The sequence below is a fragment of the Maribacter aquivivus genome (assembly GCF_900142175.1).
GTDB lineage: Bacteria > Bacteroidota > Bacteroidia > Flavobacteriales > Flavobacteriaceae > Maribacter > Maribacter aquivivus.
Map to the genome: position 1 here is coordinate 2,132,583 of NZ_FQZX01000001.1, position 55,775 is coordinate 2,188,357.

Below are 55,775 nucleotides of genomic sequence, written 5' to 3' on the forward strand. Positions count from 1 at the left end.
ATCTGGCATTAAATTCATGGTATGTGCTAAACCAACATTTTCTAAGGCTTCCAAAACAAGCGGAGTCGTATCTTTTACATTACCCAGTTTGTCTCTGTGTCGTCGCATCGGAAATTCTAAATTTTCGCGAACTGTCATAGAATCATACAAGGCACTGCCCTGAAAAAGAAAACCAATATCTGAGCGTAATTTATCTAAGGTTTGTCGATCTAATGTCGATATTTCTTTGCCCATTACTTCTATATAGCCGCTGTCGGGAGCCATTAATCCTACTAGACATTTAATCATAACCGATTTTCCAGAACCCGATTTCCCCATAACAACTAGATTTTCACCTTCGTAAAGCACTAAGTTGAATCCATTTAAAACATGGTTGTCACCAAAAGTTTTGGTGATATTATTTATGCGAATGACTGCGTTTCCTTCTAAATGGTCTATCAACTTATGCTGTTCATTATTTTTTATTTTTTGTGTATCCTTATTCATATCATAATTCATAGAAAATATCAGAAACAAATACTGCAATAAAATCAACTATAAATAATAATAAAGATGCCATGACCACGGCCGTGTTTGCAGCTATACCGACGCCTACAGTTCCTTTTTTACAATGATAGCCCTTAAAACAACCAACCAGACCAATGACAAAACCAAAAAAGAATGATTTTACGGTTGCAGGTATTAAATCTCCAAAGCTAAGTGCATCAAAAACTGTATTAAAATAGAGTTGAAAGGAAACTTGACCTTTCAGGTTCTCTACAAGCGCCGAACCTAATAATGCGATTAAATCTCCAAATACTACTAAAATTGGAATCATTAATGTTGTAGCTAGAATACGTGTTACAACTAAATACTTAAAAGGGTTGGTGCCTGATACTTCCATTGCATCTATCTGTTCTGTAACTCTCATGGAACCTAATTCGGCACCTATACCCGATGCAATTCTACCAGCGCAAATTAGGGCGGTTATTACAGGACCTATTTCCCTTACTATAGAAATACCTACCATATTCGGCATCATTGATACTGCGCCAAACTGAATCATTGTAGGTCTAGACTGTAATGTAAGTACCAAACCTATAATGAAACCGGTCATACCTACTAGCATTAAAGATCGGTTACCCATTTGATAACATTGGCGCAATAACTCTTTAAATTCGAAAGGCACAGAGAATAGTTCTTTAAAAAAACGACGTGCGAAAAAAGACAGTTCTCCAATTTGTATAAAAAACTGTTTTATTCGCTCAAGTATTTTAGATATTTCAAATACTGAGGGTATTCTCTCTGCCATACCCAAATGTAAAAGGAAACAGTAGTTCTTAAAATGACTAATGTCATGGCGGATCTTTAAAAATTGTTATGTCAAAGAAATTAGATCTAAAGTGTAGTTATGACAAAATTTTTTTATTCTTAAGACGAATTTAAAATCAAAAAACCCTACAAATTTAGTAGTTTGTAGGGTTCTGTTACTAGTGACCTCGACAGGATTCAAACCTGTAACCTCTTGAGCCGTAATCAAGTGCGCTATTCAGTTGCGCCACGAGGCCATTTTAATTTTTCCCTTAGCGGGGTGCAAATATATTTCTTTTTACATTTACCACAAAATAAAGAAGACAATATTAAATGAATTTTAAAAGCTTAATTAGAGATGTACCTGATTTTCCGAAGGAAGGAGTCATTTTTAAAGACATTACATTGTTACTTCAAAACCCTAAAGCCCTTAAAGAAACGGCAAATGCGTTATATAAATTGCTAGAGGGGCAAAAAATAGACAAAGTGGTAGGTATGGAAAGTAGGGGATTCATCTTTGGACCTATTTTAGCCAAAAAGCTCAATGCCGGATTCGTACCTGTTCGTAAACCAGGTAAGTTGCCATCTAAAACGCTAAGTGAAACTTATGACCTAGAATATGGTACAGATACTTTAGAGATTCATATTGATGGCATCGAAAAAGGCGATAGGGTATTAATTCATGATGATGTTTTAGCAACTGGTGGTACTGCTAAAGCTACTTGTAGATTAATAGAAAAATTGGGTGGCGAAATTGTACAGTTAAATTTTCTTATAGAACTAACTTTTCTAGAAGGAGGTTCTAAAATAAATAACTACCCTGTAAAATCTTTAGTGAAATATTAATCTAATGCTTTTGTGGTAATAAAATAGCGCCAACCGATAACAGCCATTTGCAGCTTGCTTGCCTTAGATAAATCTAACCGTTGTTTGCTATATGAGGGTAGCAAAGCTTTATTAAACTTTGAAATTAGTTTGTAGAGTTTCTTTTTCAATTTGAAATTTTAACAAAAATACATAAATAACATAACGATTGATCAAGTCGCTAGGTTTCTATGTTTCAGCAGGGATAAAATCTTTAATGATGTACTAGTGTGACTATTATACTTAAAATTAGCATTACAAGAAGTTTTATTAAAGCAATCATATAGTAAAGTTTTAGTGGTTGATAATTTTGTTTGATTGTTTGTGAAAGATATAATGCTAGTTGTATTTCTACAAATGTAATTCGTTAAAACAATGTATTTGAATACTGATGTGTAAGTGTAAATTCGAATTATGTTATTATTTGTAACTACACTACTATAGTTATGTTTTAATGTAGAGGTATATTATTAAAATAAGTTGTATTTGAGAAGAAATGTAGAGGGTTTTTTAATGCTTTTTAGAAATCGTAGGCTTGAATTTTACTAAAATTAGTGAAAAAGGCATGTTTCATCTTTAAATATAAAAATGGTCGATGTTTTAGAGATGTCTAGATGATATGAAAAAAGGAAGTGTTTTTAGTTTTCAGATGATATCATTTGTCATATGCAAAGAGATATCTTCTATTTATATTTGCCAAAATTCTTTTCATGCAAGATTTCTTATTTATCGTTGGCGGACTCGTATTATTAATAGCAGGTGGAAACTGGTTGTTGAAATCTGCGGTAGATTTATCGTTAAAACTTAAGATTCCAAAAATAGTAATAGGTATGACCGTGGTGTCATTTGCAACATCAGCACCAGAACTTATTGTAAGTATAAATGCAGCTTTGGACGGATTTCCAGATCTGGCACTTGGTAACGTAGTGGGGTCTAATATAGCTAACCTAGGTCTTGTACTTGCTATTACCATTTTATTGAGCCCTATAGATGTAAGTAAAAGTTTCTATACTACAGACTGGCCTGTAATGATGCTTGCTTCTTTATTGTTTTTCTTCTTTATTTATTTTGACGGTGTACTTGTGCAATATGAAGGTATAATAATGGTAGTCTTTCTTTTTCTTTTCTTGGTGTATCTGCTACGTTTTCAAAAGCCTGCCGTAATAGATGAAGAAGATGAGCCAGATGTTATGATGCCTACTTACAAGACTGCTTTATTTTTAGGTTTAGGTGGTGGTGCTCTTTGGGGAGGTTCTGAGCTGTTAATTACTGGTGCAGTGGGTATGGCAACTGTATTTGGAGTAAGTGAGCGTGTAATTGCTATAACGATAGTTTCTGTTGGAACAAGTATTCCTGAATTAGCAGCGTCTATAATAGCAGTGATAAAGAAGGAAAAAGCAATCTCTCTAGGAAACTTGATTGGCTCTAATATTTTTAATTTATTGGCGGTTTTAGGTATCACGTCTATAATTACACCTATTACGGTTATGGACCAAGGTCTTTTAACAAATGATATCTTTTGGATGCTAGGTATCTCTTTCCTTATTCTTCCTCTAGTATTTATACCAAAAGGATTGCGATTGGGGTGGAGAGATGGTTTAATACTTATTAGTGTTTATCTAGCATTTATATATATCACAATTCAATAGATAATCTTTTTCAAATATTAAATAAATAAAAAACGCCCTGGAAAAATTCCAAGGCGTTTTTAGTATAATCAACAATTAATTTGGTATTAAATCTTTGCAGTTTTAACCGTCTTAATAATTCTAGCTGCAATTTTATATGGATCAGCGTTTGAAGCAGGTCTTCTGTCTTCTAACCATCCTTTATATCCTTTTTCCACAGCAATAAGTGGAATACGTATTGAAGCACCTCTATCTGAAACTCCCCAAGAGAAATCTGTAATAGCCGCAGTTTCGTGTAAACCAGTTAAACGTTGGTCGTTAAACTCACCGTAAACAGCAATGTGTTCTTTAACAAACGGACGGAAAGATTCGCAGATTGCTGCGTAAGTTTCTTTAGAACCACAAGTTCTTAACGTTGTGTTAGAGAAGTTTGCATGCATACCAGATCCATTCCAGTCCATGTCTTTTCCTAATGGTTTTGGATGGTAATCAATATAGTAACCATATTTTTCGGTTAACCTGTCTAAAAGATATCTAGAGATCCAAATTTCGTCTCCAGCTTTTTTAGCTCCTTTTGCAAATAATTGATATTCCCATTGTCCAGAAGCAACCTCTTGGTTAATTCCTTCAAAATTTAAACCTGCATCGATACAAAGATCAGCATGTTCTTCAACTAAACCTCTACCGTGCGTATTTTTACCACCTACAGAGCAGTAGTACATACCTTGAGGTGCAGGGTAACCACCAATTGGGAAACCTAAAGGTAATTGAGTTTTGGTATCCATAATGAAATACTCTTGTTCAAAACCGAACCAGAAATCATCATCTTCATCATCAATAGTAGCTCTTCCATTAGATACATGCGGAGTACCGTCTGCATTCATAACTTCTGTCATAACTAAATAACCGTTTATCCTAGAAGGGTCTGGGTATATAGCTACAGGTACCAATAAGCAGTCAGATGATCCACCTTCAGCTTGTTTGGTTGAAGACCCATCAAAAGACCAGTTGCCTAATTCCTCTAATGTACCTTTGAAATCTTCGTGTTCTTCTACCTTAGTTTTGCTCCTCAGGTTTTGAGTCGGAAAATATCCATCTAACCAGATATATTCTAATTTAATTTTAGCCATAATATGTTCGTTATTTTTTAATAAAAGACAAACAAAAATATGTTTTTTATGATTTGCTTACGTTTTTTTAGGGGGTTAATGTTGAAAAATTAAATTTATTGTTATCTACCCCTATTTTTTATCGGGTATTTTATCATATTTATATTTATTGAACGTAATTTTGTCAAATTAACAATGTATTCATATATGAAATCACCAAGATTTAATGCAATAGCCGAAAGTCAGAAGCGAAAAAGTATTGCAATTGAGGAGAAAGGAAGACGTTCTGAGTTGTTCGGTATCAACGTGTTCAATGGAAAAAAGATGCTGCAATATCTTACCAAAGATGCCTTAGAGAGTTTAAAGGGCGCTATGGTTTCAGGTTCTAAAATTGATAGAAAAATAGCTGATCAAGTGGCCGAGGCTATTAAAGGTTGGGCAATTACCATGGGTGCTACACATTATACACATTGGTTTCAACCATTAACAGGTTCTACTGCAGAAAAACACGATGCATTTTTTGACCTTTTACCAGATGGTACGGCGTTAGAAAAATTTGGAGGCGGACAATTGGTTCAGCAAGAACCAGATGCTTCTAGTTTTCCTAGTGGCGGAATTAGAAATACGTTTGAGGCAAGGGGGTATACCGCTTGGGATCCATCTTCACCAGCTTTTATTTATGGTACCACATTATGTATACCTACTATTTTTGTTTCATATACGGGAGAAGCTTTAGATAATAAAGCGCCGTTGTTAAGGGCTTTAGGTGCTGTAGATGATGCCGCAACTGCGGTAGCTAAGTATTTTGATAAAACGGTTACCAAGGTAAATGCTACTTTAGGTTGGGAGCAAGAATATTTTTTAATTGACAAAGCTCTTGCACATTCTAGACCAGATATTATGATGACTGGGCGTACTTTGGTTGGTGAAACACCTGCAAAAGGGCAACAGTTAGATGATCATTATTTTGGGGTAATACCTAGTCGCGTTTTAAGTTTTATGAGCGATTTAGAAAAAGAATGTACCAAACTGGGTATTCCTGTTAAAACGAGACATAATGAAGTTGCACCTAACCAGTTCGAATTAGCTCCTGTTTTTGAAGAGGCTAACCTAGCCATAGATCATAATCTGTTATTGATGGATGTGATGGATAAGATTGCAGATAAACATCAACTTAAGGTTCTTTTTCATGAAAAACCTTTTGCTGGTATTAATGGTTCTGGAAAGCATAACAACTGGTCATTGGCGACAGATACTGGGGTGAATTTGCTTAGTCCGGGTTCTACGCCAATGAAAAACCTTCAATTCTTGACCTTTTTTATAAATACAATTAAAGCAGTTGATTCGTATGAAGAGCTTTTGCGTTCTTCAATTGCATCGGCAGGTAATGACCATCGTTTAGGGGCAAATGAAGCACCGCCGGCTATATTTTCAATTTTTGTTGGTTCACAATTAAGTAATGTACTAGATGAACTTGAAGGTGTTTCTAAGGGGAAACTATCTCCTGAAGAAAAGACAGAGCTGAAATTGAACGTTGTAGGTAAAATTCCTGAAATATTGATGGATAATACCGATCGTAATAGAACTTCGCCTTTTGCTTTTACAGGTAATAAATTTGAGATGCGTGGTGTGGGGGCAAAAATGAACTGCTCTAAGCCAATGACTATTTTAAATACTATAGTAGCGAAGCAATTAAGAGATTTTAAAAAGGAGGTCGATGTATTGATCGATAAGAAAAGCTTGAAAAAAGACGAAGCTGTTTTTAATGTGCTTCGTGAATATATTAAAACATCTAAAAGAATTCGTTTTGATGGTGACGGTTATAGTACTGACTGGGAAAATGAAGCTAAAAGAAGAAAGTTAAGCAACAATAAAAATACGCCAGAAGCTCTTGAGGTGTTGACATCAAAAAATAGTATTGCGCTTTTTGAATCAATGAACGTCATGAGCGAGATTGAGGTTAGCGCTCGCCAAGAGGTAGATTTAGAGAATTATATTATGCATCTACAGATAGAGGGTAGAGTATATAATGAGTTGGTGTATGGTTATATTATGCCGGCTGCGTTAGAATATCAAAATAAGTTGATCAAGAACGTCTCAGGATTGAAAGAAATTTATGGTGCAGCTCATAAAAAATTCTCTGAAGGGCAATTGACCATGATTGAAGAAATTGCCGAGCATGTAGTAGGTATCAAAAAAATGGTAGATGCTATGGCAGATGCTCGTAAAAAGGCAAATTCTTTAAAAGATACAAAGAAGAAGGCCGAAGCATATTGCCATAATGTAAAACCATATTTTGTTGAGATTAGAATGCATAGTGATAAACTAGAAAAGCTGATGGACAACAACCTATGGCCGTTAACTAAGTATAGAGAATTGCTATTTATTCAGTAAGTTAAATTCGTAATTGAAAAAAATGAGGGAATATTAAGCTGAACAGCAGTGGCAGTTTTAATGATTCCCTTATTTTTGCCACAAATCTAAATTATGTCCACATCAAGCAGTGAAAGATATCAGCAACGCGGCGTGTCAGCTTCAAAGGAAGATGTACACAATGCGATAAAAAATATTGACAAAGGTCTTTTTCCTAAGGCGTTTTGTAAAATCGTTCCTGATTATTTAACGGGAGATGAAGAGTATTGCTTGGTAATGCATGCAGACGGCGCGGGTACCAAATCTTCTTTGGCATTTATGTACTGGAAAGAAACCGGAGATATCTCTGTGTGGAAAGGTATAGCTCAAGATGCATTAATTATGAATATAGACGATCTTATTTGTGTTGGGGCAACTGATAATATTATGCTTTCTTCTACTATAGGTAGAAACAAAAATAAAATTCCGGGAGAGGTTCTTTCGGCAATTATCAATGGTACAGAAGAATTAATTAATGATTTAGGTGAGTTTGGTATTACCATTCACTCTACAGGTGGTGAAACTGCAGATGTAGGTGATTTGGTAAGAACTATTATTGTAGATTCTACTGTTACTGCTAGATTAAAAAGAACTGATGTTATTGACAACGCCAATATAAAAGCGGGTGATGTTATTGTTGGTTTAGAATCTTTTGGTCAGGCCAATTATGAGAAGGAGTATAATGGAGGAATGGGAAGTAACGGACTTACTTCTGCCCGCCACGATGTTTTTTCGAATTACTTAGCGGAGAAATTTCCAGAAAGTTTTGATGCGGAAGTGCCTAAGGATCTTGTTTATTCTGGTAATGTAAAGTTGACCGATACGGTTGAGAATTCACCTATCGATGCTGGTAAATTGGTTTTGTCGCCAACAAGAACATATGCGCCTATAGTTAAAAAAATACTTTCAAAATATAGCTCAAACGAAATCCACGGAATGATTCATTGTAGTGGCGGAGCGCAAACCAAAATTCTTCATTTTATAGATGAATTACATGTGGTGAAAGATAATTTATTTGATGTGCCACCACTTTTTAAATTGATTCAAGAACAGTCAGGTACAGATTGGAAAGAGATGTATAAAGTGTTCAACTGCGGTCATAGATTAGAGTTTTATCTTCCTGAAGATGTTGCAAATGATATTATTGAAATCTCGAAAAGTTTTGGTGTAAATGCGCAAATTATTGGTAGAGTAGAGGCGTCAGATTCAAAAAAACTAACAATTTCAAGTAAGTATGGAACCTTTGTGTATTAACACATACGATTAGGGTAAATAAATCGTTCTTTTTGTATAAACCTATCTTGCTATGGAAAGAAAAAAATTTTTACGAACACTAGGTGCCGGTGCAGCCTTTGCAATTACTTTTCCTTGTCTAGGGAGTTGTTCTAAAGATAGTGATGTAGAAGGTGATATTGTAACGCCGCCAACCGATGTAGATTTTACCATTGACCTTGAGTCTTCCGAGGCTGCAAAGCTGGCAAATAACGGAGGTTTTATTCTAAAAAACTTAGTAGTTGTCGTTAAGAACCTTGAAGGTGAATTTGTCGCTGCAACTCAAATCTGTAGCCACGAACAATACGATCAAGTCCGATTTGTGAATCAAGATGGTGGTATTTTTTACTGTGATGTACACGGGTCTAAATTTTCGCAAACTGGTACGCCTTTAAATGAAATTCCGAATAGCACTTCTAAGTCATTGAAAATCTATAATACTAGCCTAGAGGGGTCTATGTTGCGTGTTTTTGAATAATCATCGCGCTCCTAATTCATAAACCATAATTACACCAACATAACTTATTTTATTCTTTATGTCAATATTTACCACCAAATAGAGAAAGTAAGTGAAGAAATTTTATGTCTTAATTTTATGTCTAATGACCTGCTTTGCGTACGGTCAAGAGAAACAGTACGTAACGGTTAAGAAATCTTATGAGGTAATGGGCGGTGAATTTGATATTACCGTAATTTCTGAAGATGAAGAGCTGGGGTATATTTATATACTAGAGGCGTTGGCAGAGGTGCAAAGAATAGAAAAACTTATTTCTTCTTGGGATGAAGAATCTGAAACCAGCTTAGTAAATAAAAATGCAGGAATCAAACCTATACCTGTAAGTTGGGAGCTGTATAAACTTATTGAACGATCTATTCTGTTATCAGAAATAACGGATGGTGCTTTTGATATTACATTTACAACGTTGAACGATATTTGGAAGCTAGATGGTACTATGGAGGCTATACCAACTTCAGCTGAAGTGAATGAGGTGAAGAGTAAAATTGGATATAAAAACATTATACTGAATAGTAAAGATCAAACTGTCTATCTTAATAAAAAAGGAATGAGAATTTCTTTTGGTGGTATTGGTAAAGGTTTTGCAGCAGATAAGGTAAAAGCTTTGTTAGTTTCTAATGAGGTTAAAGCGGGTATCATAAATATAGATGGTGATATCACTACTTGGGGTACAAAAGTAACGGGAGATAAGTGGCTCATAGGTGTAGTGAACCCTGATCAAAAAGGCGGTATATCTTCGTGGATTCCTATTTTAGAATCTTCTGTGGCAACTACTGGTGGTGATGGTAATTTTATACTATCAGGTAATGAAAAATATACTCATATAATAAATCCGAAAACAGGATACCCGGCTACGGGTATCAATAGTGTGTCGGTATTTGCTAAAAGCGCAGAAACATCAGATGCATTAGCTACTTCAATATTTGTAATGGGTCTCGATGCAGGGCTAGCTCTAATTAATCAATTAGGTGATACAGAGGTAATTATTGTAGATAGCAACAATAAAATGCATAAAAGCAATGGTATATTGCTTAATTAGATGTCATTTATATAAAATTACTTTTTCATTTTTTAATTCTTACCGTAATAATCGCTTTAGTGTGTCTGTAATTTTATTGTAAATTTGCCATACAAGTGAAGTAAGCATATGATAGACAAGTTAAATATAGTAAAACAACGTTTTGATGAGGTTTCAGACCTTATAATTCAGCCAGATATTATATCTGACCAAGAGAAATATGTAAAACTCACAAAAGAATATAAAGATCTTAAAGATTTAATGGATAAGCGAGAAGAGTATCTTGAGCTTACCAATAATATTGCTGAGGCCGAAGAGATTATCGCTGATGGAAGTGATGCAGAAATGCTTGAAATGGCAAAAATGCAAATGGATGAGGCTAAAAGCGGATTGCCAAAGCTTGAAGAGGATATTAAGTTAATGCTGATACCTAAAGATCCAGAAGATGCAAAAGATGTAGTAGTCGAAATTAGAGCTGGAACGGGTGGAGATGAGGCTAGTATTTTTGCTGGTGATCTTTTTAGAATGTACACAAAGTATTGTGAGTCTAAAGGATGGAAAACTAATGTAATTGACCTTAGTGAAGGTACTAGTGGTGGTTATAAAGAAATTCAGTTCGAGGTTTCTGGTACTAATGTATATGGAACTTTGAAATTTGAAGCTGGTGTACACCGTGTACAACGTGTACCTCAAACAGAAACACAGGGTAGAGTACATACTAGTGCAGCTACGGTTATGGTTTTGCCAGAAGCTGAAGAATTTGATGTCCAAATAGATCCTAAAGATGTAAGAATAGATTTTTTCTGTTCTTCTGGTCCTGGTGGTCAGTCTGTAAACACAACATACTCTGCTGTTCGTTTAACGCACATACCAACCGGATTGATAGCACAGTGTCAAGATCAAAAATCTCAACATAAAAATAAGGACAAGGCTTTTAGGGTGCTTCGTTCTAGATTATACGATTTAGAATTGGCAAAGAAACAAGAGGAAGATGCTGCTAAGCGAAATTCTCAAGTAAGTAGTGGTGACCGTTCTGCAAAGATTAGAACGTACAACTACCCACAGGGTAGAGTTACTGATCACCGAATTGGTCTTACTTTGTATGATTTGTCTAATATTATTGATGGTGACATTCAAAAAATAATAGACGAATTAAGTTTTGTGGAGAATACTGAGAAATTGAGGGAAGCCTCTGAGATATTTTAATTTATGACTACCCAAGAGCTAGTAGATCAAATACATAAAAAACAATCTTTTTTATGTATTGGCTTAGATACTGATTTAGAAAAGATTCCGGCTTTTTTATTGGAAGATGAAGATCCTATTTTCTCTTTTAATAAAGCTATTATTGATGCTACTCATGAGTTGTGCGTGGCGTATAAACCCAATATTGCTTTTTATGAAGCTTATGGAGTACAGGGTTGGTCGGCATTACGTAAAACAATTAAATATTTAAATGCTAATTATCCTGATATTTTCACTATTGCAGATGCTAAAAGAGGGGATATTGGTAATACTTCTACAAGATATGCTAAGGCATTTTTTGAAGATTTAAATTTTGATTCCATAACTATAGCTCCTTACATGGGGCGAGATTCTGTTGAGCCTTTTTTAGCCTTTAAGGATAAACATACCATTTTACTGGCACTAACTTCAAATGAAGGTGCTTTTGATTTTCAGACAAAAAAGATAGATGGGGTAGAACTTTATAAAGAAGTACTATCTGTTTCTACGACTTATAAGGGTTCTGAGAACTTAATGTATGTAGTAGGGGCAACCAAGGCTGAATATCTTAAAGAAATTCGCGAGATAGTGCCTAATAGCTTTTTATTGGTGCCTGGTGTAGGTGCGCAAGGCGGAAGCTTGAAAGATGTGTGTAAGTATGGTATGACCAAAAATATAGGTCTACTAATTAATTCTTCACGCGGAATAATATATGCGTCTAGTCAAGAAAATTTTGCAGACGCAGCCAAATCTAAGGCAAAAGAATTGCAAGAGGCTATGAAAATAGAGCTAGAAAAATTAAACTAATTCTTCTAGAGTTCTTTTAATTTTCTGTGCTTTTGATTCGAAAAACTCTCCTAATTGAGTGTTTGACTGAATGTTTGAAGCTTTTTCCAAAAAAGTCTGATATTGATACTCCAATAAGCTGATGATGTCATTATTCGCTTCCATTGGTGTTACCGATCCTACCTTACAATACTGCTTGTTCATTATACTATATTTATGTTCTTACAAATATACGTTCAGAATCAAGTTTTGGACGTGGGTATGTTGAGCTATACATCTAATTATTAGGTAATATGTCTTTTTTTTAACAATAAGACAGGTTAAAACATAAAAGAGAAGCTGTTTTAATTGAATTTTGATTTTCCTAAATGCTATGTCAAAAAGAATTAATACATTGTAAGTTAACCGTGTTTTAAATAAATTTTCAATTTGCTTCATTATATAACGTATCAACACAAAACATCTACTACGTGGGTTACATTTGTACATGGTGCAGGTGGTAGTTCTTCTATTTGGTATAAGCAGATAAGAGAGTTTAAAAAACATTTTAACGTACTACTTTTAGATTTAAGAGGGCACGGTAATTCTAAACCTAGCCTTAAGAATGTTTTTGATGAAAAATATACTTTTGATGTGATTACCAATGATATCGTTGAGGTTATTGATCATGAGGAAATTGAGAAGTCGCACTTTGTTGGTATTTCGTTAGGTACTATACTTATTAGAAATTTAGCAGAAAATCATCCTGAACGAGTAGAGAGTATGGTTATGGGTGGTGCTATTATGAAACTGAACCTGCGTTCTCAAATTCTTATGAAACTTGGTGTCATTTTTAAAACTGTTATACCGTACTTATGGTTGTACAAGTTCTTTGCAATTATAATAATGCCAAATAAGAATCATAGAGAGTCTAGATTGCTCTTTGTACGAGAAGCTAAGAAGTTGTATCAAAAAGAATTTATTCGTTGGTTCAAACTTACGTCAGAGATTAATCCGCTACTACAATTTTTTAGATCTGCAGATATTAAAATACCTACGCTTTATGTTATGGGTGAGGAAGATTATCTGTTTTTACCTAGTATTCGTAAAATAGCAAAATCTCATCAGAATTCTGAGCTCATAGTAGTTGAAGACTGTGGTCACGTAGTCAATGTTGAGCAACCTAATTTTTTTAACGAGAAGGTGGTGGCTTATTTAGCACAACAAGGTTAATTGAATAAATAAATTTGTGGTATTAGTTTTTTCGTTCTTTAAAAAAGTTTAAAATAAAAAAAAACCGATGCTCCCACCGGTTTTTAACTAACTAACTCAAAAAATAACTAACTCAAAAAATTGAAAATGAATGTTTTAATACTGTTCTTTAGTTTTTAACGCATAACTTTTTAAGTTATTGTAAAGGTTGTTAAAAATCTACTTTTTATCTTGAAGTGCAAATACTTTTTTCAGTACATCTGTTGTTCTAGATGAATACTTTGTTCTAATTTCTTCCTCTTCTATAGCTATCATTTTATATACTCCAGATAGGGCTTGTTCAGTAACATAATCCGTTAAATCAGGATTTACGTTATTTGTAAGTGGTATAGCATTATATTTTGTAATTATCGAGCTCCAAATTTTATCTGCACCTACCTTTTTAAAAGATTCATTAATTACCGGATTAAATTTTGCATACAATTCTGTATTTGTTTTTGTTTCCAAATAAGAAGTTGCAGCGTCATTGCTTCCTAAAAGTATATTCTTGGCGTCTACGAAAGACATATCTTTTACAGCATTTACAAATATTGGTGTTGCTTCAGAAACTGCATCTTCAGCAGCACGATTTAAAACTTTTAATCCTTCATCTGCTAAACTACCTAAGCCTATATCTCGTAGAGTCTTATCTACCTTCTGTAAATCTTCTGGTAACAAAATTTTTACTAACTCATTTTTGTAGAAACCATCAGTTGCAGTTAGTTTGCTAACCTGTTTTTCAATACCCAGGTCTAGTGCTTCTTTTAATCCGTTTGCAATGGCATCGTTACTTAAAACGCCTTCTGTAGAAGTTGGTAATTGATTTACTACCTGTTGTAATTCTGCACATGAAACTGCTAGTAACATGCATATAGCTAAGCTTACTTTTTTTATCATCTTAATGATTTTTATTTAGGGTCTATTGTACTTACGAGAATATTACGGTTTTATTGTTGTAGACCATAGTTTTACGTGCAATATGAAGCTTTACACCTCGTGAAAGTACTATTTTTTCCAAATCTCTACCTTTGACAATGAAATCTTCAATGGAGTGGGAGTGGGTTACGGTGGTTACATCTTGCTCAATAATAGGACCTGCATCTAGTTCTTCCGTAACATAATGACTCGTTGCGCCTATAATTTTTACACCTCTTTTAAATGCTGCATGATAAGGTTTTGCTCCTGCAAATGCTGGTAAGAATGAATGGTGAATATTTATAATCTTATTAGGGAACTTATTGATAAGTGTTCCGCTAACAATTTGCATATATCTAGCTAGTACAATAAAGTCAATATCATACTTTTCTAATAGAGCCAATTGTTCTTTTTCTGCTTCAACTCTATTCTCTTTATTAAAAGGAACATGAAAGAAGGGAATGTTAAATTGATCAGCTATATGTCTTAGGTCATTATGGTTGCTTAATATAAAAGGTATCTCAACTTCTAATTCACCAGAACGGTATCTACTTAATAAGTCATAAAGACAATGCTTGTACTTAGAAACGAAAATGGCCATTTTAGGTGATTTATCGTCTGTGTGTATACTCCATTGCATGTTATACGTGGAAGCTAACTCTTTTTGAAAAAGGGTTTTGAAATGATCTAAGTCATAATAGTCTTCTTCAAATTCCACAACGGTACGCATAAAAAATACGTTAGCTGGTTTGTCTACATGCTGATCAAGGTAAACGATATTGCCCTTGTTTTTACTAATAAATCCGGTTACAGTGCATATAATACCTGCTTGATCCGGACAATGGATTAAAATTGTTGTTTTCAATGGAATTCTAATTATAGCATCAAAAATAGACCATAATTCTTAAAATGGCTGCTATAACTTGTAATTTGAGAAGAATTTAGTTTGATTAAGAGTGTTCAGATTTCCAAACTTTATAAGACTTTCTAAAACTTTTAATTTCTTTTCTAAGTAGATTAATATACTCCGTTTCTTTAACACCATGTTTCTCTAAACCCATACAATACGAGTTGATATTTCTGATGATAATGTTGATATAAGAAATGGTTTCTAAACGTTCATTACTACAATTAGAATATTCTACTTGTGCAATTTTTTGAGGAATAAGAATGGAATCAGTTAAAATAGAATTAGCCATTATATCTCTAAGGCTCTTTGATTCGCAAAGGCGCATTAAATCTTTATTAAAAGATACATAAGACGCAATCTCTCTGCTCATGGTGCAGAGTTCCAATGCTTTCCTATAAATAGGTAGATGTTTTAAACTTCGATATGCCATTATGTGGGGTGTAATTAGCGTCACATAAAATTACGTTAGTTATTTGTAAATTTTCTATCGAATACAAATGTAATTTGTATTTTTACCTTTGATAATAAAAAATTAAATAGAAAAACTTTTGAATCCAAAGATAGACGAGCTTAATTGGAAAATACTTAAACAATTGCAAAATAATGCTAGGGAATCATTTGCAAATATTGGTCGTACCGTAGGACTAACGGCACCTGCAGTTGCTGAACGTGTTAAAAAAATGGAAGACCTTGGTATTATACAAGGTTATAAGGCTACGGTGTCTCATGCGTTGACAGGTCATCAATTAAAAGCCATTATAACATTGCGTGCTTTTATGGGAAAATTAAAACCGTTTTTGTCTGTGGTTCTTACCTTGGAAGAGGTTATTAATTGTTATCGAATTACCGGAAATGAAAATATTGTTATGGAAGTTGTTTTAAAAGATCAATTTCATCTAGAAAAGTTTATTGATCAACTAATTCAGTACGGCGAAACCAGAACACATATTGTTTTGTCGCAGGTTATTTCGAATGCGCCAATGCATAAGATTAAATAGAATTTTTATTCAATTGTTTTTACTAGCTTTAAGTAATTTGTAAATCAATTTCAAAAGACTGTTTATTGATAATTGTTTTGGCTAGATTTTTGATGTGAAATAAATGATGAAAAATATACTATTACTTACCTTCGTTTTAATTTCTTCGGTTGTTTATTCTCAAGAGCTTAGACTTTTGAGAGGTGCCATTACAGAGAATTTAGCTGTGAATGATACTGTAAATGAAACGTACTCACTTTATTTGCCTTCTAATTTTGAAATTAATAGGCCTTGGCCTGTTGCTTTTGTGATGGATTTAAAGGGGAAGGGAAAGGCTGCAGTGTCAATGTTGATTAATGCTGCTGAGCAAGAAGGCTACGTTTTGGCTAGTTCTAATAATCTTAGTGATTCACTCGCTATATCTGAAAACGTGCTCATTGCAAATAGAATGTTTAATGCTGTTTTTAATACGATACCAACAGCAAAGAATCGCACATATACTGCAGGGTTTGAAAGCGGTGCAATGTTTGCATCTATTCTACCAACGTTTGTTAGAGAAATAAAAGGTGTTATATCTATTGGGGCATCTGTAGGTAATGTTGAAATATTAAATACGAAACAACCTTTTCAGTTTATTGGTTTGGTCAATAGGTCAGATTATAATTTCACCCCTATGTACAATACCAAGCAGGTGCTGAATAAATTAAAATTCCCAAATGAGTTATTGGTGTTTGATGGTGCTCGAAATCTACCAGAGAAAGAAACTATTGCCAAAGCATTTAGAATGTTAACGTTGACCAGTATGGCAAAAGGTCATTTAGAACGAAACGATAGCTTGATCAATAGCTCTTACAATGAGTTTTTAGTAGATGTAAATAATAATGTATCAAACCAAAAACCACTATTAGCTACATATCAAATGTTAGATATGGAGAAAATTTTCTATCCATTAATGAGATTAGATTCTTTAAAGGCTTCTCAAAAAGTTTTAAAACGTAGCACGTCTTATAGACAGGCTAACAGAAGTCAGAACAGTTATTTTTTGAAGGAGTCTTTTACTAAAGAAGATTATAGTTATTATTTAGAGGAAGATATTATTTCATATAACTATGCCAATTTAGGATGGTGGAATTTTCAAATGGAAGAATTAAACAAATTAGATAAAAGTTCTAATTTGTTTGAACGCCAAATGTCAAGTAGGTTAAGAGGTTATATAAATGCCTTGGTTTCTGATAATATAGATTATATAGCTGCTGATGAGAAAGTAGATTTTGAAGCTTTAAATTTATTGTACATGATTAAAACCATAACTGCACCTGCAGAACATGATGGTTATTTAAAAGTCATCTCCATGAGCTCAAAAATGGAAGATTACGGTACAGCCTTATTCTATTTAGAAGAACTTTTAAAAACCGGATATACAAATAAAGAAGAGTTGTATTCATTAGAGTATACATCTTTATTTAAAATTATGCCAGAGTTTAACGAGGTGGTTGAAAAGTACTTAAAAGGTGCTAGATATGATGTTATTGAACAGTAAGATGTGGTACTTTTTCTATATCCCAATCAATGACCAAGCCTTTAGCTAGAGATTTGGTAATTTCTTTTCCGTATAAAACTTCACATAAGTATAGTGCAGCTTCAAAGCTTTTGGCTCCGCCTGCAGAGGTTATATATTTTCCGTCGTGAACGAATAATACATTATCTTTTATATTCAGATAAGGAAACATTTTTCTGTAATTCTCTACATCACTAGGAAAAGTCGTTGAAGCAACCGAATCTAAAATTCCCGTTTTTGCCAAAGGGAATGCGCCGTCACAATGACTAGTCATATACAGTGCATTCTTGTCAACCTCTTTGATAAAATCTAACATAGCTGTGTCTTTCAAATCGCTATCCATTGAATGCTCTGCACTTGGTACTACCAATATGTCTATTTTAGGTAAATCGTCTTTCGTGTAATCATAATCTGGTAGTATGCGCACCCCTTCAAAAGTAGTTATAGGCTTTAAGGTGTTTGCAACGATGAAAGTATTCATAGCCTTTATGCCTTCTCTATATTTAGTATGCTGAAAAATATCATAAGGTGCTGTAAATTCGGTATTGAAAGTGCCATCCATAATCAGGAAAGCAACATTGTAGCTTTCAGGATTTAGCTTGGGCATTATTCTAATATCTTCAGCGATAATTTCTTTTTCAACTGTAGATTTTTTCTCTTGACAGCTTATTAAGATGGTAAGAAATAAAGGTAAAATATAGGTAAATTTCATATTTAAAAAGTATAAGGTTCTAAAGTACGATTATATGTAAAAAAAGGTACAATGAATAAATTGTATTTTTGAAGTGTAAAGTTAGAGATATGAGATTATGTATTGCTGTTTTGGTTTTAGGAATGTTTGTTTCATGCGGACAAGAAAAGAAATATCATGATGTAAAGAATGATATAACATCTACCGTAACTTCAGATAAGTTAGCTGGTATTTTATTGTTTCAAGAGGAATTGAATGCTGAATTTAAGGATCCTGAAACTTCCCCGTTAGCAGATCGTTTTCGTAGTGATTTTGAAACTTTAGATTTCTTTGCGCCAGATACCAGTTATGTAATAGAGGCGGAGTTTATAAGAACACCGGAAGCATTACCATTTTCAATGCCGACAACAACTGATAGGGAGTCTACAGAGGTTGTTTATGCTATTGCAAGGTTTTCTATTAATGGAAAAGTGCATGAATTGGAAATTTATCAATCCCCAGATTTAATTACTCAAGAAAAATACGAGGACTATTTGTTTTTGCCTTTTACAGATAAAACAAATGGTGAAGAGACTTATGGTGGTGGTAGATATTTGGATTTAAGAATTCCTGATGGGAACACAATTATTCTTGATTTTAATAAAGCATACAATCCGTACTGTGCTTATAACAAGAAATTCAGTTGCCCATTGGTGCCAGCAGTAAATAATTTGGATACTGAGATTAGGGTAGGGGTAAAAGCTTTTGACCATTAGGTTGTAAAAATAAAAAACCTCGGCAGGTATTGCCGAGGTTTTAAAACTTAAACTATAAAATCAACCATTAATTTTATCAACAACTTAGAAAGAGTAAACTGCTGCTACTAAGAAAGAAGATAAGCTTTTAGAAGCTGCACCATCTGCATCGAAGTATGGCTCAGCATCATTACCCCAAGAATCTAATCTTATTTCTGGCTTAATTGTTAAGTTGTCTACTGAATAGCTACCTGTCAATGTTAATGCTAAAACACTTGGGTCTTCATCTACGAAATCTGATCTAGTAGCGAAGTATTCACCTCTTAATCCGATAGAAAAATCATCTGATGTAGCGTACTGTGGGTATAAAGCAGCACCTGAGAAACCTTCACCATCGTTATCAGCATAAGCAGCATTTATTCCTAAGAATAAATCTTCAGATAAATCAAAACCACCTGTGTAATCAATTTCAAATCCTAAAGCTTCGCCACCATCGTAGTAGAAGTTAAGGAATTGTCCTGAATAACCTAATTGAGCACCTGCAGAGTAAGCACCTGTTAAGTTATTATTCGTGTCGGTCACGTTCATAATTGCTAACATTAAACTGAAATCATCAGAAAGTGCAAAATCAGCTTTCAAGCCTACATGAGAGAAAGGACCACTAGAAAATAAGTAAGATGTACTGTAGTTAAAGTTACCTACTGGAGAAATTACTTCATATCCTAAATAGGTATTAAATCTACCCATTGTTAATGTCGTACCTTCAGATACATTCCAGTAAGCATATAATTGGTTTAGGTTATATCCGCCTGCAGCATCATCACCTCTAGGTCCAAAAACTAAATCAGCAACTACACCTGTTTTCTCTCCTTCATAAGTAGCAACAAGATTCGCCATACCTAAAGCGAAACCTAATTCGTTTGCAAAAGAGCTGCCGAATGATTGTGGAGTAGCATCAGATGAGCTTAAGTTAGTTTGGTAATATGCATCAACAGAACCACTAATGCTTATTTTTTTCTCTTCTTCCTCTTCTTGAGCTACTACGCCAGCAGCTGCAAAAAGCATAAGACCTGTTGCAAAAATATTTTTTACGTATTTTGTGTAAATAATCGTTTTCATAAGTTTTGATTTAATCCCTAATGGGATGAATTAATTTGACTAATTTATTGATAGGGTTATGTAACGGAGCGTTCTGCAAAACGCTCCGTATTTTTTTGTTATTTATCGTTTGAGATATGTTCTGGGTAAGCTTCTAATCCATGTTCGGTAAGGTCTAAACCTTCGATCTCATCTTGTTTTGAAACACGTAATCCGATTGTTTTCTTCAATATAAATAGTACAACGAATGTTCCAAAGGCAGCCCAAAGAATATAGGCAAGAGAGCCATAAGTTTGTACCCAAAGAAGGCTTGCTCCGCCACCGTATAATAGACCACCATCTAAAGCGAAGACCCCTACTAATACAGTACCAAGAAAACCACATGTACCATGTACAGAAATTGCTCCAACAGGATCATCTATCTTTAATTTTTTATCTAATAGTTCAATAGAAAGTACTACAGCTAAACCACAAACTAAACCAATGGCAATTGCGCCCCATGCGTTTACTGCTCCACAACCAGCGGTTATACCAACTAAACCGGCAAGTGCACCGTTCAAGGTCATTGAAAGATCAGGTTTTCCATATCTTAACCAAGTCATGAAAAGTGCTGCAATAGCACCGATGGCTGCAGATAAATTAGTATTTATTATTACACTACCTGCCGCTATAGTATCATCACCACCCCAAGCTAATTGAGATCCGCCGTTGAAACCAAACCAACCTAACCATAGTATAAATACACCAAGTGATCCTAATAACATATTATGACCTGGAATAGCCTTTACTTCTCCGTCAACATATTTACCAATTCTAGGGCCAACCATTATAGCTGCTACCAAAGCAGCACCACCACCAACAGCGTGTACTACTGAGGATCCTGCAAAATCAATAAAACCTGCAGTGTTTAGCCATGCATCATCATCAAAAGGCCAGTACCAACTTCCTGAAATTGGATATATTAAGGTTGTTAAAACAGCTGAAAGTATTAAATAAGTAGAAAACTTAGTTCTTTCTGCCACGGCTCCAGAAACAATTGTAGCTGCGGTTGCACAGAATACCGTTTGAAAGAATAAATTGTACCAGTCTGTTGCACTAAAAAAGAAATACCCTTGATCTGTTGGGCTAGATCTAAATAATCCTCCTAGTACCAAATCACTTCCATACATTATACCATATCCTACGGCCCAAAACAAAAGAGATCCAATTGCAAGGTCCATTAAGTTTTTCATGATAATATTACCGGTATTCTTACTTCTGGTAAAACCAACTTCTACCAGAGTAAACCCAGCTTGCATAAAGAAGACTAAAATACCGGCGAGTACAATCCATAATGCACCCATGTCGGCATTTATGGCTTCCAAAGCCTTGTCCATCGATTCTTGTGTTACTTCATTCATATTTGTAATTTTTTGAGTGGTTTATTTTTAAGTTTAGTTAATTCCTGCCAAGCCTTTTTCCTTAGTTCTAATTCTATAAGCTTCTTGAACCTCAGAAACAAATATTTTACCATCACCGACATTACCAGAATATGCAGATTCAAGAATAGAATTCACTGTTTTTTCAAGAAAGTCATCAGATACTACAATAGATAAATATCTTCGTTGTATGTCTGTTGTACTGTATGAAATGCCACGGTATACATGACCTTGTTTCTCATTTCCTACGCCTGTTACATCCCAGTAACTAAAGAAGTTAACTTCAATATTGTGCAACGCCTCTTTGACATCGTCAAACTTTGATTTTCTGATAATTGCCTCGATTTTTTTCATTTGAATAAGTTTTTGATACTGCCAAATATATGTTAAAAACATTCAGACCCTAAAAATAATAGGGTCTGAAGACTAATTTTTATCAGTATGATAATATATACCCCTAAAAAATTAGGGTATTGTTATTTTAAGATGATAATACTGAAGATACCAAGAAGAGATAAAGACGATTTACGCTACATCATAGAAAAATCGTCAGGAAAATGAGTAATTATCTAACGATTGTTTAATAAAACAGCAAATACTTAAAAAAATGAATAAAAATAAAATAGTGAATGGAGAATGTTAAATCTATAACATTTTGCAAATCCATAGCCCTAGTGAGATAGCTAGTATGCCAATTGCTACACTAAAACCCATATATAGGGATGTTTGTAGTAATGAAGATTCTTTGAATAGAATGTTGCTTTCTAAAGCGAATGTAGAGAAAGTAGTAAAGCCACCGCAGAAACCGGTAGCTAATAGTAAAGTTTGATTTTCTGAAATGTAATTGTTCTTGAGAGAGAGACCTATTAGTATACCTATAAGTAGACAACCAATAATATTGACTAAAAATGTACCTAGATAGAAATTTGAATAGTAGGCATTCAGGTTCTTTGATATGTAGTATCTTAAAATACTACCAAACCCACCACCTATAAAAACCAGTAAAAATTGTTTCATACCTTATAAAGGTAAAAACTAAACTGCTTTCTTGTAGCTTGTAGTAAGTAAATCTAACGGATAGATTACAGAAGTTGGTTGTTTAGCTGATTTTTGAGATGGTGTTTTCGCTTTTTGAGAAACACTTATCAAGCTAACCGCTACCAAGGCAATGTTAATACCTACTAATACTAAGAAAATTGTAAGAAATGTCATCATAATATATTACACCTTATAGATGAATAACGCAAAATTACGGTATTTGGTATATTAAACGCCGATTATCAGTGTTTTGTTGTGAAAATGTTAATTTTTGTGGTGTAGGAAAAAAATTAACTATTCCTTTAGGAAAAACTTTATAAATAATAGAAGAATTACGAATAGTGTAAAGAAAACACCAATCCATTTAACGCCTTTGTAATTCTTTTGGTGCAATTTGAAGTCTTTTTTATAAGTAATGACAATAATTATGGCGAAAACCACTGCAAAAGCGATTGCAAAAATGATTTGTCCGGTGCTAAACATATTTCATATTTTTACGCAAAGCTAACGGAAAACGGTATAATAAAGATGAAAAACAAAATCAAAGCAGTAGAAGAGTTTCATAATTCTTTTGGTCTAGGTGTTTCAGAAGATATGATTGCAGATTTAGGAGAAGCGAAAAATACGTTGCGTTTCAATTTAATGGATGAGGAAAATAAAGAGTATTTAGAAGCAGCTCAGAATAATGACCTAGTTGAGGTTGCTGATGCCTTAGGCGATATGTTATACATATTATGTGGTACTATTTTGGAGCATGGTATGCAGTATAAAATTGAAGAGGTGTTCAATGAGATACAAAGAAGTAATATGAGTAAACTTGGAGAAGATGGTAAACCTATTTACCGTGAAGACGGTAAGGTGTTAAAAGGACCAAATTATTCTAAACCGAATATTGGTGTAATATTGGATAAATAAAAAAGGGGGCGATTTGCCCCCTTTTTTTTATGCTTCAACTTTAAAACGCCATCCGAACTTATCTTCAGACTTATTATATTGTATATCTGTTATAATTTTCTTTAATTTTTGTGCGTAGCTATTTTCTAGTTCTGGCAACTCATAATCCGTATCTCTAAAACCAAAACCGGCAATTGGCGAAATAACCGCTGCTGTACCAGCACCGAACATTTCTTTTAAAGAACCATCTTTAGCTGCGTCAACAACTTCTTTAACCGTAATTTTTCTAACCTCGGTCTTTATACCTTGGTCTTTAGCGATATCTAAAATGCTTTTTCTGGTGATTCCATCAAGAATACGATCACTTGTAGGTCCTGTTAATAAGGTATCATTTATTCTAATGAAAATGTTCATTGCACCCGCTTCCTCAATATATTCGTGGGTAGTGTCATCTGTCCAAATTACTTGGTTGTATCCTTTTGCTACTGCTAATTGAGTTGGGTAGAATTGACCTGCATAATTACCGCCAGCTTTTGCGAAACCAACACCACCGTTTGCAGATCTAGAATATTTCTCTTCAATTAGCACTTTTACTTTACCAGAAAAGTATGCTCCGGAAGGTGCGCAAGCGATAATGAATTTATATTCATCGGCTGGTGAGGCATGAAAACCATTACCAGAAGCAAACATAAAAGGTCTTATATATAATGAACTACCTTCTTGAGTAGGTATAAAATCTTTATCAAGGTTAAGTAACGTGGTTAGCCCTTCCATAAAATAATCTTCAGGAATTTGAGGTATACACATTCTTTCCGCAGAAATATTAAAACGCTTGTGGTTTTCTAATGGTCTAAATAGGTAGACATCATTATTTTCATCCTTATAGGCTTTCATACCTTCAAAAATAGATTGTCCGTAATGGAAAATCTTCGAAGATGGATCTAACGTAATTGGTTGGTAAGGCGTAATTTTCGGCATTTCCCAAGCACCATTTTTGTAGGTACAGACCATCATATGGTCTGAAAATACAGATCCAAAAGCAAGATTGTCAAAATCTACTTGGTCAATTTTAGAGGTTTTTACCTTTTCTATCGTGATATCTTTTGTTGCAATACTCATGAAATACGTAACTTTAGTTGATTAAAATTAAACAAATATCCCTACTAGCACTTCTTTTTTAGTTTTAAATTGATGAGTTTTGCAGGTATATCAACATTTTTAGGATTTATGAAAGGATTTAACATATTACTTGTGTTTTTATTTGGATTTTTTACTTGTCTTGCACAGCAAGATGTAGATAATAGTTCATCAAAATTTTATGGTGATGAATTTAAAATCACTGAATTAAGTAGTAAAGATGATGTTATGAAGCAATTTGCTTCAATGCCTGTAGCTGACTCTTTGAACCTTCAGTTTAAAACTAAGGTAAAAGAGGTTTGCAAAGTAAAAGGGTGTTGGATGATTGTTGAACTGCCAGAAGGTGAGCAAGCAATGGTGCGTTTTAAAGATTACGGATTTTTTATGCCTGCAGATATTCTAGAAAAAGAAGTTGTTTTAAACGGATTGGCATTTGTAGAAGAAATGAGTGTTGGTGATCAACAGCATTATGCAAAAGATGGTGGTAAGACAGAAGAAGAGATAGCAAAAATTACAACTCCGAAAAGAACATATAGTTTTGAAGCAACTGGAGTGTTAGTTCCAAATTAATTTGAAAAGAGAAATTATTACTACAGGCGATGGTTCTAAAACCATTCAAATCATGGACTGGCAAGAACAGTACCACTCAAAACATGGAGCTATTCAAGAAGCTTATCATGTATTTATTAAATCCGGGTTAGATTTATTCAAAGATCAAGAAATTCAAATTCTAGAAATTGGTTTTGGTACTGGGCTAAATGCATTTATTACACTTATTGAATTTGAAAAGCGCAATTTGCAAATAGGTTATACAGGTGTAGAGGCTTATCCGGTTTCAAATGAAGAGCTAGATCAATTAAATTATTTAGAAGAATTAAAATCACTTTCTAGAAAAGATGATTTTGATTTAATGCATTCATCTCCTTGGGCGCAAGAAATAGAAATTGCTAAAAATTTCAGTCTAAACAAGCAGCAGAAATTTTTTAAAGAGATTGATGCGCTCAATACCTACCATCTAATTTATTTCGATGCCTTTGGCGCTCGTGTACAACCAGAATTATGGACGGTAGAAATTTTTAAAATCATGTTCAATGCTATGAAGAGTGGCGGGTATTTGGTTACTTATGCTGCTAAAGGTAGTGTTAGACGGGCTATGTTAGAAGTTGGTTTTCTTGTTGAGAGACTTCCTGGACCTCCTGGTAAAAGAGAAATGCTGAGGGCTAAAAAAGAATAATAAATTTCTTGTTAATATAACTTTAACACCTTGTGCATCAATAGCTTTTGTGACAATGTTAAATCGGAATTAAATAGTGCGTCAAGAATCTCTAAATATGATACCTTTAGTCCATGAAAGTATTGATAACAGGTGCGACAGGTTTAGTGGGGAGCGAGTTGGTATCTCAATGCCATGAAAAAGGTTATGCCGTTAACTACCTAACCACACGTAAAAATAAAATTGTTTCAGAAGATAATTACCAAGGTTTCTTTTGGGATCCAAAGGCTGGTGAAATAGACGCTAAGTGTTTAGATGGTGTTTCTGTAATCATCAATTTGGCAGGTTCTAGTATTTCTAAAAGATGGACAAGTAGTTATAAGAAAGAAATTATAAATAGCAGGGTTAATACCTTAGAGTTGCTAAAGAGCACGCTTTTAGCGAATGAAAATCATACCGTAAAATCACTTATTTCTGCATCTGCAATTGGTATTTATCCCGATTCGGTAAGTAACTATTACACTGAAGACGAAGCTGCTGTTGATGATAGTTTTTTAGGAGAGGTAGTAGCTATTTGGGAGAAGAAAATTAATGAATTTAAATCCTTAGGATTAAAAGTTGCTAAAGTCCGTATTGGGCTTGTAATGTCTAAAGATGGCGGTGCGTTACCAGAAATGGCAAAACCTGTTAAGTATTACGTAGGGGCGGCTTTTGGTTCTGGTCAGCAATGGCAATCTTGGATTCATATAACAGATTTGGCAGCTATTTTTCTTCATATAACTAAGTATGAATTAAAAGGTACGTTTAATGGCGTTGCGCCAAACCCTGTAACTAATGTCAAGCTCGTAAAAGAAATTGCAAAAGCATTAGATCAACCACTTATATTACCAAATATCCCAAAATTTGTCATGTATACTGTACTTGGTGAAATGGCATATATCTTATTTGCAAGTCAACGCGTAAGCAGTAAAAAAATAGAAGAAGAAGGTTTTATTTTTCAATACGCGAATATTTGTCAAGCACTTGGGTCTATTTATAATACAAATGCCGAATGTGTTGATTCTAAAAATAAAGTGACAAAGCAATTTGTGTCTTAAAGCTTAAACTGTTTGTCAGATATAATTAAATCCGCTTTTGGCGGATTTTTTTTTAAACTTTTGTGACATTTTGACATTTTTAAAGAATTGGCAGTACTTTTGCCTGCTTTTAATCAGCGATTTAAATTACAATAAATTATGAGTGATAAAGAAAACACTTTGGATGATGAATTCTTGGATGATGAGCTATTAGAAGGCCAAGAGCAAGAACAAAAGCTAGAGAATGAAGAGGAAGAAGAAGAAAAGTCGGTAGAAGAAACGCTTAGCGATGAACTAGCGAAAGAGAAAGATAAGTTTTTAAGATTGTTTGCAGAATTTGAGAATTATAAAAGACGTACTTCTAAAGAACGTATGGAGTTGTTTAAGACTGCAGGGCAAGAAGTAATTGTTTCATTATTACCAGTTCTAGATGATTTTGATAGAGCTATGAAAGAATTGGCAAAATCAGAAGATAAAGAAACTTTTACCGGTATTGAGCTAATTAATGTTAAGCTTAGAGAGACTCTTAAGGGCAAAGGTTTAGAAATGGTTGAAGCTAAGGCGGGTGATGTTTTTGATGCAGATATACATGAAGCAATAACTCAAATACCAGCACCTGACAAGAAGATGAAAGGTAAAATTATCGACGTTATCGAAAAAGGGTTTAAGTTGGGCGACCGTATCATTAGGCATCCAAAAGTAGTTGTAGGAAATTAAAAAATTGGAATGAAGGAAGATTATTATGAAGTATTAGGCATCAGTAAGAGTGCAACTGCTGCAGAAATAAAAAAAGCATACCGTAAAAAGGCATTGCAGTATCACCCAGATAAAAATCCGGGAGATAGTTCTGCAGAAGAGAAGTTTAAGAAATCTGCTGAAGCTTATGAAGTTTTAAGTGACGCCGATAAGAAAGCTCGTTACGATCAGTTTGGCCATTCTGCTTTTGAAGGCGGCGGTGGCGGCGGCGGTTTCGGTGGCGGCGGTATGAATATGGATGATATCTTCAGCCAATTTGGTGATATTTTTGGTGGCGGCTTCGGCGGCGGAGGCTTTGGTGGCTTCGGCGGTGGCGGTGGTCAACGAAGAGTAAAAGGAAGTAATCTGAGAATTAGGGTTACATTGACCTTAGAAGAGATTGCAAATGGTGTAGAGAAAAAAGTTAAGGTAAAACGAAAAGTCCAAGCAGAAGGGGTTACCTATAAAACATGTACTACTTGTAATGGTAGAGGACAGGTGACAAAAATTCAGAACACGATACTTGGTAGAATGCAAACAGCAGCTGTTTGTAGTACTTGTGGTGGAAGTGGTCAAATTTTAGATGGTAAACCAGGTGATGCGGATGCACAAGGACTTAAAGTTGCTGAAGAAACTGTTTCTATTAATATACCTGCAGGTGTAGAGGAAGGTATGCAGTTAAAAGTGCCTAATAAAGGTAATGATGCTCCAGGTAATGGGGTGCCAGGAGATTTATTAGTTGCCATAGAAACCCAAGAGCATAGCACACTTAAAAGAGAAGGTGATAATTTACATTATGATCTTTATGTAAGTATTTCTGAAGCTGTTTTAGGAACTTCAAAAGAAATCGATGCCGTTGGTGGTAAAGTTCGTATTAAGCTAGAAGCAGGTATTCAGTCTGGTAAAATATTGAGACTTAGAGGTAAGGGTATTACGAGCTTAAATGGTTATGGTGCTGGTGATATATTGGTACATGTAAACGTTTGGACACCTAAAGAGTTGAATAAAGAGCAGAAAGAATTCTTCGAAAAAATGCAGGGCAATGACAATTTTGAGCCTAAACCAGAGAAATCTGATAAGTCATTTTTTGAAAAAGTTAAAGATATGTTCTCGTAAGTTCTAAATAATTTGTTTTTAAATAAAAAACGTATATTTGAGATAATATTGGGCAACCAATATTAATTTTCTTTTTCATAGCAATTTTTTTCCCATCCTTGATTTATCAAGGGTGGGTTTTGCTTTTTAGGGCAAAATAGTTTTTACTTTATAAGCTTTATAATTAGTACCCTATAAAGGAATCATAAAGAGTATAGCTAGTCAAAACAATTCAATATCTTTGTAGAAATTGAGTACATGAGTCATATTTTGGTTGCTAATGATGTCACCAAACAGTTTGGGAGCCATACGGCATTGAAGAGCGTTTCCCTTGAAATTCCTAAGAATAGTATCTACGGATTACTTGGACCTAACGGGGCGGGTAAGACAACGCTAATTCGTATCATAAATCAAATTACATATCCTGATCAAGGTTCCGTTTATTTTGACGGTGAGCTACTTAAGCCAGAACATATTGCGCAAATTGGGTATCTGCCTGAAGAACGTGGTCTTTATAAAAGTATGAAGGTTGGCGAGCAGGCACTTTATCTAGCGCAACTAAAAGGGTTGTCTAAAGCTGAAGCTAAAAAGCGCCTAAAATATTGGTTTGAAAGATTGGAAATTGGAGATTGGTGGAACAAAAAAATACAGGAACTATCTAAAGGTATGGCGCAAAAAATACAGTTTGTTGTAACTGTACTTCATGAGCCTAAGTTGTTGATTTTTGACGAGCCTTTTAGTGGTTTTGATCCTATCAATGCCAATATTATAAAAGAACAAATTTTAAGTTTAAAAGAGAATGGCACATCTATTATATTTTCAACACATAGAATGGAGTCTGTAGAAGAATTGTGTGAATATATTGCTTTGATCCATAAATCAGAGAAAATATTAGATGGTAAATTAACTGACATCAAGAAAGCTTACAAGAACAATATTTTTGAGATAGGTTTAGAGACAGATAATGATCAATTGCTGCTAAATGAAATGCAAGATAAATTTCAAGTGCTATCTCAAGATTATGATAGTATTGAAAAACAATTGAACCTTAGAGTGCAATTGCCATCAAATGAATCTAGGGATATTTTAACCTTTTTAGGTTCACGTGCAAACGTAAATGGTTTTAAAGAAACGATTCCGTCTGCAAGTGATATTTTTATAAAAACTATTCAAGATAAAAATATCGACCATGAATAAATTACCACTTATAATTAAAAGGGAATACATAGCTAAAGTGCGTAATAAGTCGTTCGTTGTTATGACTTTTTTAAGTCCTTTTTTAATGGTAGGTATGATATTGTTGATAGCATACTTAACTCAGTTAAATGACAACGAAAAAAAGGTCATAGGTGTATTAAACGAAAGCGGCTATTTTGCGAATGAGTTTGTAACCTCAGAAGTTACTTCTTATATCAATTTTAAAGATATTTCATTAGAACAGGCAAAAGACTCAACAGTTAGTTTGGGTTTTTATGGTCTAATTTATTTACCTAACGAATCTAATTTAGAACAAGTAGCGCAAAGAGCTTTCTTCTATAGTAAAGATGCGCCAAGTGCTACCGTTTTAGATAAACTAGAAAGTTCCATAACGGGTAGATTGCGGCAAGAAAGATTACGTGAATTAGGCATGTCACCAAAAGAATATGCTGAAATGGACCGTGGCTATAATATAAATATTGAAACTTTTGATGGCTTACAGAATATTAAAGGTATTAATGAGATAAAAGCGATTATTGGGGGTGCATTTGGCTACCTTATTATGATGTTCATTATTATTTATGGTGGCTTTGTAATGCGTAGTGTTATCGAAGAAAAAACTAGTAGAATTATAGAGGTTATTATATCCTCTGTAAAACCTTTTCATTTAATGATGGGTAAGATTATTGGAACTTCACTTGCTGGTATAACGCAATTTGCAATTTGGATTGTATCAGGAGCTATTTTGTTATTTATAGGTCTTGCTATTTTTGATATAGATCCTGCTAGTCTAACAAAGGGCGGTGGGGTTGCACCTGGTATGGCTAATACTGCAAATGTCGATGTAGATGCTCTTACTCAAAACATTCAATTATATGCGCAAGAAATTTTTGAATTGCCCATTTTTGCTATGTTGTTTTTTTTCATTGTTTATTTCGTCTTGGGTTATTTAATTTATAGCTCTATCTATGCCGCCATTGGTGCAGCTGTAGATAATGAGACAGATACACAGCAGTTTATTTTTCCGGTTATTTTACCATTGATGTTGGCTATATATGTGGGATTCTTTTCTGTATTTAGCAATCCAAACGGACCAATAGCCGTTGCATTTTCCCTTTTTCCGTTAACATCACCTATTGTAATGTTAATGCGTTTACCTTGGGGTATTGGCGAAGGTGGTGTGCCGGTATGGCAATTGATAACATCAATTGTAATATTAATAGCTACTTTTATTGGTATAGTATGGGTAGCTGCAAAAATATATCGGGTAGGTATACTTATGTACGGTAAAAAACCTAGCTATAAAGAATTGTATAAGTGGCTTAAATACTCATGATGATTCAAGAAAGTGCAGAGACCATTAAGGGAATAATTGAGGATGATATTTGGGGAACTATTAAGAAATTTTTAGACCTAGGTTATCATTTCGGTGAAGGTGATAAATCTATTCATATTACCATAGGATTGCTGTTATTACTTACCGTAGCATTTTTACTTACTAGTACTGTTCTGCAAGCGATTCGTAGGTTCTTTACAAGAAAAATGGAAGCTGATGATAAGCTGAAGTTCATCAGCATATTTAAGTTCATTAAGTACTTGGTCTATGTTATAGTGATTCTTTTTACCATGAGTGCAGCTGGTATTAATATTACTATTTTGATTACCGCATCTGCAGCCTTATTCGTTGGACTTGGATTAGCCTTACAAGAGATTTTTCAAGATATTATAGGTGGTATTTTTATCATTGTAGATAAATCTTTAAGAGTTGGCGATATTATTGAAATAGATAATAAGGTAGGTAAGGTTTTTGAAATTAAGTTACGTACCACTAGGGCAATCACAAGAGATGATAAAGTGATAATAATACCTAATCATAAATTTATTAGTGACATCGTTTATAACTACACGCAAAATCATAAGACCACGAGAGAATTGGTGCGTATTGGTGTGGCTTATGGTAGTGATATTGAATTGGTGACCGATATACTTCTAGATATAGTTAAATCGCAAAGAAGCATTTTAAAGAGCCCAAAACCATTTGTAATATTTGAAGATTTTGGTGATTCTGCCCTCGTATTTACGGTTAATTTTTATTTGACAGATAGTTTTACAGATCCTCGTGTAAAAAGCGAGGTAAGATATAAGATTGATGCTGAATTTAGAAAGCATAAAATATCTATTCCTTTTCCGCAAAGAGATGTTCATTTGTATCAACAAGGTCCCTTTCAACATAGCAATGTATCAAATGCAGAGAATAATGAGAAAGCATAGCTATGTTATTCTAACCGTGTGCTTATCGTTGTTCACTATTAATTCAACTATAGCGCAAACACCAGATGTTTTTAGATTAGAATACATGTTAATGCCTGAAAATAGTGGTGACGTAGAAACATCGCGTATAAAGCTTGTGTTGAACGTGCCAATTGCGGTAAGAGATAAGAAAGATTTTTTGGTTCTTGGTGCGGAGTATAATCGATACAATTTTGAGGTTCCAGATGATTTATTTCCTGATTCTGGTGATTTAAGTAAATTTCATGTATTAGATGTAAACTTGGCATACATGTATAAGTTGACTGAAAGCTGGCGTCTAATTGGTGTGGTTACCCCAAGATGGTCTACTAATTTTGTTCAAGAATTACAGAACGAAGATTTTAATATGAACTATACGGTAGGTGCATATAAAAATGTGAAAGATGTAGATAAGCCATATATGCTGGTTTTGGGTATTTCATACAACGGCACATCGCCAATAGACATTCCATTGCCATTTGTGTATTTTGAGAAGCGATTTCATCCAAATTGGGCATATACACTAGGAGCACCAAAATCTGGCATGAAATACTTTACCAAAAAGGGGCATTTCTTTCAGACCGAAATATTTTTAGATGGGTATTACGTAAATATTCAAAATGATATTTTGTTACCTGGAAATAATTTATCTACAGATGTTTCTTCTACGGCATTATTATTGACAATAGGTTACCAGTATAAGATAACTAAGGATATGTCCGTTTACTTTATAGGCGGTCGTTCTATTTATCAGAATAGCGCGTTGCGTAACGAAGAAAGAGATGATATTTTCACTTTAAACGATGCCTCGGGTCTATATTTTAGAACAGGAATAAGAATAGGAATTTAAAAAGCAGTTATGTCAAAGATATTAGTAATAGAAGATGAAGCAGCAATTAGAAGGGTATTGGTCAAAATTTTATCCGAAGAAAATGATACATATTCTGTTGAAGAAGCCGAAGACGGACTAAAAGGTATTGAAACCATCAAGAACAATGACTATGACTTGGTGCTTTGCGACATAAAAATGCCAAAAATGGATGGCGTAGAGGTACTTCAGGCTGCTAGAAAAATTAAACCTGAAATTCCGTTTATAATGATATCTGGTCACGGTGATCTAGATACTGCTGTAAATACAATGAGATTAGGCGCCTTTGATTATATATCAAAACCGCCAGATTTAAATAGATTGCTTACTACTGTTAGAAATGCCTTAGATAGAAAAGTATTGGTCGTTGAGAACAAAAACTTGAAGAAAAAGGTGAGTAAGAATTATGAAATGATTGGTGAAAGTAGCGAAATAGATACGATCAAAGATATGATCGAAAAGGTTGCGCCTACAGATGCTCGTGTTTTAATTACCGGATCTAATGGTACAGGTAAAGAGCTTGTTGCGCATTGGCTACATGAAAAAAGTGCTAGAAGTTCAGGTTCATTTATTGAAGTGAACTGTGCTGCTATACCTTCAGAATTAATTGAAAGTGAATTATTCGGACACGTTAAAGGTGCTTTTACTTCAGCAGTGAAAGATAGGGCTGGTAAATTTGAAGCAGCCAATAAAGGAACCATATTCCTAGATGAAATTGGTGATATGAGTCTTTCAGCACAGGCGAAAGTGTTAAGGGCACTTCAAGAAAGTAAAATATCGCGTGTAGGTACAGATAAGGATATTAAAGTTGATGTACGTGTAATTGCTGCTACGAACAAAGATTTAAAGAAAGAAATAGAAGAAGGTAACTTTAGAGAAGATTTGTACCACAGGTTGGCGGTTATTCTTATTCAAGTACCTAGTTTAAATGATCGTCGTGATGATATACCATTATTAATTGAGCATTTTTCTAAGAAAATTGCCGCTGAGCAAGGTATGGCAGGCAAAACTTTTTCAGTTACGGCAATCAAAATGTTGAAAGCATATGATTGGACAGGGAATATTCGTGAACTAAGAAACGTTGTTGAGCGTTTAATTATACTTGGTGGTCAAGAAGTGTCAGAAGATGACGTAAAATTGTTTGCCAGTAAATAATTAATAAAGCTTATTTAGCCGCAGAGCAATCTCCAATTTTGGTTAGTGCTTCTGCGGTAATTTCTTTAGTACGTAGATTGTAATATTTACTGCCTTCAGAAATATTTGGTTTCAGTAGTTGAGCTTCGCATTCATCATAGATTCTGCTAGCGAACGCAGTTGCGTCTTTACAATTAACACTTTGAACAACCTTATCTAATGAAATACGATATTTTTCTAAAGATGTATCGATAGTTTCAAATAGGTCTTTTTTGCTACTATTCTTTGTTGCCGATGTTTTCTTTACCGAAGAATTTGTATTTATAGAAAGCGCATCGTCAGCATATGCACTTTCGTGAGTATCGTGAGATTCTAATACAAGAATTGTTTTATTTGTTAGTTCAATAGATGCATTTAAATAGCTAATTGTACTCTCTAAAGTCGTGGATTTTGTTGCCAGTGATAACACCCCCATATTTTCTAACATGCTTTCTTTTGCATATTTACACCCGCAAACATTTAATTGTTTTTTAGATTTTTCTAAAGCACTTAGCGCTTTATAAGCATAAAATCGTGCCTGATTTATATCTTGAGTACGTAAAGCAGCGTTTATTTGAGATTTTGCATAACCCATATTAGAATTAGCATATTCACACTCTACATTCGTGCTGAATGAGGATAACGATAGAAGTGCAATAGCACAGAAAAAAAAGATGTTTTTCTTCATAAGTAGGTAATTTAGGTGTAAAATTTGGGATCTTACACGGATAAATTTAGATGCTTTACCTTGTTGAAAATATTATTTTCGATACAATACACTTCCATTACGATAAACGGAATTTGTGAGAATTATATTACTTAGGTTTTGTTGGAGAATTAGTAATCATTAATATTAAATTTTATATTTCAGAATGGATAAAATAAAAGTAGACAATTATAGTACCAATAAAAATTTTAAAGTTGCTGATTATGAGACTTTTGAAGATTTTGGTAAGTCAGATAAAGAACTTAAAAAAGAATTATCAAAAATTAGAAGAGAGTTAGGCGAGTTTCAAGATACTATTTATGCCCATGGAAAATATAGTATACTAGTATGTCTTCAAGGTATGGATACTGCCGGTAAGGATAGTTTAATACGTGAAGTGTTTAAAGATTTCAATGTTAGTGGTGTTGAGGTACATAGTTTTAAAGTGCCTACAGAATTAGAGCTGAGTCATAATTACCTGTGGCGTCATTATTTAGTATTACCGGCTAAAGGTAAATTCGGCGTTTTTAATAGAACCCATTATGAAAATGTATTGGTTACTAGAGTGCACCCAGAATATATATTGAACGAACATATACCAGGTATACATACGGTAGAAGATATCGATCAAAAATTTTGGGATAAAAGATTTGAGCAAATCAATGACTTTGAACGCCATCTTGCTGAGAATGGAACCTTAATTTTTAAATTCTTTCTTAACCTTTCAAAAGAAGAACAACGTCAACGTTTGCTAAGAAGACTTGCGTTAAAAGAGAAACATTGGAAATTTTCACCAGGAGATTTAAAGGAGCGTAAATTGTGGGACGAGTATCAACATTGCTACGAGGAAGCTATTTCTAATACCACTCATGATCATGCGCCATGGTTTGCTGTACCTGCAGATAATAAAAAAGCAACACGAATAATAATAGCATCTATTCTATTAGAATCGTTAAAAAAATACAAAGATATTAAAGAGCCTATGTTGAGCGATAAAATAATGGCTAATTTAGACAGCTATGAAGAACAACTACAAGGTGAATAGTAAACTTGCTTTAATTTTTGTAATTGCTTTCACATATGTGGGACTTTCACAAAATTCAGACGAAGAGCAGATAAAGAAACTTTATGATACAGCTCTGACCGAAGGTACGGGTTATGATTGGTTGAATTATTTATCCAATCAAATTGGCGGGCGACTTTCTGGGTCAATTCAGGCGCAACAAGCTGTAGATTATACCAAAGCTCAATTAGATTCTCTAGGGGTGGATAACGTTTGGTTGCAACCGGTAATGGTGCCTAAATGGGTTAGGGGAGTACCAGAATTTGCTTATTTTGAAACAAACCCTGGTACAACTACTAATGTAGCTATTTGTGCAATAGGTGGTTCGGTGCCGACTCCTACCAGAGGTATAAAGGCAAATATCATAGAGGTTGAGGGTATTGAACAGCTAGCATCTTTAGGTAAGGATAAAATTCAAGGCAAAATAGTGTTCTTCAATAAACCAATGGACGCTACTCAGATAAATACCTTCACCGCTTATTCTAACTGCGTAGACCAACGTTATGCTGGTGCTTTAGAAGCTTCTGAATATGGAGCTGTTGGTGTTATTGTACGTTCAATGAATCTTCGTTTAGATGATTACCCTCATACAGGGTCTATGAGTTATGGCGAACAAGCAGAATCTGATAGAATTCCTGCTGCGGCAATTAGTACAAATGCTGCTGAATTATTGAGTACTTCTTTAAAATTGAATCCAGAAATCAACTTTTATTTCAAACAGAGTTGTAAGCAGTTCAATGAAGTTGAATCATATAATGTCATCGGAGAAATAAGAGGAACAACAAAACCTGAGGAGGTTATTGTTGTTGGTGGACATTTAGATTCTTGGGATTTAGGTGATGGTTCTCATGACGACGGTGCTGGTTGTGTTCAAAGTATGGAGGTTTTAAACCTTTTTAAGAAAACAGGTTATAAACCAAAACGTACCGTAAGAGTTGTTTTATTTATGAACGAAGAAAATGGTCTTAGAGGTGGTAACAAATACGCTGAAATAGCAAATGCCAAAAATGAAAAGCACATATTCGCATTAGAAAGTGATTCTGGAGGATTTTCTCCTCGCGGATTTACTTTTGATAGTTCTGATAAAGATTTTGAGAAAGTACTAGAATGGAAACCTCTTTTTGAACCCTACTTGGTTCACTATTTCGAAAAAGGATATAGTGGGGCAGATATTGGTCCGTTAAAAAAAGAGGGATTAGTATTAGCAGGTTTACGACCAGATTCTCAACGCTATTTTGATCATCACCATGCAGAGAATGATACATTTGAACATGTCAATAGACGAGAACTGCAATTAGGTGCTGCATCAATGGCTAGTTTAATATACTTAGTAGATAAATACGGATTTTAATCTCTGTCACATCTTTAACAATAGTAAAGCAATCAATTTTTGGTTTTGAAGGTAACGAAATGTTCAAATCGTTAAATTTCTTTACCTTTGTCAGATATAAAAAAAACAAAAATGGAAGACGGAATTTACGCCAAGTTCAATACAAATAAAGGCGAAATACTAGTAAAATTAACTCATGATAAAACTCCTGGTACAGTAGGTAACTTTGTTGCCTTAGCGGAGGGTGATAAAGAAAATAGCGCTAAAGGTAAAGGTGAGCCATATTACAATGGTTTAAAGTTTCATAGAGTTATTCCAGATTTTATGATTCAAGGTGGTTGTCCTCAAGGTAGAGGTACTGGTGACGCCGGTTATAAATTTGATGATGAATTTCATCCAGAATTAAAACATGACGCGCCTGGTGTTCTTTCAATGGCTAATTCTGGCCCTGGTACCAATGGTAGTCAGTTTTTTATTACTCACGTACCAACGCCTTGGTTAGATAATAAGCATACTATTTTTGGTAAAGTTGAGTCTGGTCAAGATGTTGTAGATGCTATTGCACAAGATGATGTTATAGAGTCTTTAGAAATTGTAAGAGTTGGTGATGAAGCTAAGAAATGGGATGCATTAAAAGCTTACGAAGATTTCAATGCTTCTGGTGAAGCAAGATTAGCTGATGAAAAAGCGAAGCAAGATGCTGAGCTTGATAAAATAGCAGCAGGATTTGATGCTACGCCATCTGGTCTTCGTTATAAAATGATTCAGAAAGGTGATGGAGCGAAAGCTGTAAAAGGTGAAAAAGTTTCTGTACACTATGAAGGTTCTCTTTTAGATGGTCAGGTTTTTGACTCTTCTTACAAGCGTAATTCTCCTATAGATTTTCAATTAGGTATTGGTCAGGTTATACCAGGTTGGGATGAAGGTATTGCGTTACTTCAAGTAGGTGATAAGGCACGTTTTGTAATTCCTTCTGATCTAGCATATGGATCTGCAGGAGCAGGTGGAGTTATACCACCAAATGCTACACTAATCTTTGATGTAGAATTAATGAAGGTAGGTTAAGCAACCTACATACTTTAAAATAATAATGAAACACCTATGTCATTTGATATGGGTGTTTTTTTTGATGATTACTTTTTACGAGTAATGAAACTGCCTAAAAGTAAAATGATATTTACTATCATTAAAACTAAAAATACGGTCAAAAATGTGGTCATAAATACATGGTATAAGGTCGGGGAACCGTGCTTGTTTAATCAATAGATATGTATTTTATAAAAGGTTGCGTTTAAGTTGAACATTTATTTAAAAAATATAAGGCACAAAAAAAACCCGAACCAGTTGGTTCGGGTTTTATACTATAAAAAAGTTAAGTCGTTACCTAGTCAAGTACCTTCACATTAACGGCGTTTAATCCTTTTTTACCTTGTTGTAGTTCAAATTCTACAACATCACCTTCACGAACTTCATCGATTAAGCCAGAAATGTGTACAAAATGATCTTCGTTTGAACCATCTTCAGTGATAAATCCGTAACCTTTAGAATCATTGAAGAATTTTACTGTTCCTTTACTCATAATAGAAAAATTAAATATTAATTAAAGTACGAAGATAGTTTTTTTTTATTTAAATACTAAAATTCTTGTACGTTATCTTAAGGTTAACAATTTTAATCTAATGTATTGAGTATGAACTTGTTTTTGGACCTATGCGGTAGGGTCTGGTGTCATTCTCAAATATGGTTTAACCTCTGTAACGCCCTTTGAAAAAATATTTTTTGCGTCTGCGGTAGATATAGCCGGACTCACTACTACATCTTTGCCATGTTCCCAATTTGCTGGTGTTGCAACCTTATGATTTGCGGTAAGTTGTAAGGAATCTATTACTCTTAGTAGCTCATAGAAATTTCTTCCTGTAGATGCTGGGTAAGTTAATGTTAGTTTCACAGATTTATCTGGTGCAATAATAAATACTGAACGAACCGTTAGATTATTATCTGCATTTGGGTGTATCATATCATATAAGTGAGATACCTTCTTGTCCTCATCAGCAATAATTGGGAAATTTACTACTGTATCTTGTACTTCATTAATATCCTTGATCCATTCTGCATGCGAAGCTGCACCATCAACACTTAATGCGATCATCTTTACATTTCTCTTGTCGAACTCATCTTTGAATTTGGCTGCTGTTCCTAATTCAGTAGTACAAACAGGAGTGAAATCTGCAGGATGAGAAAATAATATACCCCAACTGTCACCTAGGTAATCGTACAAATTAATTGTGCCCATTGAGCTATCTGCTGTAAAATCTGGTGCTTTATCACCTAAACGTATTGTTGCCATAATTATATGATTTTGTATGTTTCTTTTAATATCCTATAAAATTAGTAGATTATAAAATGTTGTGCATGGGTTTTAGGTTAAAAGTCTATTAAAATTTTTACTTTTAAACTATGGAAGAATTGGAAAAATTAAAATACCCGATCGGTCTTTTTGAATGTCCAGAGAATATTTCGAAAGATGATATTACAAATTGGATAACCGTCTTGGAAACATTACCTAAACGTTTGTCAAATCTTGTAAAGAGTTTTTCTGAAGAGCAGCTAAATACACCTTACCGAGAAGGCGGATGGACCGTTAGGCAAGTAATACACCATATGGCAGATAGTCATCACCATAGTTATACTCGTTTTAAATGGGCATTGACAGAGAATAGACCGCTCATAAAAGTTTATGAAGAAAAATTGTGGAGCGAACTTATAGATGCCAAAACAGCGCCAATTTCTTTATCACTTTCTTATTTAACGGCATTACATGCTAAACTGGTCTATTTATTAAATCGTCTTGAATCTGCAGATTTTGAGAAAAGTTATATTCACCCAGAAGGTAGTGTCAATGTTTCTGTAGCAGAGAATATTGGTAAATATGCATGGCATAGTAATCACCACTTTGCGCACATAGAAAATTTGGCTCTAAGAAAAGGTTGGTAAAACATTTAGATATCTTTTCTTAATAAGTACATTGGTTTTTCTTCTTCAATAACATTGTTGAACGGTACTTGCGTGTTCGCAACAATTGTAAAAGAATGTGATAAGTAAAAGGGTAGTGCTAGACCTTTTTGCATAGACTCTAGAAAAATGGCCTTTTTAGAATGGTCTGTAGCAATTTGTTCAACAAATTTTAGACTTTTAGAGCCTATTCCTTTGCCTGAAAATTCGTTTAGAATATAGATTTTATCAAGATATAGAGCATCAGCTTTATTATAATCTTGTAGTTGTTTGTGTAGCGTAAATTTTAGTATACCTACGTGCTCGGAATTTAACTTTATAAGATATAAAACGGTGTCTTCGTCTTTTTCTTCATTTAGTAGAACTTCTTTGGTAAAACTATTTTTAATATAGGTAGTAGTGTCGCCTTTAGGCCAAAGATGTTTGTAATGTTGATCATAGGCTTTTGTGCCTATTTCAATATACGTGCTGTAAAGTTCTGGCTTCAGTGGTACAAACTGAATGTTATTCTCCATAATCTAAAATAAAAAGCTACTATAATTAAGCATTAGATTTCCATTTAATATTGCAGCCTATACTAGGTTTTTGAACAGGATTAATTTCTTCACCTTTTAAAAGGTTTTCAATCGCACTTCTAAGATCTTTGCCTGTTAACGACAATCCGTTCCCTGGTCTAGAATCGTCTAACTGACCTCTGTATACTAATTTTAACCCTTCATCAAAAAGATAAAAATCAGGTGTACAAGCGGCATCATATTTTTTGGCTACGGATTGGTCTTCATCATATAAATAAGGGAAAGTATAATTTTCGGCTTTTGCTTTTATTCTCATGAACTGAGGGTCGTCTTCTGGGTATTTCTCCACATCGTTACTAGATATGGCGATGAAGTGAATACCCTGCTTCTGATATTCTAAAGCCATTTTGGTAATCTCAGGATTTACATGAACAACAAATGGACAATGGTTGCAAATGAACATAATCACCGTTCCTTTACTACCATTTAAAGAGTGAAGGTTCATGGTTTTTTTGCTAACCGAATCTAACAGACTAAATTCTGGAGCAACGGTACCTAATGCCAACATTTTGCTTTCTGTTCTTGCCATATCAATTAATAATTTATGGTACTAAGTTAAGGATTATATTAAGCTTGTCTTTTCTTTATAGCATTCATAAACCTATAAAAATTACTATTATGGAAAATTCATATATTTCTTTATCTATCGCAATTAAAGCATTACAAGAAGAAGGTTACACAGAAGATTTTAATTTATGTGACGCTGGTGTAGAAAATAAAAGCAAGAAAAATATTCATAATGCTACCGAATTAGACGTTGTAAAATTTTATCGTTTTGAGGGTATGAGCAACCCAGATGATAATACTATCTTATATGTCATTGAAACGAGCACTGGTGAAAAGGGCTTATTAGTAGATGCGTACGGCATGTATGCTGGTAATATATCTAAAGATTTAATAGAAAAGCTTAAATTGAGCTAATGGAAGAACCAATTACGTGGCAAGATTTTAGTAAAATTGATATGAGAGTCGGCACTATAATAGCTGCTTTAGACTTCCCAGAGGCTCGAAATCCATCGTACAAGTTACATGTAGATTTTGGTGATGAAATAGGGATAAAAAAGACATCAGCTCAGATAACAGAAAAGTATAAGAAAGAGGATCTTATTGGGCTACAAGTCACTGCTGTTGTTAATTTTCCTAAAAAGCAAATTGCCAATTTTATGAGTGAATGTCTTATATTAGGTGCTGTAGACAATAGTTCAGTTGTGCTTCTTCAACCTCAAATGAAAGTGCCAAACGGATTAAAAATTTCTTAATTTTTTGACTGATAATATCTTAGATAATATTCATATTAATTTTGATTCAGGTTCATTATGGATAATGAACCTTGTTTTAAGTTTGGTAATGTTTGGCGTAGCCTTAGAAATATCAATATCAGATTTTAAGCCTTTATGGTTAAAACCGAAGGCATTATTAGTAGGTTTGTGTGGTCAATTTATACTATTGCCAGCGTTGACTTTTTTATTGGTATTTGCAATAGAACCGTTGCCTAGCATTGCTTTGGGTATGTTTATGGTGGCTGCTTGCCCAGGTGGTAATATTTCTAATTTTATTTCTTATTTATCTAAAGCGAATACAGCATTATCTGTTAGTCTTACCGCCATTGCTACTATGTTAGCGGTTATAATGACGCCATTAAATTTTCATTTTTATTCAATGTTATATGAGCCTAGCTCTAATCTTATTCAAGACATTTCTATATCACCAGTAGAAATGATAAAATTGGTTTTCCTATTATTAGGTCTTCCTTTAATGTTGGGTATGTATGTCAATCATAGAAAACCAAAAATAGCTTTGAAAATGGCCAAGAAACTTAAAGTAGTATCATTAGTGTTCTTTATCTGCTTGGTTTTTATCGCATTATATAATAATCGAGTCATCTTTATGGATTATATATTTTATGTCTTTTGGATAGTTTTAATTCATAATCTAGTTGCATTTTCTACAGGATATAGTCTTGGGCGAATTTTTAGATTACCAGAAGATAGTCTTCGATCAATAACTATAGAAACAGGAATACAGAATTCTGGATTAGGATTGCTATTGATTTTTACTTTTTTCGATGGATTAGGAGGTATGGCACTTATTGCTGCTTTTTGGGGTGTTTGGCATATTATGTCTGGTTTAATTTTGGCTGCTTTTTGGAATAGAAAATCAGTTGCTAAAGAAACGATAGCGTGAGTGCAATCTTATATTCATTAGTGAAATCTGTGGTGAAAACAGGACTCTACGGCTACCATAAGAAAATTATTATTTCTGGGCTGGAGCATATTCCTAAAGATAAGCCTGTAATGTTTCTGCCCAATCATCAAAGTGCATTGATTGATGTATTGTTAATTGCAACGGACTGTAATCGAAAACCCTACTTTTTAACTAGGTCAGATGTTTTTAAAGGCAAATTGCTAAAACGTATGTTCTCTTATTTTCAAATGCTACCAATTTATAGAATGCGAGATGGTAGAGATACGCTTTCTAATAATGACGCCATTTTTAATTCATGTGCAGAAATTTTAAATAGGGAAGAAGCCTTGCTTTTGTTTCCCGAAGCAAATCATAGTCTTAAACGTAGCGTTAGGCCATTGAGTAAGGGTTTTACAAGAATACTCTTTAGAACTTTTGAAATGTACCCAGAGTTAGATGTTCAGTTGATTCCTGTTGGGTTTAATTATAAGTATGCAGCTCATTTTCCAGATGAGGTGGCTCTATGTTATGGAAAGCCTATTTCGGCAAGAAGTTTATATGATCAGAGTGATTTGAATGCATCTGTCATTACTATAAAAAATGTGGTTACTACTAGTCTAGAAAATCTAACTACTCATATTCCAAGTAACGAAGATTATAATGCAGTTTTAAATAAGTTGAAGGCAGAAAAGGTCAATTTTCTTAATCCTACCTCTGTTAACGAAAAGATAAAGATGTTAACTGGGCAAGGTTTAGATTGTTCAATTCAGACGGTTCCAGAAAAGCAGGGTTTTAATATGTTTAAATGGATATTCACATTTTTAAATCTCCCTCTTGTATTAATTTGGAAATTATGGTTGAAGTCAAAGGTGCCAGAAGATGAATTTATGGGTACGTTTAGGTTCGCATTTGCAATGATATCTTATCCTATTTATATGGCTTTATTGTTTGCGGTAATAGCAATACTCTTTGCTCCTTATATCGCAGTAATAGGCATATGTATATTGACTTTGATAAATGTTGGGTTGGTGAAGTATGGTTTGCGATAATTATTAAATATCCACAAAACAAAAACGACCCTTATTGAAGGGCCGTTAATTTTTTAAAGAAATTTTTGAGATTAGATGTCTTCAAAACTTACATCTGTAAAACTAGAAGTATTTGTAGTCGTATTTTCTACAGGTACTTCAGCTGCAACTTCAGCTTCTTCTTTTTTAAAGTCTTTTTGATGTCTTTCTGAAATTACTTCAGAACCTTTTTCGTTAATGATGAAATCCATCATTTCTTCAACATTCTCTTTAAAGGCATCGAAGTCTTCTTTGTATAAATAAATTTTATGCTTCTTGTAATGGAATGATCCATCGTCATGTGTAAATTTCTTACTTTCTGTAATCGTTAAATAATAGTCCCCAGCCTTTGTACTTCTTACATCGAAAAAGTACGTTCTTCTACCTGCGCGTAAAACTTTGGAGTGAATTTCTTCCTGATCTGATAAATCTCTTTCGCTCATTTCTAATGTTTAGTGTCGTTATGCTATCAAAAATGAAAAAAAAATCGTTATCCGACAACAATTTTCTAACTTTCTTTCTCTGAGAGCTGTTTGCTATAGAGCTCTTTATAATAACCTTCTCGAGTATTTAATTCGTCATGAGTACCCTCTTGAATGAGTCTTCCGTCATCTAAAACCAGTATTTTATCGGCATTTTTAGCAGAAGAAACTCTATGACTTACAATTAGTGTAGTTCTATTCTTAGATGCTTTTTTAAGGTTATTTAAAATTTCTTCTTCCGTTTCTGTATCAACCGCAGAAAGGCAATCATCGAATAAATAAATTTGTGGTTTCTTTATTAAGGCTCTTGCGATTGACACGCGTTGCTTCTGTCCGCCACTTAATGTTATACCTCTTTCACCTAATACAGTATCGTATTTTTTAGAGAAACCCATAATGTTTTCGTGAACCACGGCATCTTTAGCAATATCCATGATTTCTTGGTCTGTAGCGTCTTCTTTTCCGAATTTAATATTGTTCTTTATGCTGTCAGAAAATAGAAAAGCATCTTGTGGTACTGCACCAATAGATTCTCTTAAACTGGTAAGGTCAATGTTTTTAATAGGCTCGTCATCTATTAGAATTTCACCTGAAGTAGTATCGTATAGTCTAGCTACTAAATCTAAAATAGTAGATTTACCGGATCCCGTTTTGCCAATAATTGCTGTGGTCTCTCCTTCGTTTATGGTAAATGATAAATGTTTTAAAGCATTAATGTTGGTATCTTGATAAGTAAAATCTACATCTTTAAATTCAATTTTACCCTTTACCGTATGCTCGTGAGTGGGCATGTTTTTAATTTCCGATTCTTGATTTAGAAATTCGTTGATACGTTCTTGACTGGCAGCAGCTCTTTGAACTATAGATGTTAGCCACCCTACAATTGCAACAGGCCATGTTAACATGTTTACATATAATATAAACTCGGCAATCAAACCAACTTCAATTTCACCGGCTAAGTATTGTTTTCCTCCTATATATATCACCAAAATATTACTGATACCAATTAAAAGAATCATTAAAGGGAAGAACCAAGCATTTACTTTAGCCAGACTAACACTCTTCTCTTTTCCTTCAATGGCAAGTTTTTCTAAGTCTTCATTGGTTTGTGGCTCTAGCGCATATGCTTTTATAACTGAGACACCTGAAAATATTTCTTGTGTAAAAGTTGATAGCGTAGATAAATATTGCTGTACTATGGTACTTCTCTTATGTATTACCTTACTTATTTGATATATTAAAACGGATAGAAAAGGTAATGGTAATAAGGTGTACGCAGCCAAAGTTGGTGCTTTAATGAACATTAGCGGTATTAGACAGGCAAATAAAGTTAGGGTCTGTATGCCGTACATAATAGCCGGTCCCGCATACATACGTACTTCATTTACATCTTCACTTATTCTGTTCATTAAATCACCGGTTCTATTTTTCTTATAGAAGTTGAGACTTAGTTTTTGGTAGTGGTCGAATATTTCATTTTTAAGGTCATATTCTATATATCTAGAAATATTGATAATTAATTGACGCATTAAAAAAGTGAAGAATCCAGATAGTAAAGCGGCACCTACAATTATAAGAATGTATTCTAACAATAATTCTTGGGCGGTAGATTTTTCTATTTCTGCCTTTATATACTGCTCAACTACCGTTATAGAGTTATTCACGTAAGACGGCATAATCAACTGAAATAGCCTTGCGACTATGGTTATGATGATTCCGAAAAAAAGCTTAAGCCAGTATTTTTTAAAGTATTTATTTAGATGCTTAAGTTCTTTCATAAGTTGTAGAAAAGATAATAGTGTAAAATTCTAAGGGCAAAGATAGTTTTTTGACCTAAAACGATATGTTATAAATAAGCTAAGATAAATACGATTGCTATTGTGACCCTTTAAATAGATACTTACCTTTGCGGCTTTATGTAATCGATAATCGGGATTTAAGTGTTCTGACGCTTGCGTCGGAATATTAATTCTCTTTTAAATTCAATGCCTCGCGGGCTTGTCCCGAGGTTATTTACTAATATATTAAATAAGTTCTTTCAAATGCTTACAAGAAGGCACATTAGGGTTAAGGTAATGCAGAGTATTTACGCTCTAATTCAGTCTAAGGACGATTCATTACAAAAACAAGAGAAGTTTTTAAAGGTAAGCATAGAGAATACCTACACGTTATATTTATTATGGCTTAGTCTTTTTGTAGAAATACAGAAAAGAGCAGCAGATCAAATTTCTCTTTCTGCTAATAAATATATTGACGACAAAAAAACAGCATTTCCCAATCCTAATAAGTTTATTCAAAACAGATTGTTATTACAAATTGTTGAAAATAAGACACTAGAAGAGGAACTTAATCATAGAAAGCTAGATAACTGGTATTTAGAAGAGGAGTATGTAAAACTTATCTATAAAGAAATTTTAGAGAGCGATACTTATAAGGAATACATGTCTAAACCAGAAAGTGACTATGCTGCTGATAAGGAGTTGATAATAACTTTGTTCAAGAACATTATTGCACCTAATGAAAAAATTTACGATTACTTTGAAGATGATAAGTTAACTTGGGTAGATGATATTCCTATTGTTAATACCTTTATTTTAAAGCATTTTAAGAAAGTAAAGCAAGTACACCCAGAATCTTATTTTTTACCAAGTTTGTTGAAAGATGATGAGGATATGACTTTTGCCATGCAATTGCTATCTAGAACATTATTAAAGAACGATGCTTTAGAAAAGGAAATAGAAGGTAAAACACCAAATTGGGATAAAGATCGTATTGCTGGTATTGATAGTATCTTATTAAAAATGGCTATTTGTGAGTTATTACATTTTCCTTCTATACCAGAAAGGGTAACTATAAATGAGTATTTAGAAATAGCTAAAGAATACTCTACACCAAAAAGTAGCATTTTTATAAACGGAATTCTTGATAAGCTTACTAAAGAATACAAGTCAGAAGGAAAGCTTAACAAAATGGGTAGGGGTCTATTATAAAAATATTTTATAATTTTGCAATTAATTGATAAATCTAAATAGTATGAAAAAAATAGTTCTAATTGTTGGTCTTGTATCAATGGTAGCTTTTACTTCTTGTAAAGAAAACGCATCAAGTAAGATCAAAACAGATAATGTAGCAGAGGCTGCGGTAAGAGATGAGGCTGCTAAAGCAGTACCTGTAATGGCTTTTGAGAAAGCAGAACATGATTTTGGTACAATTGAGCAAGGTACTCCACAAGAGACCGTATTTGTATTTACCAATACTGGTAATGCTCCGTTAATTATTACTGATGCTAAAAGTAGCTGTGGTTGTACAGTTCCTAATCCTCCAAAGGATCCTATTGCACCAGGAGAAAAAGGTGAGTTAAAAGTGAACTTTAACGGTTCTGGTCAAAACCAGGTTACTAAAACTATTACGGTTACAGCAAATACTGAAAAAGGTTCTGAGCTTTTAAGAATTAAAGCTTTCGTTAACCCAAAAGGAGCGGCTCCATTAGGACCTGTTAAATAATTTTAAATTACAGATATACCAAAAATGGGTGATATAGGGCAGTTTCTTCCGATGATTTTGATTTTTGTGGTTGCATATTTTTTTATGATCAGACCTCAAATGAAAAGACAAAAGGATGAAAAGAAATTTTCAGCAGAATTAAAACGTGGTGATCGTGTTATTACCAAAAGTGGTCTGCACGGAAAAGTAGTAGATTTGAATGATAAAGATTCTTCTTGTGTTTTGGAAACAATGGCAGGAAAATTAAAGTTTGATAGATCTGCCATTTCCATGGAAATGAGCGCTAAATTAAACGCTCCAGAAAAGAAATAATTTTTTCTGAATAGATATAAAAAAACACCGATGGAAACATCGGTGTTTTTTTGTTTTAAATTTTAAGATATTAGGTTACTTCTTGTATTGGTCATTTATTCCCCTGCCTGCTAATATCAACGGAACTATCTTTTCTAATCTAGATAGTTTTGTTTTCTCTTGTTTAGCGGTTGCAATGTACTCGGCATAGTCTTTTTGTTTGGAATAGGTTAATTTGTTGAAAGCAGCTTTTATGTCATTGTTGTTTTCAAGTGTAATCGATAGGTGAGTAGGAATTACGATTTTCGTTTTCGGCTTTCTATTTACTTTTATTTCTAATCCCTTCTTATGATTTTCAATAGCTTCATTTATGTAAGCTGTAATTTCTGTTTTGTTGATTTCTTCAAGTGATGAAAATTTCCAATGTCGCATTGCCATGGTTTTTCCTTCTTGTGCATTTTCTAATACATTTTTTGGATCACTCAAAAATACTCCGTTAAAGAACCAAATTCCGAAGTGGTTTTTAAATTTATTTATAGCGATAATGTTTTTATTATCTACCATATATGTGGGGAAACTCCATTTGTAAGTTTCTGTCATTCCACAGGCTAAGGCAAGAGTTCTTAATTCAGCTACTTCATTTTTAAAACGATGCGCAGCTGTAAAGAATTCCTCTAATTTCTCTTGCTTTTCCATTGTATTATTGGTTTGCTGTCAGCTCACAAATACGCACAATAACTTCAACAGCTTTTTGCATGCTCTCAACAGGTACATACTCATACTTACCGTGAAAATTATGTCCGCCAGCAAATATGTTGGGGCATGGCAAGCCCATAAAACTTAATTGCGACCCATCTGTACCACCGCGTATTGGTTTAATAATAGGTTTTATGCCGATATCTTCCATTGCCTTTTTAGCAGTCTCAACAATATGAAAAACAGGTTTTACCTTTTCTTTCATATTAAAATATTGATCTTTTAATTCTAGGGCAATACAATTGTCGTATTCGTTATTAAATTTTTGGACGATGTCTTCTACTAATTCCTTACGTTGCTCAAAACGTTTTAAATCGTGATCTCTAATTATTAGCTCTACAGTTGCATTTTCTATTTCTCCGTCAAAATGATGTACATGAAAAAAGCCTTCTCTACCAGATGTTTCTTCAGGTATTTCATGTTTAGGTAAATCGCTTATAATCTTATTGGCGATTAAAAGGGCATTTACCATTTTTCCTTTTGCATACCCTGGGTGTACACTTTTTCCTTTTATAGTTATTTTGGCACCAGCTGCATTGAAATTTTCATATTCTAATTCGCCAATCTGGCTCCCATCCATAGTATAAGCCCATTCTGCACCAAATTTTTCTACATCAAATTTATGTGCTCCTCTGCCAATTTCTTCATCTGGTGTAAAACCTACTCTAATAGTGCCATGCTTTATTCCTGGATTGTTTACCAAATACTCCATTGCAGTTACTATCTCTGTAATACCTGCCTTGTCATCGGCGCCTAATAAAGTGGTGCCATCTGTTGTTATTATTGTTTGACCTATATATTGTAACAAATCATCAAAATAAGATGATGATAAAATGATGTCTTTTTCTTTATTAAGTACAATATCACTGCCATCGTAGTTTCTAATAATTTGCGGATTTACATTAGTTCCAGAAAAATCAGGAGAGGTATCAAAATGCGAGATAAAACCTATAGTAGGTACATCATGTTCAACATTAGACGGTAGTGTTGCCATGATATAGGCATTTTCATCTATGGTCACATCAGATAAGCCTATTGAACGTAATTCATCAACCAATTTATGGGCTAAATTCCACTGCTTTTTGGTGCTCGGGGTGGTATCTGATGATGAATCGCTTTGCGTATCAATAGTAATGTAGCTTATGAAACGGTCAATTATATGTTGCATTGTAAAAGGGTTTTATCAAAAATAAGCTTATATATTGTAATTTAGTAGACGTAAGATTTTATAAATTTTGATATGAATAATTTTAGAGTTTTGGTACTAACGGCTTCTGTTTTATTTTTTGTAAACGGATATTCGCAAGCAGATTGCATATTAGGGGTAGGGGTTACCGATGATGCTACTATAGCAGAAATTTTTCAATTCAATGAGTTGCAAAATGAAAAATTAAAAAGTCTTAGTGCCGATTTGAAAACTAAAAGTGATGAGCTAAATAACGAATTGGTAAATATAAAAGATAGTCACCCGCAGAGCAGTGTTACTGAATTACGCCAATTGGCAGATAAGTATAAGGGTATCATGGATAGTTTAGGAAAGGTTCAGGCAACTACTGATAAAAAAATGCTTGCTTTATTCAACCCCAAACAATATGAAATGTACCAATCTTTATGTAAAGAGGCTTATCGTTCTCCTTATATTGTTGCACCCACAATGTACACAGATAGTATTGTTGATGAAAACAGATAAGTTCTAACTAACTTTCTCATTTACAGTTTGTATTTTTACGGCTTCTAAAATATAGACATGTATAGGCTTTTTATTAGACCTCTTTTATTTCTTCTTGATCCCGAGAAAGTTCATCATATTAGTTTTTCAAGTATTAAGTTTTTTTCTAAAATAGGACTGTCTGGTCTTATTAAATCTATGTTCGTAGTTGAAGATAAACGTTTGGAACGTGAGCTATTCGGATTAAAATTTAAGAATCCGGTTGGTTTGGCCGCTGGGTTTGATAAAAATGCTATCTTATATAACGAATTATCAGATTTCGGATTCGGATTCGTAGAAATTGGCACCCTTACCCCAAAACCGCAAGATGGTAATCCGAAGAAAAGATTATTTCGTTTAAAAGAAGATAAAGCTATCATAAACCGAATGGGATTTAATAATCACGGGGTTTTTGAAGCTGTAGAAAATTTAAAGAAAAAACATAAGGTGCTTATTGGTGGTAATATTGGTAAGAACAAAGTGACACCGAATAATGAAGCAATTAAAGACTACTTAATCTGTTTTGATGCCTTATTTGATCATGTAGATTACTTTGTTGTGAATGTAAGTTCGCCAAACACACCTGGCTTAAGAGAATTACAAGATAAAGAGCCATTAACGGCTCTGTTAAATGAGCTGCAATTAGAGAATTCTAAACAAAGTGAACGTAAGTCTACTGTTCGTAAACCTATTTTACTGAAAATTGCGCCAGACCTTACCGATAGCCAATTATTAGATATTATTGATATTGTAAAAATCACTACTATTGATGGTGTTATAGCTACCAATACAACTATTTCTAGAGAGAATTTAAAATCTCATGCTTTGGTAACAGAAGAAGCTGGCGGACTAAGTGGTGCTCCATTAAAAGATAGAAGTACTGAGGTAATTCGTTTTTTAGCGGAGAAGAGTAATAAGGCATTCCCTATTATTGGTGTAGGTGGCATAAACTCTGCAGAAGATGCTATCGAGAAATTAGAAGCTGGTGCAGATTTAATTCAATTATGGACAGGCTTTGTATATGAAGGTCCCGCTTTGGTAAAAGAAATTAATAAAGCGCTTATAGAAAAAGCTGCGGTTTAAGATTTAAACTACTACTATAAAATATAAATGCCCTTGTACAAATTGTGCAAGGGCATTTTATATATGTGAAATTTTAATTTACTGTTTGGTCCAGTAATCCACTACAAAAACATCATCTAAAAACGGAGTTAATACAGCTCCAAATGCTTTATGGTCAGGGTGCGGTAAGTAAATAGCACGATCTTCTTCACTTTTAAATGTAAGAAAAAAGGCATGGGTAAAGCCTTTGTTCAAACCTTCGGGACTATTATTTAATCCCCATTCATACCCTTTTATTTGTTCAATTTTTGAAGGTAGAGCGCTAAATGCATCTTCAACTTTCTTTATTTGTTCGGCAGTTGTTCCTTCCTTGAACTTAAAAAAAACAGTATGCCTTAAAAGGCTATCAGTTTGGATCATGGTGGTGGTTTTGTTTTTATCCGTCTTTGCAAAAGCATTAGACATGAATGAAATACTAATTAGTAATACAATTACTTTAATTTTCATAGTGTATCGATTTTTAAACAAGATATTAAAAATAGGTGTAATTATAGGTTATTCGTACATTTCATGTAGAACTAAAACCTTTAAAATTGAATTACGATATTTTATTAGCCTTTTCCGTAGCAACCTTTGTTTTGTCTCTGTCACCAGGTCCTGATAATATTTTTGTTCTTATACAGAGTATTAGTAATGGAAAAAAACAAGGATTGGCTGTTGTAGCAGGTTTAATGTCCGGTTGTTTGGTACATACTACTCTTTTGGCATTTGGTGTGTCTGCTGTAATAAAAAATAACCCAACCATATTTACGGGTATTAAAGTATTTGGCGCTGCATACTTATTGTATCTCGCAATAATGGTGTATAAAGGAGGCGATGCAATAGCAATAGAAGGAGAGTCAAAGAATAAAAAAAGTCTAGGGGCATTATATAAACAAGGATTTGTAATGAATGTATTAAACCCTAAGGTGATTATATTCTTTTTAGCCTTTTTTCCCGGATTTCTATTTTCAGACTCTTTAAGTACTGTACTCCAATTTTACACGCTTGGTTTTCTGTTTATTTTGGTTTCGTCGGTCGTATTTAGTGGTATTGCCATTTTATCTGGTCAGATTTCAAAATTTTTAAAAACTAAAAAGCGAACAGGTTTTATATTAAAATGGGTACAAATTATTGTCTTCATCGGCATTGCTATTTATTTATTTTTCGGGTAGTTTATTTGAATTATTAATAGGAGATACTTATTTAGAGTTTGTATTTTTACGAAATGTCTAATTCAAAGATCAAATTAGTAGAATGCCCACGAGATGCTATGCAAGGCATTAAGATGTTTATACCTACCGATGAAAAGGTAAGGTATATACAATCGCTGTTGGGTTGTGGTTTTGATACCTTAGATTTCGGAAGCTTTGTTTCGCCAAAAGCAATACCGCAAATGGTAGATACTGCTGAGGTTTTGGCAAAATTAGACTTGTCAAAAACGAATACAAAGTTGCTTTCTATTGTTGCTAATGTTCGTGGTGCAGAAGATGCAGTTTCACACCCTGAAATTGATTATTTAGGTTTCCCTTTTTCTATTTCAGAGAACTTTCAAATGCGTAATACGCATAAAACAATAGCACAATCTGTAGAGACTTTACAAGAAATTTTCAATTTAGCCGATGCCGCAAACAAAGAGGTAGTGACTTATATTTCGATGGGATTTGGTAACCCTTACGGTGATCCTTGGGATGTTGATATTGTAGGGGAGTGGACAGAGAAACTCGCAAAAATGGGCGCTAAAATATTATCTCTATCAGACACTGTAGGCTCTTCTGATCCCGAAACGATTTCATACTTGTTCTCGAATCTTATTCCTAAATATCCGAATATCGAATTTGGAGCACATTTACATACGACACCAACTAAATGGCACGAAAAAGTATCTGCTGCTTACGAATCTGGTTGTAGACGTTTTGATGGTGCCATACAAGGATTTGGTGGTTGCCCAATGGCTAAAGATGATTTAACGGGTAATATGCCTACAGAAAAAATGCTATCCTATTTCACTGCAGAAAAAGTTGAATCGGGTGTTAATTGGATGACTTTTGAAGCTTCTTATAACAAGGCTACTGAGTTGTTTACGGCTTATCATTAATATTTTTCTTTTTACTCTTCTATTAGAAGATAAGTTTTCATTAAGTTTATTTAGATTTAATACAAATAAACTTTGCTAATATGTTTTTAGGTCATAAATTTGCACTTCGTTAATAAAATATTAACGATAATTCTAAGCAGATTTAAAAAGATGAAATACGTTTACCTATTAGTATTGCTATTTACTTTTACTTGTATAAAGGCACAAACCAAAACAGATTCAATCACCTTGGTACCGCAAACTCAAATAAATGCGGCACAGCGATTACTTTCTGGTAATTACGCTTCTGCAGTTACAGTGGGTGCTTATGCTGAAATGTTGTACAATCAACCGGAAGGCGATAATGGCGAGTTAGATGTGCAACGAATGGTATTACTTTTTGGATATCGTTTTAATGATAAAACACAATTTGTTACTGAAGTTGAGCTTGAGCATGTAAATGAAGTTTTTGTTGAGCAGGCTTTTATAAATTACTCAGTTGGGAATAATATTAGTTTGCGTGGTGGTCTAATGTTGGTGCCAATGGGTATTATAAATGAATTTCATGAACCAACTACTTTTAATGGAACAGAACGCCCGGGTATGGATAATGCCATTGTACCAACTACATGGAGAGAGATTGGTGTAGGGGTTGCAGGTAGATTTAATGATATCAATTTAGGATACCAAGCTTATGTTTTTAATGGATTTAAATCTACCGAAACTGATGGTGAAGGAGGTTTGTCTGGTTTTTTAGGTGGTTCTAGCGGATTAAGAGGTGGTCGTCAAAAAGCAATTCAGTCAACTATCGATAGTCCCACTTTATCTACTAAACTTGAATATTATGGTATTTCTGGTTTACGTTTAGGACTTTCTACTTATTTTGGAAAAACTCAAGCAGCTGATGATATAGAAACTTTAGAAGGCGCAAATATTGGTATCGCAATGGTAGGGTTAGATGCTCGTTACGCGTATGACCGTTTTACGGCACGTGGTCAATTTATAAATGCATCTTTATCAGATACAGAAGAATATAATACAGCTACAGGAAGAGATTTAGGGAGTGCACTTAGAGGCTTTTATGTAGAAGGGGCATACAATTTGCTATCTATGGGTAATGAGCAAAAGCTTTTTGTTTTTACGCGTTACGAACAATATGATACGCATGCCGATACCGAAGGTGGTTTAGTTCGCAATGATGCCTATAACAGAACAGATGTTACTACAGGTTTAACCTATCATCTTGCACCAGGTGTGGTTTTGAAAGGAGATTATCAATTTAGAAGTAATGCTTCAGATATTGATGATGTAAAAAACAGGCTTAATTTTGGTATTGGTGTTTGGTTTTAACTAAAATATAATAGTCAGTAAATATGAATTATAGGGTTCTAAGATTAATAGTTTGCTTCTTTGCTTTAGGAATAGTAATGGGTTTTGGTTTACCAAAAAATATTCAGAAAAAGGTCGACAAAGAAATAGCAGATTACTTTGAAATTGATTCTTTTACTATGGAGGCTATTGCGGTTAAAAATAATACCCAATTAGATTTACCA

General features: G+C 33.9%; 65 protein-coding genes and 1 tRNA gene (2 of these 66 cut by a window edge). 40 read left to right on the forward strand and 26 right to left on the reverse strand.

From position 1 onward, the window contains the following. The 3 genes from BUC31_RS08970 to BUC31_RS08980 form a co-directional block, all read right to left on the reverse strand. Positions 1-486, reverse strand: partial view of an ABC transporter ATP-binding protein gene (locus BUC31_RS08970; RefSeq protein WP_084135008.1) — the 5' portion only. It extends 312 nt beyond the left edge of the window; 486 of the gene's 798 nt are visible here — the first part of the coding sequence; the start codon lies at positions 484-486; the stop codon falls past the left edge of the window. Between the two features lies 1 nt (position 487). After that, positions 488-1,291: an MlaE family ABC transporter permease gene (locus tag BUC31_RS08975; protein WP_073243194.1), complete on the reverse strand. Its 804-nt coding sequence runs from the start codon at positions 1,289-1,291 to the stop codon at positions 488-490. A 182-nt stretch (positions 1,292-1,473) separates the two neighbouring features. Then, positions 1,474-1,547: transfer RNA gene (locus BUC31_RS08980), tRNA-Arg, on the reverse strand. 76 nt (positions 1,548-1,623) lie between these two features. Between BUC31_RS08980 and BUC31_RS08985 the strand changes: the two genes are divergently transcribed. Then, entirely contained in the window at positions 1,624-2,136 is a 513-nt protein-coding gene (locus BUC31_RS08985) for an adenine phosphoribosyltransferase (protein WP_073243196.1), read from the forward strand. Here BUC31_RS08985 and BUC31_RS20525 read toward each other — a convergent pair. Next, the gene (locus tag BUC31_RS20525; RefSeq protein ID WP_073243198.1) at positions 2,133-2,285 is read right to left on the reverse strand and encodes an SsrA-binding protein; all 153 of its coding nucleotides are present in this window, start codon (positions 2,283-2,285) and stop codon (positions 2,133-2,135) included. The two genes, BUC31_RS08985 and BUC31_RS20525, sit on opposite strands and share 4 nt — an antisense overlap. Positions 2,286-2,864: 579 nt before the next feature. Between BUC31_RS20525 and BUC31_RS08995 the strand changes: the two genes are divergently transcribed. Beyond that, positions 2,865-3,803: a calcium/sodium antiporter gene (locus BUC31_RS08995; protein ID WP_073243200.1), complete on the forward strand. Its 939-nt coding sequence runs from the start codon at positions 2,865-2,867 to the stop codon at positions 3,801-3,803. Between the two features lie 86 nt (positions 3,804-3,889). Here BUC31_RS08995 and BUC31_RS09000 read toward each other — a convergent pair whose 3' ends face one another. Continuing rightward, positions 3,890-4,912, reverse strand: coding sequence for a glutamine synthetase beta-grasp domain-containing protein (locus BUC31_RS09000; protein WP_073243202.1), 1,023 nt, complete (start codon positions 4,910-4,912; stop codon positions 3,890-3,892). Between the two features lie 186 nt (positions 4,913-5,098). Here BUC31_RS09000 and BUC31_RS09005 point away from each other — a divergent pair, with 186 nt between their 5' ends. The 6 genes from BUC31_RS09005 to pyrF all read left to right on the forward strand — a co-directional run bounded on the left by BUC31_RS09005 (position 5,099) and on the right by pyrF (position 12,141). Next, on the forward strand, positions 5,099-7,285 hold the full coding sequence (locus BUC31_RS09005; RefSeq protein ID WP_073243205.1) for a glutamine synthetase III family protein: 2,187 nt from the start codon (positions 5,099-5,101) through the stop codon (positions 7,283-7,285). Positions 7,286-7,378: 93 nt separating this feature from the next. Then, on the forward strand, positions 7,379-8,557 hold the full coding sequence (locus tag BUC31_RS09010) for an AIR synthase related protein (RefSeq protein ID WP_073243207.1): 1,179 nt from the start codon (positions 7,379-7,381) through the stop codon (positions 8,555-8,557). 52 nt (positions 8,558-8,609) lie between these two features. Next, complete coding sequence (locus tag BUC31_RS09015) at positions 8,610-9,053, forward strand: QcrA and Rieske domain-containing protein (RefSeq protein ID WP_073243209.1); 444 nt, start codon at positions 8,610-8,612, stop codon at positions 9,051-9,053. 124 nt (positions 9,054-9,177) lie between these two features. Beyond that, positions 9,178-10,131 carry an FAD:protein FMN transferase gene (locus BUC31_RS09020; RefSeq protein WP_073243211.1) on the forward strand — a complete coding sequence of 318 codons (954 nt, stop codon included), beginning with the start codon at positions 9,178-9,180 and terminating at the stop codon, positions 10,129-10,131. 108 nt (positions 10,132-10,239) lie between these two features. Further along, positions 10,240-11,316: a peptide chain release factor 1 gene (gene prfA, locus BUC31_RS09025; RefSeq protein WP_073243212.1), complete on the forward strand. Its 1,077-nt coding sequence runs from the start codon at positions 10,240-10,242 to the stop codon at positions 11,314-11,316. Between the two features lie 3 nt (positions 11,317-11,319). After that, complete coding sequence (gene pyrF / locus BUC31_RS09030) at positions 11,320-12,141, forward strand: orotidine-5'-phosphate decarboxylase (protein ID WP_073243214.1); 822 nt, start codon at positions 11,320-11,322, stop codon at positions 12,139-12,141. Here pyrF and BUC31_RS09035 read toward each other — a convergent pair. Then, positions 12,133-12,324 (reverse strand): hypothetical protein, encoded by a 192-nt coding sequence (locus tag BUC31_RS09035; protein WP_073243216.1) that lies wholly within the window; start codon positions 12,322-12,324, stop codon positions 12,133-12,135. The genes pyrF and BUC31_RS09035 overlap by 9 nt on opposite strands. Before the next feature lie 225 nt (positions 12,325-12,549). Here BUC31_RS09035 and BUC31_RS09040 point away from each other — a divergent pair, with 225 nt between their 5' ends. Beyond that, the gene (locus BUC31_RS09040; protein WP_073243218.1) at positions 12,550-13,332 is read left to right on the forward strand and encodes an alpha/beta fold hydrolase; all 783 of its coding nucleotides are present in this window, start codon (positions 12,550-12,552) and stop codon (positions 13,330-13,332) included. Between the two features lie 198 nt (positions 13,333-13,530). Here the strand turns inward: BUC31_RS09040 and BUC31_RS09045 are convergent, their stop codons facing one another. The 3 genes from BUC31_RS09045 to BUC31_RS09055 all read right to left on the reverse strand — a co-directional run bounded on the left by BUC31_RS09045 (position 13,531) and on the right by BUC31_RS09055 (position 15,545). After that, positions 13,531-14,247 (reverse strand): DUF4197 domain-containing protein, encoded by a 717-nt coding sequence (locus BUC31_RS09045; RefSeq protein ID WP_073243220.1) that lies wholly within the window; start codon positions 14,245-14,247, stop codon positions 13,531-13,533. A 31-nt stretch (positions 14,248-14,278) separates the two neighbouring features. Continuing rightward, a complete protein-coding gene (gene purU, locus BUC31_RS09050; protein WP_073243222.1) occupies positions 14,279-15,130 on the reverse strand; it encodes a formyltetrahydrofolate deformylase in 852 nt (283 codons plus the stop codon). Between the two features lie 85 nt (positions 15,131-15,215). Continuing rightward, entirely contained in the window at positions 15,216-15,545 is a 330-nt protein-coding gene (locus tag BUC31_RS09055) for a hypothetical protein (protein WP_244534027.1), read from the reverse strand. A gap of 178 nt (positions 15,546-15,723) precedes the next feature. Here BUC31_RS09055 and BUC31_RS09060 point away from each other — a divergent pair, with 178 nt between their 5' ends. Both BUC31_RS09060 and BUC31_RS09065 read left to right on the forward strand, forming a co-directional pair. Further along, complete coding sequence (locus tag BUC31_RS09060; protein WP_073243226.1) at positions 15,724-16,173, forward strand: Lrp/AsnC family transcriptional regulator; 450 nt, start codon at positions 15,724-15,726, stop codon at positions 16,171-16,173. Positions 16,174-16,276: 103 nt separating this feature from the next. Then, complete coding sequence (locus tag BUC31_RS09065) at positions 16,277-17,692, forward strand: alpha/beta hydrolase family protein (RefSeq protein ID WP_084134978.1); 1,416 nt, start codon at positions 16,277-16,279, stop codon at positions 17,690-17,692. On the opposite strand, the gene BUC31_RS09070 is transcribed toward BUC31_RS09065, so the two are convergent. Then, positions 17,679-18,422: a DJ-1/PfpI family protein gene (locus BUC31_RS09070; protein WP_073243229.1), complete on the reverse strand. Its 744-nt coding sequence runs from the start codon at positions 18,420-18,422 to the stop codon at positions 17,679-17,681. The genes BUC31_RS09065 and BUC31_RS09070 overlap by 14 nt on opposite strands. Before the next feature lie 89 nt (positions 18,423-18,511). Between BUC31_RS09070 and BUC31_RS09075 the strand changes: the two genes are divergently transcribed. Continuing rightward, a complete protein-coding gene (locus tag BUC31_RS09075) occupies positions 18,512-19,156 on the forward strand; it encodes a DUF1684 domain-containing protein (RefSeq protein WP_073243231.1) in 645 nt (214 codons plus the stop codon). A gap of 84 nt (positions 19,157-19,240) precedes the next feature. Here the strand turns inward: BUC31_RS09075 and BUC31_RS09080 are convergent, their stop codons facing one another. The 5 genes from BUC31_RS09080 to BUC31_RS20110 form a co-directional block, all read right to left on the reverse strand. Further along, positions 19,241-20,254: an outer membrane beta-barrel protein gene (locus BUC31_RS09080; protein ID WP_073243233.1), complete on the reverse strand. Its 1,014-nt coding sequence runs from the start codon at positions 20,252-20,254 to the stop codon at positions 19,241-19,243. Positions 20,255-20,352: 98 nt separating this feature from the next. Beyond that, a complete protein-coding gene (locus tag BUC31_RS09085; protein ID WP_073243235.1) occupies positions 20,353-21,633 on the reverse strand; it encodes an ammonium transporter in 1,281 nt (426 codons plus the stop codon). 33 nt (positions 21,634-21,666) lie between these two features. Beyond that, positions 21,667-22,005, reverse strand: coding sequence for a P-II family nitrogen regulator (locus BUC31_RS09090; protein ID WP_073243849.1), 339 nt, complete (start codon positions 22,003-22,005; stop codon positions 21,667-21,669). A 291-nt stretch (positions 22,006-22,296) separates the two neighbouring features. Continuing rightward, on the reverse strand, positions 22,297-22,668 hold the full coding sequence (gene crcB / locus BUC31_RS09095; RefSeq protein WP_073243237.1) for a fluoride efflux transporter CrcB: 372 nt from the start codon (positions 22,666-22,668) through the stop codon (positions 22,297-22,299). Positions 22,669-22,686: 18 nt separating this feature from the next. Then, positions 22,687-22,866 carry a hypothetical protein gene (locus BUC31_RS20110; protein WP_133672411.1) on the reverse strand — a complete coding sequence of 60 codons (180 nt, stop codon included), beginning with the start codon at positions 22,864-22,866 and terminating at the stop codon, positions 22,687-22,689. A 351-nt stretch (positions 22,867-23,217) separates the two neighbouring features. Here BUC31_RS20110 and BUC31_RS09105 point away from each other — a divergent pair, with 351 nt between their 5' ends. After that, complete coding sequence (locus tag BUC31_RS09105; RefSeq protein WP_073243241.1) at positions 23,218-23,604, forward strand: pyrophosphohydrolase domain-containing protein; 387 nt, start codon at positions 23,218-23,220, stop codon at positions 23,602-23,604. Between the two features lie 27 nt (positions 23,605-23,631). Here the strand turns inward: BUC31_RS09105 and BUC31_RS09110 are convergent, their stop codons facing one another. Next, entirely contained in the window at positions 23,632-24,702 is a 1,071-nt protein-coding gene (locus BUC31_RS09110; RefSeq protein WP_073243243.1) for a branched-chain amino acid aminotransferase, read from the reverse strand. 108 nt (positions 24,703-24,810) lie between these two features. Between BUC31_RS09110 and BUC31_RS09115 the strand changes: the two genes are divergently transcribed. The 10 genes from BUC31_RS09115 to BUC31_RS09160 all read left to right on the forward strand — a co-directional run bounded on the left by BUC31_RS09115 (position 24,811) and on the right by BUC31_RS09160 (position 34,348). Continuing rightward, the gene (locus BUC31_RS09115) at positions 24,811-25,290 is read left to right on the forward strand and encodes a DUF4920 domain-containing protein (RefSeq protein ID WP_073243851.1); all 480 of its coding nucleotides are present in this window, start codon (positions 24,811-24,813) and stop codon (positions 25,288-25,290) included. Between the two features lies 1 nt (position 25,291). Next, positions 25,292-25,954 carry a tRNA (5-methylaminomethyl-2-thiouridine)(34)-methyltransferase MnmC2 gene (gene mnmD / locus BUC31_RS09120; RefSeq protein WP_073243245.1) on the forward strand — a complete coding sequence of 221 codons (663 nt, stop codon included), beginning with the start codon at positions 25,292-25,294 and terminating at the stop codon, positions 25,952-25,954. 113 nt (positions 25,955-26,067) lie between these two features. Next, complete coding sequence (locus BUC31_RS09125; RefSeq protein ID WP_073243247.1) at positions 26,068-27,030, forward strand: TIGR01777 family oxidoreductase; 963 nt, start codon at positions 26,068-26,070, stop codon at positions 27,028-27,030. 138 nt (positions 27,031-27,168) lie between these two features. Then, positions 27,169-27,726, forward strand: coding sequence for a nucleotide exchange factor GrpE (locus BUC31_RS09130; RefSeq protein ID WP_073243249.1), 558 nt, complete (start codon positions 27,169-27,171; stop codon positions 27,724-27,726). A 9-nt stretch (positions 27,727-27,735) separates the two neighbouring features. Next, positions 27,736-28,860, forward strand: a complete 1,125-nt coding sequence (dnaJ, locus tag BUC31_RS09135) for a molecular chaperone DnaJ (protein ID WP_073243251.1) — start codon at positions 27,736-27,738, stop codon at positions 28,858-28,860. Between the two features lie 237 nt (positions 28,861-29,097). After that, positions 29,098-30,036, forward strand: coding sequence for an ABC transporter ATP-binding protein (locus BUC31_RS09140; RefSeq protein ID WP_073243253.1), 939 nt, complete (start codon positions 29,098-29,100; stop codon positions 30,034-30,036). Next, positions 30,029-31,372, forward strand: coding sequence for an ABC transporter permease (locus BUC31_RS09145; RefSeq protein WP_073243255.1), 1,344 nt, complete (start codon positions 30,029-30,031; stop codon positions 31,370-31,372). The genes BUC31_RS09140 and BUC31_RS09145 overlap by 8 nt, the downstream gene beginning before the upstream one ends. Then, complete coding sequence (locus BUC31_RS09150; RefSeq protein ID WP_073243257.1) at positions 31,372-32,307, forward strand: mechanosensitive ion channel family protein; 936 nt, start codon at positions 31,372-31,374, stop codon at positions 32,305-32,307. Before BUC31_RS09145 ends, BUC31_RS09150 begins: the two co-directional genes overlap by 1 nt. Then, entirely contained in the window at positions 32,294-33,175 is an 882-nt protein-coding gene (locus BUC31_RS09155; protein ID WP_139251916.1) for a DUF6268 family outer membrane beta-barrel protein, read from the forward strand. The genes BUC31_RS09150 and BUC31_RS09155 overlap by 14 nt, the downstream gene beginning before the upstream one ends. Positions 33,176-33,184: 9 nt before the next feature. Then, the gene (locus BUC31_RS09160; RefSeq protein WP_073243259.1) at positions 33,185-34,348 is read left to right on the forward strand and encodes a sigma-54-dependent transcriptional regulator; all 1,164 of its coding nucleotides are present in this window, start codon (positions 33,185-33,187) and stop codon (positions 34,346-34,348) included. A 10-nt stretch (positions 34,349-34,358) separates the two neighbouring features. Here the strand turns inward: BUC31_RS09160 and BUC31_RS09165 are convergent, their stop codons facing one another. Then, positions 34,359-35,054: a hypothetical protein gene (locus BUC31_RS09165; protein ID WP_073243261.1), complete on the reverse strand. Its 696-nt coding sequence runs from the start codon at positions 35,052-35,054 to the stop codon at positions 34,359-34,361. Positions 35,055-35,238: 184 nt separating this feature from the next. Between BUC31_RS09165 and BUC31_RS09170 the strand changes: the two genes are divergently transcribed. The 3 genes from BUC31_RS09170 (at position 35,239) to BUC31_RS09180 (ending at position 38,530) form a co-directional block, all read left to right on the forward strand. Continuing rightward, positions 35,239-36,117 carry a PPK2 family polyphosphate kinase gene (locus BUC31_RS09170; protein ID WP_073243263.1) on the forward strand — a complete coding sequence of 293 codons (879 nt, stop codon included), beginning with the start codon at positions 35,239-35,241 and terminating at the stop codon, positions 36,115-36,117. Then, a complete protein-coding gene (locus tag BUC31_RS09175; RefSeq protein WP_073243265.1) occupies positions 36,092-37,486 on the forward strand; it encodes a M20/M25/M40 family metallo-hydrolase in 1,395 nt (464 codons plus the stop codon). Before BUC31_RS09170 ends, BUC31_RS09175 begins: the two co-directional genes overlap by 26 nt. A gap of 111 nt (positions 37,487-37,597) precedes the next feature. Next, entirely contained in the window at positions 37,598-38,530 is a 933-nt protein-coding gene (locus BUC31_RS09180) for a peptidylprolyl isomerase (RefSeq protein ID WP_073243267.1), read from the forward strand. Between the two features lie 319 nt (positions 38,531-38,849). Here BUC31_RS09180 and BUC31_RS09185 read toward each other — a convergent pair whose 3' ends face one another. Together BUC31_RS09185 and BUC31_RS09190 are read right to left on the reverse strand one after the other, a co-directional pair. Continuing rightward, positions 38,850-39,044, reverse strand: a complete 195-nt coding sequence (locus BUC31_RS09185) for a cold-shock protein (RefSeq protein ID WP_068486174.1) — start codon at positions 39,042-39,044, stop codon at positions 38,850-38,852. Between the two features lie 129 nt (positions 39,045-39,173). Continuing rightward, positions 39,174-39,812 carry a peroxiredoxin gene (locus BUC31_RS09190; RefSeq protein ID WP_073243269.1) on the reverse strand — a complete coding sequence of 213 codons (639 nt, stop codon included), beginning with the start codon at positions 39,810-39,812 and terminating at the stop codon, positions 39,174-39,176. Between the two features lie 110 nt (positions 39,813-39,922). Between BUC31_RS09190 and BUC31_RS09195 the strand changes: the two genes are divergently transcribed. Continuing rightward, positions 39,923-40,459 (forward strand): YfiT family bacillithiol transferase, encoded by a 537-nt coding sequence (locus BUC31_RS09195; RefSeq protein ID WP_073243271.1) that lies wholly within the window; start codon positions 39,923-39,925, stop codon positions 40,457-40,459. Positions 40,460-40,464: 5 nt separating this feature from the next. Here the strand turns inward: BUC31_RS09195 and BUC31_RS09200 are convergent, their stop codons facing one another. Both BUC31_RS09200 and BUC31_RS09205 read right to left on the reverse strand, forming a co-directional pair. Then, complete coding sequence (locus BUC31_RS09200; protein ID WP_073243273.1) at positions 40,465-40,992, reverse strand: GNAT family N-acetyltransferase; 528 nt, start codon at positions 40,990-40,992, stop codon at positions 40,465-40,467. Between the two features lie 25 nt (positions 40,993-41,017). Beyond that, positions 41,018-41,581, reverse strand: a complete 564-nt coding sequence (locus tag BUC31_RS09205; RefSeq protein ID WP_073243275.1) for a thioredoxin family protein — start codon at positions 41,579-41,581, stop codon at positions 41,018-41,020. A gap of 89 nt (positions 41,582-41,670) precedes the next feature. Here BUC31_RS09205 and BUC31_RS09210 point away from each other — a divergent pair, with 89 nt between their 5' ends. From BUC31_RS09210 to BUC31_RS09225, 4 genes are read left to right on the forward strand one after another with little or no spacing between them, the layout of a single operon-like run. Beyond that, positions 41,671-41,973 (forward strand): phosphoribosylpyrophosphate synthetase, encoded by a 303-nt coding sequence (locus BUC31_RS09210; RefSeq protein WP_073243277.1) that lies wholly within the window; start codon positions 41,671-41,673, stop codon positions 41,971-41,973. Then, positions 41,973-42,311 (forward strand): tRNA-binding protein, encoded by a 339-nt coding sequence (locus tag BUC31_RS09215; RefSeq protein WP_073243279.1) that lies wholly within the window; start codon positions 41,973-41,975, stop codon positions 42,309-42,311. Before BUC31_RS09210 ends, BUC31_RS09215 begins: the two co-directional genes overlap by 1 nt. A 4-nt stretch (positions 42,312-42,315) precedes the next feature. Next, positions 42,316-43,236: a bile acid:sodium symporter family protein gene (locus tag BUC31_RS09220; RefSeq protein WP_084134980.1), complete on the forward strand. Its 921-nt coding sequence runs from the start codon at positions 42,316-42,318 to the stop codon at positions 43,234-43,236. Beyond that, complete coding sequence (locus tag BUC31_RS09225) at positions 43,233-44,285, forward strand: lysophospholipid acyltransferase family protein (RefSeq protein ID WP_084134981.1); 1,053 nt, start codon at positions 43,233-43,235, stop codon at positions 44,283-44,285. Before BUC31_RS09220 ends, BUC31_RS09225 begins: the two co-directional genes overlap by 4 nt. Before the next feature lie 71 nt (positions 44,286-44,356). On the opposite strand, the gene BUC31_RS09230 is transcribed toward BUC31_RS09225, so the two are convergent. Together BUC31_RS09230 and BUC31_RS09235 are read right to left on the reverse strand one after the other, a co-directional pair. Next, the gene (locus tag BUC31_RS09230; protein WP_073243283.1) at positions 44,357-44,746 is read right to left on the reverse strand and encodes a PUR family DNA/RNA-binding protein; all 390 of its coding nucleotides are present in this window, start codon (positions 44,744-44,746) and stop codon (positions 44,357-44,359) included. 65 nt (positions 44,747-44,811) lie between these two features. After that, positions 44,812-46,563, reverse strand: a complete 1,752-nt coding sequence (locus tag BUC31_RS09235) for an ABC transporter ATP-binding protein (protein WP_073243285.1) — start codon at positions 46,561-46,563, stop codon at positions 44,812-44,814. A gap of 264 nt (positions 46,564-46,827) precedes the next feature. Between BUC31_RS09235 and nusB the strand changes: the two genes are divergently transcribed. The 3 genes from nusB to yajC are packed head-to-tail and all read left to right on the forward strand — an operon-like array spanning position 46,828 to position 48,601. Further along, entirely contained in the window at positions 46,828-47,775 is a 948-nt protein-coding gene (gene nusB / locus BUC31_RS09240; protein WP_073243287.1) for a transcription antitermination factor NusB, read from the forward strand. Between the two features lie 43 nt (positions 47,776-47,818). Beyond that, entirely contained in the window at positions 47,819-48,289 is a 471-nt protein-coding gene (locus BUC31_RS09245; protein WP_073243289.1) for a DUF1573 domain-containing protein, read from the forward strand. Between the two features lie 24 nt (positions 48,290-48,313). Continuing rightward, positions 48,314-48,601, forward strand: coding sequence for a preprotein translocase subunit YajC (gene yajC / locus BUC31_RS09250; RefSeq protein WP_073243291.1), 288 nt, complete (start codon positions 48,314-48,316; stop codon positions 48,599-48,601). Positions 48,602-48,676: 75 nt separating this feature from the next. On the opposite strand, the gene BUC31_RS09255 is transcribed toward yajC, so the two are convergent. Together BUC31_RS09255 and pepT are read right to left on the reverse strand one after the other, a co-directional pair. Next, the gene (locus BUC31_RS09255) at positions 48,677-49,276 is read right to left on the reverse strand and encodes a YdeI/OmpD-associated family protein (protein WP_073243293.1); all 600 of its coding nucleotides are present in this window, start codon (positions 49,274-49,276) and stop codon (positions 48,677-48,679) included. Between the two features lie 4 nt (positions 49,277-49,280). Continuing rightward, the gene (gene pepT / locus BUC31_RS09260; RefSeq protein WP_073243295.1) at positions 49,281-50,504 is read right to left on the reverse strand and encodes a peptidase T; all 1,224 of its coding nucleotides are present in this window, start codon (positions 50,502-50,504) and stop codon (positions 49,281-49,283) included. 72 nt (positions 50,505-50,576) lie between these two features. Here pepT and BUC31_RS09265 point away from each other — a divergent pair, with 72 nt between their 5' ends. Next, a complete protein-coding gene (locus BUC31_RS09265) occupies positions 50,577-51,026 on the forward strand; it encodes a hypothetical protein (RefSeq protein WP_073243297.1) in 450 nt (149 codons plus the stop codon). A gap of 57 nt (positions 51,027-51,083) precedes the next feature. Beyond that, positions 51,084-52,127, forward strand: coding sequence for a quinone-dependent dihydroorotate dehydrogenase (locus BUC31_RS09270; protein ID WP_073243299.1), 1,044 nt, complete (start codon positions 51,084-51,086; stop codon positions 52,125-52,127). A gap of 78 nt (positions 52,128-52,205) precedes the next feature. On the opposite strand, the gene BUC31_RS09275 is transcribed toward BUC31_RS09270, so the two are convergent. Continuing rightward, on the reverse strand, positions 52,206-52,613 hold the full coding sequence (locus tag BUC31_RS09275; protein WP_073243301.1) for a Dabb family protein: 408 nt from the start codon (positions 52,611-52,613) through the stop codon (positions 52,206-52,208). 86 nt (positions 52,614-52,699) lie between these two features. On the opposite strand from BUC31_RS09275, the gene BUC31_RS09280 reads away from it, so the two are divergent. From BUC31_RS09280 to BUC31_RS09295, 4 genes are all read left to right on the forward strand, one after another. Continuing rightward, complete coding sequence (locus BUC31_RS09280) at positions 52,700-53,320, forward strand: LysE family translocator (RefSeq protein WP_073243303.1); 621 nt, start codon at positions 52,700-52,702, stop codon at positions 53,318-53,320. A gap of 53 nt (positions 53,321-53,373) precedes the next feature. After that, positions 53,374-54,243 carry a hydroxymethylglutaryl-CoA lyase gene (locus BUC31_RS09285; protein ID WP_073243304.1) on the forward strand — a complete coding sequence of 290 codons (870 nt, stop codon included), beginning with the start codon at positions 53,374-53,376 and terminating at the stop codon, positions 54,241-54,243. A gap of 150 nt (positions 54,244-54,393) precedes the next feature. Further along, positions 54,394-55,572, forward strand: a complete 1,179-nt coding sequence (locus tag BUC31_RS09290; RefSeq protein WP_073243306.1) for a hypothetical protein — start codon at positions 54,394-54,396, stop codon at positions 55,570-55,572. Positions 55,573-55,595: 23 nt separating this feature from the next. Continuing rightward, positions 55,596-55,775, forward strand: partial view of an FMN-binding protein gene (locus BUC31_RS09295; protein ID WP_073243308.1) — the 5' portion only. Its footprint extends 357 nt past the window's final position; only the first 180 of its 537 coding nucleotides appear in the window; it begins with the start codon at positions 55,596-55,598; its stop codon lies off the right edge, out of view.

Excerpts from the sequence above, each read along its gene's own strand:
- BUC31_RS09105 (WP_073243241.1), top strand. The coding sequence starts at position 23,218 with ATGAAAAACAAAATCAAAGCAGTAGAAGAGTTTCATAATTCTTTTGGT.
- BUC31_RS09285 (WP_073243304.1), top strand. The coding sequence starts at position 53,374 with ATGTCTAATTCAAAGATCAAATTAGTAGAATGCCCACGAGATGCTATG.
- BUC31_RS09015 (WP_073243209.1), top strand. The coding sequence starts at position 8,610 with ATGGAAAGAAAAAAATTTTTACGAACACTAGGTGCCGGTGCAGCCTTT.
- BUC31_RS08995 (WP_073243200.1), top strand. The coding sequence starts at position 2,865 with ATGCAAGATTTCTTATTTATCGTTGGCGGACTCGTATTATTAATAGCA.
- BUC31_RS09005 (WP_073243205.1), top strand. The coding sequence starts at position 5,099 with ATGAAATCACCAAGATTTAATGCAATAGCCGAAAGTCAGAAGCGAAAA.
- BUC31_RS09265 (WP_073243297.1), top strand. The coding sequence starts at position 50,577 with ATGAATAATTTTAGAGTTTTGGTACTAACGGCTTCTGTTTTATTTTTT.
- BUC31_RS09000 (WP_073243202.1), bottom strand. The coding sequence starts at position 4,912 with ATGGCTAAAATTAAATTAGAATATATCTGGTTAGATGGATATTTTCCG.
- BUC31_RS09145 (WP_073243255.1), top strand. The coding sequence starts at position 30,029 with ATGAATAAATTACCACTTATAATTAAAAGGGAATACATAGCTAAAGTG.
- BUC31_RS09275 (WP_073243301.1), bottom strand. The coding sequence starts at position 52,613 with ATGAAAATTAAAGTAATTGTATTACTAATTAGTATTTCATTCATGTCT.
- BUC31_RS20110 (WP_133672411.1), bottom strand. The coding sequence starts at position 22,866 with ATGATGACATTTCTTACAATTTTCTTAGTATTAGTAGGTATTAACATT.
- BUC31_RS09270 (WP_073243299.1), top strand. The coding sequence starts at position 51,084 with ATGTATAGGCTTTTTATTAGACCTCTTTTATTTCTTCTTGATCCCGAG.
- BUC31_RS09160 (WP_073243259.1), top strand. The coding sequence starts at position 33,185 with ATGTCAAAGATATTAGTAATAGAAGATGAAGCAGCAATTAGAAGGGTA.
- BUC31_RS09215 (WP_073243279.1), top strand. The coding sequence starts at position 41,973 with ATGGAAGAACCAATTACGTGGCAAGATTTTAGTAAAATTGATATGAGA.
- BUC31_RS09075 (WP_073243231.1), top strand. The coding sequence starts at position 18,512 with ATGAGATTATGTATTGCTGTTTTGGTTTTAGGAATGTTTGTTTCATGC.
- BUC31_RS09235 (WP_073243285.1), bottom strand. The coding sequence starts at position 46,563 with ATGAAAGAACTTAAGCATCTAAATAAATACTTTAAAAAATACTGGCTT.
- BUC31_RS09175 (WP_073243265.1), top strand. The coding sequence starts at position 36,092 with ATGAAGAACAACTACAAGGTGAATAGTAAACTTGCTTTAATTTTTGTA.
- BUC31_RS09185 (WP_068486174.1), bottom strand. The coding sequence starts at position 39,044 with ATGAGTAAAGGAACAGTAAAATTCTTCAATGATTCTAAAGGTTACGGA.
- BUC31_RS09045 (WP_073243220.1), bottom strand. The coding sequence starts at position 14,247 with ATGATAAAAAAAGTAAGCTTAGCTATATGCATGTTACTAGCAGTTTCA.
- pepT (WP_073243295.1), bottom strand. The coding sequence starts at position 50,504 with ATGCAACATATAATTGACCGTTTCATAAGCTACATTACTATTGATACG.
- BUC31_RS09125 (WP_073243247.1), top strand. The coding sequence starts at position 26,068 with ATGAAAGTATTGATAACAGGTGCGACAGGTTTAGTGGGGAGCGAGTTG.
- BUC31_RS09205 (WP_073243275.1), bottom strand. The coding sequence starts at position 41,581 with ATGGCAAGAACAGAAAGCAAAATGTTGGCATTAGGTACCGTTGCTCCA.
- BUC31_RS09150 (WP_073243257.1), top strand. The coding sequence starts at position 31,372 with ATGATTCAAGAAAGTGCAGAGACCATTAAGGGAATAATTGAGGATGAT.
- crcB (WP_073243237.1), bottom strand. The coding sequence starts at position 22,668 with ATGAAACAATTTTTACTGGTTTTTATAGGTGGTGGGTTTGGTAGTATT.
- BUC31_RS09085 (WP_073243235.1), bottom strand. The coding sequence starts at position 21,633 with ATGAATGAAGTAACACAAGAATCGATGGACAAGGCTTTGGAAGCCATA.
- BUC31_RS09065 (WP_084134978.1), top strand. The coding sequence starts at position 16,277 with ATGATGAAAAATATACTATTACTTACCTTCGTTTTAATTTCTTCGGTT.
- BUC31_RS09255 (WP_073243293.1), bottom strand. The coding sequence starts at position 49,276 with ATGGAAAAGCAAGAGAAATTAGAGGAATTCTTTACAGCTGCGCATCGT.
- BUC31_RS09090 (WP_073243849.1), bottom strand. The coding sequence starts at position 22,005 with ATGAAAAAAATCGAGGCAATTATCAGAAAATCAAAGTTTGACGATGTC.
- BUC31_RS09035 (WP_073243216.1), bottom strand. The coding sequence starts at position 12,324 with ATGAACAAGCAGTATTGTAAGGTAGGATCGGTAACACCAATGGAAGCG.
- BUC31_RS09195 (WP_073243271.1), top strand. The coding sequence starts at position 39,923 with ATGGAAGAATTGGAAAAATTAAAATACCCGATCGGTCTTTTTGAATGT.
- BUC31_RS09170 (WP_073243263.1), top strand. The coding sequence starts at position 35,239 with ATGGATAAAATAAAAGTAGACAATTATAGTACCAATAAAAATTTTAAA.
- yajC (WP_073243291.1), top strand. The coding sequence starts at position 48,314 with ATGGGTGATATAGGGCAGTTTCTTCCGATGATTTTGATTTTTGTGGTT.
- BUC31_RS09080 (WP_073243233.1), bottom strand. The coding sequence starts at position 20,254 with ATGAAAACGATTATTTACACAAAATACGTAAAAAATATTTTTGCAACA.
- BUC31_RS09140 (WP_073243253.1), top strand. The coding sequence starts at position 29,098 with ATGAGTCATATTTTGGTTGCTAATGATGTCACCAAACAGTTTGGGAGC.
- BUC31_RS09190 (WP_073243269.1), bottom strand. The coding sequence starts at position 39,812 with ATGGCAACAATACGTTTAGGTGATAAAGCACCAGATTTTACAGCAGAT.
- BUC31_RS09115 (WP_073243851.1), top strand. The coding sequence starts at position 24,811 with ATGAAAGGATTTAACATATTACTTGTGTTTTTATTTGGATTTTTTACT.
- BUC31_RS09110 (WP_073243243.1), bottom strand. The coding sequence starts at position 24,702 with ATGAGTATTGCAACAAAAGATATCACGATAGAAAAGGTAAAAACCTCT.
- BUC31_RS09055 (WP_244534027.1), bottom strand. The coding sequence starts at position 15,545 with ATGAGCAGAGAGATTGCGTCTTATGTATCTTTTAATAAAGATTTAATG.
- BUC31_RS09245 (WP_073243289.1), top strand. The coding sequence starts at position 47,819 with ATGAAAAAAATAGTTCTAATTGTTGGTCTTGTATCAATGGTAGCTTTT.
- BUC31_RS09010 (WP_073243207.1), top strand. The coding sequence starts at position 7,379 with ATGTCCACATCAAGCAGTGAAAGATATCAGCAACGCGGCGTGTCAGCT.
- BUC31_RS09180 (WP_073243267.1), top strand. The coding sequence starts at position 37,598 with ATGGAAGACGGAATTTACGCCAAGTTCAATACAAATAAAGGCGAAATA.
- BUC31_RS09130 (WP_073243249.1), top strand. The coding sequence starts at position 27,169 with ATGAGTGATAAAGAAAACACTTTGGATGATGAATTCTTGGATGATGAG.
- BUC31_RS09230 (WP_073243283.1), bottom strand. The coding sequence starts at position 44,746 with ATGAGCGAAAGAGATTTATCAGATCAGGAAGAAATTCACTCCAAAGTT.
- prfA (WP_073243212.1), top strand. The coding sequence starts at position 10,240 with ATGATAGACAAGTTAAATATAGTAAAACAACGTTTTGATGAGGTTTCA.
- BUC31_RS09210 (WP_073243277.1), top strand. The coding sequence starts at position 41,671 with ATGGAAAATTCATATATTTCTTTATCTATCGCAATTAAAGCATTACAA.
- BUC31_RS08975 (WP_073243194.1), bottom strand. The coding sequence starts at position 1,291 with ATGGCAGAGAGAATACCCTCAGTATTTGAAATATCTAAAATACTTGAG.
- BUC31_RS09200 (WP_073243273.1), bottom strand. The coding sequence starts at position 40,992 with ATGGAGAATAACATTCAGTTTGTACCACTGAAGCCAGAACTTTACAGC.
- BUC31_RS08985 (WP_073243196.1), top strand. The coding sequence starts at position 1,624 with ATGAATTTTAAAAGCTTAATTAGAGATGTACCTGATTTTCCGAAGGAA.
- dnaJ (WP_073243251.1), top strand. The coding sequence starts at position 27,736 with ATGAAGGAAGATTATTATGAAGTATTAGGCATCAGTAAGAGTGCAACT.
- pyrF (WP_073243214.1), top strand. The coding sequence starts at position 11,320 with ATGACTACCCAAGAGCTAGTAGATCAAATACATAAAAAACAATCTTTT.
- BUC31_RS09070 (WP_073243229.1), bottom strand. The coding sequence starts at position 18,422 with ATGAAATTTACCTATATTTTACCTTTATTTCTTACCATCTTAATAAGC.
- BUC31_RS09020 (WP_073243211.1), top strand. The coding sequence starts at position 9,178 with ATGACCTGCTTTGCGTACGGTCAAGAGAAACAGTACGTAACGGTTAAG.
- BUC31_RS09155 (WP_139251916.1), top strand. The coding sequence starts at position 32,294 with ATGAGAAAGCATAGCTATGTTATTCTAACCGTGTGCTTATCGTTGTTC.
- BUC31_RS09290 (WP_073243306.1), top strand. The coding sequence starts at position 54,394 with ATGAAATACGTTTACCTATTAGTATTGCTATTTACTTTTACTTGTATA.
- BUC31_RS09165 (WP_073243261.1), bottom strand. The coding sequence starts at position 35,054 with ATGAAGAAAAACATCTTTTTTTTCTGTGCTATTGCACTTCTATCGTTA.
- nusB (WP_073243287.1), top strand. The coding sequence starts at position 46,828 with ATGCTTACAAGAAGGCACATTAGGGTTAAGGTAATGCAGAGTATTTAC.